We start from the raw sequence: 49,483 nt of genomic DNA on the forward strand, positions 1-49,483 counted from the left end.
GGCGAAGGCCGCACGGTAGTCGAACCAGTCGATCAGCATCCCCATCACCACGGGGGTGAGGGACGAACTGACCGCCTGGAGCGAGTTCTGCGCCGCCATCGCCCGACCCGCCCAGGCCATGCCCGCGGTCTCGGCCACCGCGGTGAACGTCAGCCCGTTGTGGCTCATGGTCGCCACCGCGGCGACGACCAGCAGCACCACGGCCGCCCCCGGCAGCGGCGACGCCACGGCGAGCAGCAGCAGCGCCGCCGACCCGCACCCGGCGATGATCCGCACCGGCCCGAGCCGACTGCCCACCCGGTCCGACCAGACCCCCGCGCCCAGCCGCGCCAGCGCACCGGGGACCTGCAACGCCGCCATCAGCGCCCCCGCCGCCGGTGCGCTCCAGGAGTGCTGCTCCACCAGGTACACCAGCGCGTACGTCACCACGGTGAACTGCGGCACGCCCAGCAGCATGCTCACCCCGTGCACACACCAGATCGTGGCGTACCGGTAGGGGGACGGGCCCGCCGCGGCCCGCTGCGCCCGCGCGCCGCCCTCAGCCCGGGGGCCGCCGGGCGGCACCGCGAAGAGCACCACCAGCGGGAGCACGGCCACCGCCAGGACACCCGGAAGCAGCATCGCCACGGTGAAGCCGTAGTGGTGGGCGAGCACCGGCAGCAGCGCGGCCGACATCCCCACGCCCAGCGGCTGCGCGGTCTGCCGCAGCCCCATTGCCAGGCCGCGCTCCCGCACCGTGAACCAGCCCATGACGAGACGGCCGCCCGCCGCGTTCACCGGGCCGCCCGCCGCCCCCACCAGGAACAGCAGGACGCCCGCGCCCAGCGGCGTGTCCACCACGGTGAACAGCGCGAGCACCCCCGCGGTCAGCGCCAGGCTCGCCGTCATGGTCACCCGCTCGCCGTAGCGGTCGATGACCACGCCCCAGCCCAGCAGGGTCAGCAGCAGCCCGAGGCTGGGCAGCCCGGCCAGCGTGCCCGCCTGGGTGACGGTGATCCCGTACGTCTGCCGCAGTTCCGGGATGACGAACGCCACCCCGAACAGCGCCGACAGGCTCGCCGTCTGCGCGACGATCGCCAAACACAGGATCAACCAACGTCTGCCCACGCGACGAGGCTAGACAACCCGCTGCCCGCCCCGACGACCGGCCCCGTCAGGCGAGGTACTGCTCCAGGTGGGCGCGCTCCGCCGGGGTCAGCCGACGCGGGCACTGCTCGGCGAGGTCGTAGGCGACCAGAACCGACAGCGCCCGCAGGTAGACCGCCTCGTCGTCGAGGATCTCGTAGCGCAGGGTGAAGCTGGCGTTCCTGATGCCGGTCACCCAGGTCTCCACCCGGAAGGGCGCGCGGCGCAGGGTCAGCGGGCGCAGGTAGTCGGCCTCGTGCCGGGCCACGACGAGGTCGCCGAAGATCTTCCGGTCGCCCTCCTCGTCCCAGCGCAGGAAGGAGACGCGGGCGTCCTCCAGGTAGGTCAGCATCCGCACGTTGTTGACGTGGTTCAGCGGGTCCAGGTCGGCGAAGCGGACCCGTCCGAGGTGGACGTGGCGCCGCCCGGACGCCGTTTCGCTGCCGGTGCCGTGGTTCAGGGCCGTTTCGCCCACTGCTCTCCCCCCATCGATCGCGTCTTCCCGATTGTGGCAAGCCCGGCCACGGCGCCCGCGGCCGGGCAGCGCACTCGCGCCCCGGGTCAGGGGACCCGCAGCCCGGTGTGGTGGGCGAGGAAGGCCAACTGGTCCGCGCTGAGCTGGACGCTGCGGCTCACCGACCGGGAGCTGTGCCCGACCTCGGCCTCCCTGCGCAGCAGGACGGGGGCCTGGTCGAGCGGAGCCGACGTGGCGTGCTGCAACGCCGCGCACATCTTGCGGGCGTGCAGCGGGTCCACCCGGGTGTCGTTGTCGAAGACCGTGAACAGGACCGCCGGGTAGCGCACCCCCTCGCGCACGTTGTGGTAGGGGGAGTAGGCCAGCAGCCAGTCCAGCGCCTCGGGGTCGTCGGCGCTGCCGTACTCCACGCTCCACAACTGGCCCAGGCCGAACCGCTCGTAGCGCACCATGTCCAGCAGCGGGGCCGAGCACACCGCCGCGGCGTACAGCTCCGGGCGCTGGGTGACCACCGCGCCGACCAGCAGGCCGCCGTTGCTGCCGCCCATCACCGCGAGCTGCTCCCGCGTGGTGGTCCCCGACTCGATGAGGTACTCGGCGGCGGCGTGGCAGTCGTCGAACACGTTCTGCTTGTTGCCGAGCATCCCGGCCCGGTGCCACTCCTCGCCCTCCTCGAGGCCGCCGCGCAGGGAGGCGACCGCGTAGACGCCGCCCGCCTCCACCCAGGCCAGCGCCGACGCCGAGTAGCCGGGGGTCAGCGAGATCGCGAAACCGCCGTAGCCGTACAGGAGGGTGGGACGGGGGCCGTCGGCGTCGGGCGGGGAGACCACCAGCATCCGCACCGGGGTGCCGTCCCGGGAGGTGTAGGTGACCTGCTCGGTGCGGACCCGGGGAGAGTCCACCGCTCCGGGAGGCCCCTCCCACAGGGACACCTCGCCGGTGCGCGCGTCGTAGCGGTAGACCGCGGTCGGCGAGGTGGTGTCGGTGTAGTTGAACCAGGCCTCGGCGCCGCCCTCGAAGCGGGTGGTGATACCGCCCACCGATCCCAGCCCGGGCAGTTCGAGGGCGCCGGTCCGCTGCCCCGTCGCCAGGTCGTGCACGCTGATCTCGCTGATCGCGTGCCGTTCCCAGAGCGCGAGCAGCACGGGCGTGTCCAGCTCCGCGCCGTCCAGGATCGCGTACCCGCTGAGCACCGCCTCCGGGTCGCTGTCGATCAGCGTGCGCCAGTGCTGCGGGCCGGGCGAGGCGGGATCGGCCACGCACAGTCGGCCGCGCGGCGAGTTGCGGTCGGTGAACAGGTACAGCCGCCCGTCCCTGCCCACGAACGGGAAGGACTCGGCGTCCACCCCGGTCTGGATCTCGGTGAAGCGCGGCGCCTCCGGGGAGGAGGCGGCCAGGTCCGCGATCCAGGCGTCGTTGCGCGGCGCGGTGCCCGGCGAGGCGGTCAGCGTCAGCCAGCGTCCGTCCCGGCTCACCGACACCCCGAAGTACTCGGTCTTGTCCCGGCCCTCCCCGAACACCAGCGGGTCGGAGTCGGGGGAGGAGCCCACCCGGTGCAGGTAGACCCGCCGGTGGTACTGCTCCTCCCCGTCCGGCACCTGCTCGGGCGGCAGGCGGCGCACGTAGTAGAAGGCGTCCTGGCCGGGCAGCCAGGCGATGGGGGAGTAGGAGCAGCGGTCGATCGGCCCGTCCACGGGCTCCCCGGTGGCGATGTCCATGACCCACAGCCGGGACTGCTCGTCGCCGCTCTCGGACAACTGGTAGGCCAGCAGCCGCCCCTCCGGATCGGGGACCCAGGCGTCCAGGGTGGTGGTGCCCTCCGGGTTCAGCGCGGTGGGGTCGACGAGCACCCGCTCCGTCTCCGAGCCGTCGCGGACGTACAGCACGGCGTGCTCCTGGTCGGCGGCGCGCCGCAGGAACAGGCAGCGCCGCCCCCGCCACACCGGGGAGCCCACGTAGCCGGCGCCCAGCAGCGCGCGCAGCCGGTCGCGGAACCGGTCGGTCGCGGCCCAGGTGCCGCGGACCCGGGCGAACAGGGCGTCCTGCGCTCGGGACCACTCCTTGGTGGCGGCCGAGTCGGCGTCCTCCAGCCAGCGGTAGGGGTCGGAGACGGTGCGGCCGTGCAGGACCTCGGTCAGTTCCTGGCGCTCCGCAAACGGGTAGGAGGGGAGGTGGGACATGTCCAGCACTCTAGCCGCAGCGTCGCGGCGCCCGGGGGTGTCGCCGTTCCCCCTCCACGCCGGTCCGCGGTTTTCTGCGGCGCGGCGGGGAAATGGGGTGGCGGTGACCAGCCCCGACCAAGCAAACTGAATGAGGGACAGCACTCGGCGGGAACCACCCACGGGAGGTCCGTGTGGCAACGCTAAGCGCGCCGGCCGTCCGGCCGGTGCACAAGGAGGTCTCCTGGCTGGCCGACAGGCTGGCCGGGGAAGAGACACGGGCGACCGACACGTCGGACGCCGGGAGACGCTCATGAGCGCCCTGAGCGGTACGGAGGGCGGCCCACCAGTCCGCCGCCACGTGCTGCTGCTCAACGCCAGCTACGAACCCCTGACCACGGTGCCGCTGCGGCGCGCGATCCTGCTGGTGCTTCGGGAGAAGGCCGAGGTCGTGCACAGCGACGCCACCGGCGCCGTGTTCCACTCGACCACCGTGTCGCTGCGGGTGCCGTCGGTCATCCGACTACGCCGCTACATCCGGGTGCCCTACCGGCGCAGGGTCCCCCTGACCCGGGTGGCGCTCATGCGGCGCGACGGATACCACTGTGCCTACTGCGACAAGCGGGCCGAGACCATCGACCACGTGATCCCCCGCAGCCGGGGCGGCCAGCACGTCTGGGAGAACGTGGTGGCCGCCTGCCGGTCGTGCAACCACCGCAAAGCGGACCGACTCCTCGACGAACTCGGCTGGAAGCTGAACGTCACCCCCACGGTGCCGCGCGGCATCCACTGGCGCCTGATCGGCGAGACCCACAACGATCCTCTCTGGGCACCTTACATGGCCCGAGTACGGGTCTGAAACTCCGTCCCGGGCCGAGACGGTCTCCGGTCGGCCCGGGACGGCGCCCGCCCGCACCGGGGGGACGGGCGCGGCGCCGCCCGGCGGGGCGCGGCGCGTCCCGCCCCGTCGCACGGACGGGAGGCGCCGCGCGCCCCGGTCGTATCCTGGTCCCATGCCTCGTTACGAGTTCCGCTGCCGCGCCTGCGGCGAGACCTTCGAACTGTCCCGGCCCATGGCCGAGGCCAACGAACCGGCCGAGTGCCCGAACGGGCACGACGACACGGTCAAGCTGCTGTCCACCATCGGGGTGAGCGGCCTCGCCCAGGCCCCGCGTCCGGCCGGGGGCGGCTGCTGCGGGGGCGGCTGCTGCGCCTGACCCGCGTCCGGTGCGGGGCGGTCCCGAGACGGGGCCGCCCCGCACGCAGGTCAGGGGCGGATCTGCTCGACCTGGCTGATGTCGCGGGCCGCGCCGGTGGAGGCCGAGGTGGCCATCGCCGCGTAGGCGCGCAGCGCCGCGCTCACCGGACGCTGCCGGTTGCGGGGCCGGAACCCGCCCAGCTCCTTGAGCAGCCGCTCGCGGCGGGTCTTCAGCTCGTCCTCGGGGACCTCGAGGGTGATCGACCGGTTGGGGATGTCGATGGTGATGATGTCGCCGTCCTCGACCAGGGCGATGTCGCCCCCGGCGGCCGCCTCCGGGGAGGCGTGCCCGATGGACAGGCCCGAGGTGCCGCCGGAGAACCGGCCGTCGGTGATCAGCGCGCACGCCTTGCCCAGGCCGCGGCCCTTGAGGAAGCTCGTCGGGTACAGCATCTCCTGCATGCCCGGGCCGCCCTTGGGCCCCTCGTAGCGGATGACCACCACGTCACCGGGCTGGACCGCCTTGTTGAGGATGCCGTCCACGGCGTCCTCCTGGCTCTCGAAGACCTTGGCCGGGCCGCTGAAGGTCCACAGCTCCTCCTCGACGCCCGCGGTCTTGACGATCGCGCCGTCGGGGGCGAGGTTGCCCTTGAGCACGGCCAGACCGCCGTCGGCGGTGTAGGCGTGCTCGACCGAGCGGATGCACCCCGAGACGCGGTCCAGGTCGAGCGAGTCCCACCGGGTGTCCTGCGAGAACGCCTCGGTGCTGCGCTTGCCGCCGGGCGCCGCGTGGAACAGCTCCACCGCCTCGGGCCGCACGTTCGGCGAGGCGATGTCCCAGGCGTCCAGGTACTCGCCGACCGTCAGGCCGTGCACCATGGGCAGCGAGGTGTCCAGCAGGCCGGCGCGGGCCAGCTCGCCCATGATCGCGGGGATGCCGCCCGCCCGGTGCACGTCCTCGATGTGGTACTTCTCGCTGTTCGGGGCGACCTTGCACAGGCACGGCACCCGGCGCGACAGCGCGTCGATCTCGTCCAGGCCGAAGTCGACGCCCGCCTCGGTGGCCGCGGCCAGCAGGTGCAGGATCGTGTTGGTGGAGCCGCCCATGGCCACGTCCAGCGCCATCGCGTTGCCGAACGCCGCCGGGGTGGCGATGGACAGCGGCAGCACCGAGTCGTCGTCGTCCTCGTAGTAGCGCCGCGCCGCCTCCACGACGAGCCGCCCCGCGTCCCGGTAGAGCTGCTTGCGCGCGGTGTGCGTGGCCAGCACGGTCCCGTTGCCGGGCAGCGCCAGGCCGATGGCCTCGGTCAGGCAGTTCATCGAGTTGGCGGTGAACATGCCCGAGCAGGAGCCGCAGGTGGGGCAGGCCGCCTCTTCCAAGGCGTCCAGCTCGTCCTGCGAGACGCTCTCGTCGGCGGAGGCGATCATCGGGTTGATCAGGTCGAGCTTGCGCACCGTGGTGGCGGTGCCGTCGACGACGGTGACCTTCCCGGCCTCCATCGGCCCGCCCGAGACGAACACGGTGGGGATGTTCAGCCGCAGCGCCGCCAGCAGCATGCCGGGGGTGATCTTGTCGCAGTTGGACACGCACACCAGCGCGTCCGCGCAGTGCGCGTTGACCATGTACTCCACGGCGTCGGCGATCAGCTCCCGGCTGGGCAGGGAGTACAGCATGCCGCCGTGGCCCATGGCGATGCCGTCGTCGACCGCGATGGTGTTGAACTCGCGCGGCACCCCGCCCGCCTCGCGCACCGCGTCGGCCACGACGTCGGCGACCTCGCGCAGGTGCACGTGTCCGGGCACGAACTGGGTGAAGCTGTTGGCGACCGCCACGATGGGTTTGCCGAAGTCCTCACGGGCCACGCCGGTGGCGCGCAGCAGCGCGCGGGCACCGGCCATGTTCCTGCCGTGGGTGACCGTCCGTGAACGAAGCGCGGGCATGGAAGTCTGCTCCCGTCGAGAGAAGAACCGGTACCGGTGGCGGGACGGAGACGGTGGGGTCCTCGCCGACGGTCCGTGCGGCGTGCCCTGTGGGGGGTGCCGCGCTGAGTCAGAACTGGAGTCGTTCTTCCGATGGTAGTGCCCCCGCCCGACCGTCGGCACCGTCACCGCGGCGGGCGCCGCGCCCCCCGGGAGCAGGACGGCGGGGCGGCCGCCGGGGCCGCCCCGCCGCGCGGACGACAGGGGAGGGGAGGGTCAGTACCGCGGCGGCAGCACCTTCTTGGCCGCCTGGTAGATCTCCTCGATCTCCTCCTCCGACAGCCGGTCCTTTCCGCTGCGCAGCCACTTGCGGACCTTGGTGCCGACGATGATGTCGACCCCGCGCAGCCGGTGGCTGTCCCACGGCATGCTGGGACCGTAGATCGCCAGTGCGGGGCGTACCTTGATCTCGCGGCCCAGCTCCTGGGAGATCAGCCGCTCGGCGTTGCGCGCCTCGGCCAGCGCCTCGTCGATGCGTTCGTTCTTGGAGAACCGGCCGTGGTAGAGCTGCTCCAGCTTGTTGCGGAGCGGCAGCCGCTTGTCCCAGGACTCGGAGTCGATGGCGAAGGCGCCGCGCCGCCCCACGATGAAGTGGTCGATCTGGCCGTTGCCGTCCTGGATGCGCCGGGCGTGCAGCACCCGGTAGCCGAAGCGCTGCATGACCCGCAACTGCGCCTCGGTGCGCCGCTGGGCGGAGGAGGGCCTGCGCCACTGCGGGACCTCGGACTGGCGCTGGGAGGTGTAGACGACGAAGCCGACGAGCACCGCGGCCCCGGCGGTCACGCCCACCCGCCAACTGCCGGTCAGCAGGCCGAGGACCAGCACCGCGACCAGGCAGGCGGCGGCCTTGGGCAGCCAGCGGCGCACCGAGGCGGGCTGCATCAGCGAACGGTAGGTCCGCACCAGCACGTCCGTCCTGGGTGCTGCGGGTCTGCTGACGGGCCGGGTGAAGGGGGAGGGGCCGTCCTTCTCCCGCCGGACCTCGTCGTCGGTGGTCGGGGGCTCGTCCGGTCTGGTGCTTGTTGCCGATTCCACGCTTCAGAAGGGTAGTTCTATTCGCAGGGCGCTCCTAGTCCACGGGAGCTCACACTTTTGTTCCCCTTCCGACGCCTGACCCCGGGTGTCCGCGCCCCGCTGACCGGGAAGAATCACTGTTCACCCGTTTTCACCGCCCGGGGCCGCCCCCGCCGCCTAGCCTGGGCCCGTGAGCGAGATCCACGACCTGACCGCGGTGCGCCAGGCGGCGCTGTTCCGCAGCCGGGAGCTGTCCCCCGTCGAGGTGACCGACCACTACCTGGACCGGATCGAGCGGCTCGGCGACGCGGTGGGGGCCTTCGTTACGGTCACCCCGGAACTGGCCCGACGGCAGGCCCGCGACGCGGAGCGGCGGCTGCTCTCCGAGGAGCCGGAGCGGCTGCCCCCGCTGCTGGGCCTGTGCGTGCCGGTCAAGGACCTGGACATGGTCGCCGGGGTGCGCTGCACCCTCGGGTCGGCCGTGTTCGCCGACCGCGTCGCCGACGCCGACGAGGGCTACGTGGTCGAACTGCGGCGCGCGGGGGCGGTCCTGCCCGGCAAGACCAACACCCCCGAGTTCGGGCTGTCCTGCCACACCGAGAACGAGGTCGCCCCGCCCGCCCGCACCCCGTGGGACACCGCCTGTTCGGCGGGCGGCTCCAGCGGCGGCGCGGCGGCCGCGGTGGCCGCCGGGCTGGCGCCGCTCGCCCAGGGCAGCGACGGCGGCGGGTCGATCCGCATCCCCGCCGCCGCGTGCGGGCTCTACGGGATCAAGCCCACCCGGGGCCGGGTCACCACGGCCCCGCTGCGCACCGACCTGTTCGGGCTGTCCGTCACCGGTCCGCTGGCCCGCACGGTCGCCGACGCCGCCCTGCTGCTCGACGCGATCACCCTCGGCGACGCGGGCGACCCCTACCCGGCGCCGCCGCTGCCCCGGGGCGAGACCTTCCTGGCCCACGCCGGGCGTCCCCCCGCACGGCTGCGCCTGGCCTGCTTCGCCTCCCCGCCGCTGCCCGGCGTCCAGGTGCACCCCGACGTGCTGGCCGCCTACCGCGACACCGCGCTGCTGCTGGAGAAGCTGGGGCACGACGTCACCGAGATCGAACCGCCCTTCGACGGCTCCCACATGCGCCACTTCGCGACCGTGTGGGCGGCGACCGCGGCCGCCGTCCCCGTTCCGGCCGCCGACGAGCACCGGCTGCAACCGCTGACCCGCTGGCTGCGCGAACGGGGGCGGGCCACCCCCGCCCCCGACTACCTGGAGGCCGCCGCGCAGTTGCGCCGCTTCGCCCGGCTCGCGCTGACCGTGTTCGCCCCCTACGACGCGGTCCTCACCCCCACCCTGGCCGTGCCGCCGGTCCCGCTGGGGCACTTCACCGCGGCCGCCGACCCCGCCGAGGAGTTCGCGCGGATGAACGCCTTCACCCCGTTCGGCAACATCGCCAACATCACCGGCCAGCCCGCGGCGACCCTCCCGCTGCACACCACCGCCGACGGACTGCCCGTCGGGGTGATGCTCACCGGGCGGATCGGCGGGGAGGCGACGCTGCTCTCCCTGTCGGCCCAACTGGAGGAGGCGCGGCCCTGGCTGGACCGCCGCCCCGAGATCTGGCACCGCTAGGCCGCCGGCCGCGGACCGTCCTCCCGCTCCGGGGCCCGCGACGCGGACCCGCGGCCCGTCCGCCCCGCCCCCAGGGTGAGCACGGCGGACAGCAGCACCATGGCCGTGCCGCCCGCCACGCCCAGCGCGGGGCCGCCCAGGTCCACCAGCCATCCGGTCACCGGGGCGGAGGCCGCCACCCCGGTGGTGATGCCGGTGTTCATCCAGCCGAACGCCTCGGCGCGCCGCTCGTGCGGTGCGGCGTCGCCGATCTGCTCGGTGGCCGCCGCCAGCGTCGGGGCGATCGCCAGCCCGGCGACGAACAGCACCGGGGCCAGCAGCCACGGCGTGGGCAGCTCCAGCACCGGCGGCAGCAGCGGGATGAGCAGCGCGATGCCCGCCGTGGCGGCGAACGCCCGGCGGCTGAGCCGCGGCCTGCCCGCCAGGCCGCCCGCGACCAGTCCGCCGACCAGGGAGCCGCAGGACCAGATCGCCGCGAGTATCCCGGCGCCCCCGGGACGGCCCATCTCCCGCGCCCACGCCACGATGACGAGGTCCACGGCCGCCAGGCCGGCGATCAGCAGCAGGCACACGACGACCAGGAGCGCCAGCTCCGGGAGGCGCATCAGGGACCGGTTCCGGTTCCCGCCCGCCGGGGCGGCCTCGGGGCCGTGCTCGGGAGGCTCGGCCAGGCCCGCGCGCCGGATCGCCACGGCGAAACCGGTGGAGCCCGCCACCGACACCGCCGCGATGAGCAGCACCGCTCCCACGCCGCCGCCCATGCCGACGGCCGCGGCCGCCACCAGCGGGCCCAGGACGAACACGAGCTCCTGGAAGGTGGACTCGGCCGCGTACATGGCGGTGCGGGTCTGCCCCGAGGTCAGCCGGGGCCACAGTGCGCGGCCCACCTGCGAGGCCGGGGGAGTGAACAGGCCGGTGACCAGGCACAGCGGGAAGGCCAGCCACCACAGGGAGGCGGGCAGCAGGGCCAGCACCACCAGCCCCGCCCCGTAGCAGAGCCCGCACAGGGTCATCAGCCGGTCGGTGCGCCCCCGGTCGGCGCTGCGGCCGCGCAGCGGCCCGGCCACCGCGGCGCCCACGGTCAGTGTGGTGCTGACCGCTCCGGCCAGGGCGTAGGAGCCGGTCCAGTCGGCCACCAGGAAGGTGATGCCGATCGGCAGACCGGCGATGTTCATCCGGGCGACCAGCGACCAGACGAACAGTTCCGGCAGGTGGGGGACGGACAACAGAGGGCGGTAGGACTTGAGCACCAGACAAGTATGACCAGATTCGTAGGATGATTCCTCCAGTTTTTTAGTAGAAAGCAGGACGATTCACTGACAAAGAGGAGAAAACTGGTCGGCTGCGCGACTGGCGGACGGAGATACCGCTGATCAGAGCCCCTCTGAGGCATGATCGGATGGTGTGAGCGATGCTGAACTGGTCCGACTGGCCGAAGAACACGGCGTCTCGACGAGCTACGCCGACTGGCGGGGCGTGCGGACCGCGGTCTCCGTGGACACTCTGCGCCACGTGCTCACCGCCCTGGGAGTGGACGTCAGCGACCCCGCCGCCGCCCTCGCCGCGCACCGGGAGCGGCGGGCCGCGCGGCTGCTGCCCCCGGCCGTCGTCACCCGCCACGGGCGTGCCCCGCGCCTGACGCTTCCCGACGGCGCCCGCACCTGGGTGGAACTCGCCGGCGGGGAGCGCGCCGAGGCGGGAGCCACCCTGCCGCTGGGCGTGCACCGGCTGCACGTGGAACACGGCCGCAGCCACCAGCACGCGCCCCTGCTGGTGGTGCCCGACCGGCTGCCCCGGCCCGTGCACCGCCGGGTGTGGGGCCTGATGGCGCAGTTGTACTCGGTCCGCTCCCGCGTCTCCTGGGCCATGGGCGACCTGCGCGACCTCACCGAGCTGTCCACCTGGGCGGCGCGCGACCTGGGCGCCTCCTTCGTCCTGGTCAACCCGCTGCACGCCACCGAGCCGCTGCCGCCCCTGGAGGCCTCCCCCTACCTCCCGGTCAGCCGCCGCTACGCCAGCCCGCTCTACATCCGCATCGAGGACGTCCCCGAGTACGGGAGGCTGAACTCCGTCCAGCGGGAGACGGTCCAGCGGCTCGCCCGCCCGCTGCGCGACCGGGGCCGCACCGCCGACCTGCTGGACCGCGACGCGGTCTGGCAGGCCAAGCGCGCCGCCCTGGAGGTCATCCACCAGGTCCGCCGCCCCGCCGGACGGGAGCAGGCGTTCCGCGCCTACCTGGCCCGCGAGGGCGAGGCCCTGGAGTCCTACGCCACCTGGTGCGCGCTCGCCGAGGAGTACGGCCCCGACTACCGGCGCTGGCCGGAGCCGCTGCGCGACGCCGGATCGGCCGCGGTCCGCGCCGAGGCCCGGCTGCGCCGGCAGAGCGTCGACTTCCACCGCTGGATGCAGTGGATCCTGGACGAGCAGCTCGCCGCCGCGCAGGCCGGCGCCCGACGCGCCGGGATGGACATCGGGATCGTGCACGACCTCGCCGTCGGAGCGCAGAGCGGCGGCGCCGACGCGTGGATGTACCGCGACGCGCTCGTCTCCGGAGTCCACGTCGGAGCGCCCCCCGACGAGTTCAACCAGCAGGGGCAGGACTGGGGGCAGCCGCCCTGGCACCCGGTCCGCCTCGCCGAACAGGGCTACGGCCCGTTCCTGGAGCAGTTGCGCCAGGTGGCGCGGCACGCCGGAGGCATCCGGATGGACCACGTGATGGGCCTGTTCCGGCTGTGGTGGGTGCCCGAGGGGGCCTCCCCGGCCGACGGCGCCTACGTGCGCTACGACCACGAGGGCATGGTCGGCGCGCTGCTGCTGGCCGCCCACGAGGCCCGCACCCTGGTCGTGGGCGAGGACCTGGGCACCGTCGAACAGCGGGTCCGCGACCACCTGGCCGAACGCGGGGTGCTGGGCACCTCGGTGCTGTGGTTCGAGCAGGACGAGAAGGGGGTCCCGCACCGCCCCGAGTCCTGGCCCGTCGGCTGCCTGGCCACCGTGGCCACCCACGACCTGCCGCCGGTCGCCTCCTACGTCACGGCCGAGCACGTGGAACTGCGCGCCCACCTGAACCTGCTGACCCGGCCCGTGGAGGAGGAGCGCGCCGACGCCGAGGCGCGGGTCGCCGCCTGGCGCGCGCTGCTGGTCGAGCTGGGCCTGCTCGACCCGTCGGTCGACCCGGTCGCCGACCCCGCGGCGGTGGTCGCCGCCCTGCACGACTACCTGGCGCGCACCCCCTCCCTGCTGGTCGGCGCGGCCCTGACCGACCTGGTCGGCGACCACCGCATGCAGAACCAGCCGGGGACCAGCACCGAGTACCCGAACTGGCGGATCCCGCTCACCAACGGAGAGGGGGAGCCGGTGTTCCTGGAGGACCTGTCCACCAACCCCGAGCAGGCCGCGGCGGTGCGCGCCGCGTTGGGCGCCCTGGCCGACCTGGCTCCGCAGCCCCGTCCCGGCGGGGAGCTGCCCGCGCCCCGCCGCCCGGCGCCCCCGATCCTGCGCCCGCGACCGGGACGTCCGGGGCCGCCGTAGGGGGGACTGCTCCCGCCCGGGGAGGGGACGGCCCGCACAACGGCGACGGCCGCCGCGCACGGTGCGCGGCGGCCGTCTGCGGTGTCGGTCCTCAGCCCGCCGCCTCGGCGTCGCGGGCCTGGGCGTGCAGCGCGCGCTCCACGCCCGCGCGGCCCTCCAGCAGCAGGCGGCGCAGCGCCGGGGCCGGGTCCGCCGACTCCAGGTAGGCGTCGGTGCGGCGCAGCGTCTCCTCCTCGATCAGGTAGCCCGGGTAGGCGAACTCGGCGAAGGTCTGCGCGAACTCGCCGGTCCACTTGGCCCACGCCTCGGCGAGCTGGTCGAAGTAGCGGTCCACGTAGGGGCGGAGCAGCTCGGCGTGGGCGGGCTCGGTGAACCCGCCGAGGGTCGCCCGGAACTCCGCGTTGGCCAGGGTGCCGCCGGTGATCCGCTCCCAGGCCGTCGCCTTGGCGTCGGCGGTGGGAATGGCGGCCCGGCAGCCCGCGGCGGCCCGCTCGCCCGCGGCGGTGGGGTCGCGCTCCAGCTCGGCGGCGATCTCGTCCTCGCCTGCGACCCCGGCCGCGACCAGGCGGCGCAGCAGCGTCCAGCGCAGGTCGGTGTCGACCTTCAGCCCGTCCACCTCGATCGCCCCGTCGTAGATGCCGCGCAGCAGCGACAGGTGCTCGGCGGAGCGCGCCGCGTCGGCGAACCCGTGCGCGTAGGCCAGTTGCAGGTCGCTGCCGGGCTCGGCGGAGGTGAGCAGCTCCCGCAGCCGGGTGGCCAGCAGGTCGAAGCCCTCCTCCCGCCAGTCCGGGGAGACGTAGTTGACCAGCGCGGAGACCGCCTGGCGCTGTAGCGTCTGGGCCACCGCGACGTCGCTGACCCCCGCCAGGTTGGCGGCGACCAGGCGCACGTAGTCGCGCGCGGGCATCTCGCCGTCGCGGGTCATGTCCCAGGCCGCGGCGAAGGCCAGCGCGCGCGGCAGCGACTCGACGATCTCGCCGACGCTCTCCACCACGGTGCGCAGGCTCCGCTCGTCCAGGCGCAGCTTGATGAAGGTGAGGTCGTCGTCGTTGATCAGCACCAGGTCGGGCTGGGCCTTGCCGACCAGCTCGGGCACCTCGGTGCGCTCCCCGCTGACGTCCAGCTCCACCCGCTCGCGGCGCACGATGCCCTTGTCGGTGCGGTCGTACAGGCCGATGGCCAGGCGGTGCGAACGCAGCGTCGGGTGGTCGGCCGGGGCCTCCTGGAGCACCGCGAAGGAGGTGAAGTTGCCGTCGGCGTCCACCTCGAAGGAGGGGCGCATGGTGTTGACGCCCGCGGTCTCCAGCCACTCCCGCGACCAGTTCGACAGGTCGCGCCCGGACGCCTCCTCCAGCTTCACCAGCAGGTCCGACAGCTCGGTGTTGCCCCAGGCGTGCTCCTTGAAGTAGGCGCGCAGGCCGGCGAAGAACTCGTCCACGCCCACGTAGGCCACCAACTGCTTGAGCACCGAGGCGCCCTTGGCGTAGGTGATGCCGTCGAAGTTGACCTCGACCGCCTGCATGTCGGGCATGTCCGCGGCGATCGGGTGGGTGGAGGGGAGCTGGTCCTGGCGCAGCGCCCAGGCCTTCTCCACGTTGGCGAAGGTGGTCCAGGCGTCCGTCCACCGGGTCGCCTCGGCCTGGCAGTACACGCTGGCGAACGTGGCGAACGACTCGTTCAGCCACAGGTCGTCCCACCAGCGCATGGTGACCAGGTTGCCGAACCACATGTGCGCCATCTCGTGCAGGATCGTCTCGGCGCGGCGCTCGTAGCGGGCCTCGGTGACCCGCGAGCGGAAGACGTAGTCCTCCAGGAAGGTGACCGCTCCGGCGTTCTCCATCGCCCCGGCGTTGAACTCCGGCACGAACAACTGGTCGTACTTGCCGAAGGGGTAGCGGATGCCGAAGACCCGGTGGAAGAAGTCGAAGCCCTGCTTGGTGACCTCCAGGATCGCGTCGGCGTCCAGGTACTGGGCGAGGGAGGCGCGGCAGTACACGCCCAGCGGGATGCCGTCGTGCTCGTCGCGCACCACGTGGTAGGGGCCGGCGACGAGCGCGGTGATGTAGGTCGAGATCCGCTTGGTCGGCGGGAAGTGCCAGCGCACCGCCGTGTCGTTCTTGGCCGGCTCGCGCACCACGTCGGGCGCGGTGTTGGAGACCACCTCGAAGTCCGCGGGGGCCAGCACGGTCAGCTCGAACGTCGCCTTGAGGTCGGGCTGGTCGAAGCAGGCGTACATGCGGTGCGCGTCGGCGGTCTCGAACTGGGTGTAGAGGTAGACGTTGCCGTCGACGGGGTCGACGAACCGGTGCAGGCCCTCGCCGGTGCGCATGTAGGCGGCGTCGGCCACGACGCGCAGCTCGTTGTCGGCTTGCAGAGAGGGCAGGGTGATCCGCTCCCCGTCGAACACCTCGGCCACGTCGAGCGCGGTCCCGTTCAGGCGGACCTCGTGCACGGTGGGGGCCGTCAGGTCCACGAAGCTCGTCGCCCCCGGCTCGGAGCAGGCGAACCGGATCACGGTGGTGGAGGTGAAGGTCTGGTCGCCCGAGGTGAGGTCGAGTTCCACGGCGTAGGAGTCGACGTCGAGGATTCTCGCCCGCTCCCGTGCCTCCTCACGTGTCAGATTGCCTGCCACGACCCGCTCCCTTCACAGACGTTCTCGGTGTCGGCCGCGTCGGGGCCCGCGCCCACGGAACGCGGGCGGACGGCCACCGTCGGGTGATGCGGTTCGATCCTGCCACGCCGCAGAGCGGAATGCGGAACCGATCACGGTGGTTTCTCCTTGCAGAGCTGGGCGTTTTACGGGTTTCGCCCGGCTTCTTGGTGTCAGGCTAAGGAGAAGGAACAGTGAGTGACGAGCGCATCCCCGTGGACCTGTGGTTCGACCCCCTCTGCCCGTGGGCCTGGATCACCTCGCGCTGGCTGCTGGAGGTCGAGAAGGTCCGCCCGGTGCGTCCGCGCTGGCACGTCATGAGCCTCGCCGTGCTCAACGAGGACAAGGACGTGCCCGAGGAGTACCGGGAGATGCTGCGGACCCAGGCGTGGTGGGGGGTGCGCGTGGCCGTCGCGGTCGAACAGCGCCTGGGCAACGAGGAGCTGGGCCGCTTCTACACCGCGCTGGGCACCCGGCTGCACAACCGGGGCGAGCCGCGGGCCGTGGAGACCATCGCGGCGGCGCTGGCCGACGCGGGACAACCGGCGGAGCTCGTCGAAGCAGCACTGAGCACTGACTACGATGAGGCCCTGCGCAAGTCGCACCATGACGGCATGGACAGGGTCGGCCAGGAAGTGGGCACTCCCGTGATCGCGGTCGAGGATGTCGCCTTCTTCGGCCCCGTTGTGTCCCCCGCCCCCAAGGGCGAGGCCGCCGGTCGGTTGTGGGACGGCGTTCTGCTGGTTGCGGGAACCGACGGGTTCTTCGAGCTCAAGCGGAGCCGCACCCGCGACCCCATCTTCGACTAGCCGCGACGGTGTGAAGGAGCGAGCATGAGCGAACCGGACGAAGAGCGCGTGGTCGTCTTCGACGACGAGCTGGAGATCCTGCCCGACACCACCTCCGACGAGTACGGCGCGGGCTGGGGGGAGTCGGCCGAACAGGAGGAGCGGTCCCGCATGGAGGAACTGCTCGGCGATGTCCCCCCGCACTGGGCCTGACCGCTTTGCCGACCCCATACCTGCTGGTGAGGAACGCTAGCATCGTCTTTGGTGAGTATTTTGTCCGTTCCTGCCGAGGTGGTGTGAGTTGAGCAAGAAGGCAGAGTCCAAGGCGGTTCCGCTGAGCAAGGACATCAGGCTCCTGGTGGCCATCAACCTGGTCTTCCTCCTGGCCGCCGTCGCCTTCGGCGTGCTGGGCGCGGCGGTCACCTTCGCCGCCGTCTGAGACCGGGGGACGTCGTCCGCCGCCCGGCGGCCCCGAGCCGCCGGGCGGCCCTCCCGGGCGCACCACGCCCCCGGGCGACCTGTCAGACTGGGGCCGTGCGTATCTACATCGGATCTGACCACGCCGGCTACGAACTCAAGCAGCACCTCGTCTCCTGGCTGCGGCAGCAGGGGCACGAGGTGGTCGACGCCGGCCCGGCCGTCTACGACGCGGCCGACGACTACCCGCCGTTCGTGCTGCGCGCCGCCGAAGGGGTGGCCAAGGACCCCGAGGCGCTCGGCATCGTGCTCGGCGGCTCCGGAAACGGCGAGCAGATCGCCGCGAACAAGGTCAAGGGTGTGCGTTCGGCGCTGGTCTGGAGCACCGAGACGGCCAGGCTCGCCCGGGAGCACAACAACGCCAACGTGATCAGCATCGGTGCGCGGATGCACTCGCTGGAGGAGGCCACCGGCTTCGTCGAGGTCTTCCTGAACACGCCGTACAGCGGTGAGGAACGCCACAGCCGACGGATCCGGATGCTGTCCGACTACGAGACCACCGGGCAGCTCCCGCCGCTTCCCTAGCAGGACACGACCGGAACCGGCCGGCGCCGGGGAGCCGGGCGGGGCGTCCGCAGCGCTGCCGTGGTGCGGACAGGGCCCCTCTCCCGTCTCCCCGGAGCGGCCGGGCCGTGCTCCGCGCGCGGGGGAGCGCTCCGAAACAAGGGGACACGGCCGGGCCGCACCGCGCCCGTTCCCGAACGGACGGGGACGGCACTCGGCGCGCTACCCCGGACGGTACCCCGCCGCGGCCCGCCCGGACAGTCTCCCGGTGGGGACAGAGTCCTCACCCCGCGGGCTCAGAAGATCCTCGAGCAGTGCGGCGCCGCCGGCACGGCCAGCGCCGCGGACAGCTCCAGGACCGCCCTCGGACGCGACTGGCGCACCAGGCCCGCGGCCGCGTACCCGGTCAGCGGCTCGCCGCCCAGGTACGCCGAGCTCAGCACCTCCACGTCGAGGGAGAGGTCGGGGCTCCGGTCGGTGCGCTCGCAGTGCGCCGAGCCGCCCTCCGCGCGCAGCCGCCAGCGTCCCCGGTTCCACGGGCACACCGCGTCGGCCACCTCGACCACCACGTCCACCGGCGCCGCGTAGCGGCGCTCCGCCAGGGCCCGCGGCAGGTCCACCAGCCGCCCCCACAGCCCGGTGTTCGGGGTCCACCGCGCCCGGTGCCGGTCCGCCAGCAGGTACAGCAGGGGGTCGTCGGCGGGCCGCAGCCCGGCCGTGACCCGCCCCACCAGGTCGCGGTTGAGCAGGAACTCCCACAGCCGCACCAGCGCCGTCGGCCGGACGGCGAACAGCTCCACCACGTCGAGGACGCCGTCGGCGTTGCCGAAGTCGTCGAAGCCCTGCCTGGTCCGGTACAGCGCGTACCCCACCGGCTCGGCGCCGTCCTCCACCAGGACGCACCTGGGCGGGTTGAACCCGTCCCGCTGCTCCCCGACGGGGTCGAGCAGCCGGTCCCACCACCACCCGGTGCGGCGGAACTCGCCGGTGCGACCGCCCAGGGCGGCCTCGTGGACCCGGGCCATCTCCGCCCGGACCTCGTCGGGGGCGGCCAGGCGGGTCCGCAGGGCGGGATCGCGCGGGGCGTCCGCGCGCAGCGCCCCCTCGCCGCGGTGCACGGTGACGGTGCCCAGCAGCGACCCCAGGCCGTAGCCGAACCGCCCGTAGATGCCGCCCTCGGAGGCGAAGAGCAGGGACACCGCCTCCTCGCCGCGTTCGTGGACGTCGCGCAACTGGCGGCGCATCAGCGCGGTGAGCACGCCCCGGCGGCGGTGCGTGGGCAGCACGCCGACCGCGGAGACGCCCGCGACCGGGCGGATCCCCCCGGGCAGTGCGGACTCGAAGGAGAACAGCAGCGTGGTGCCGACGATCCGGTCGCCGTCGAAGGCGGCGAGCGTGCGCTCCAGGTCGACGACGGTGCGCAGCGACTCGACGCGTCCCTCGGCGGGCAGCAGCAGCGCCTCGCAGAAGGTCTGGCAGAATTCGGGGAACTCGGCCTCGGTCACGGGACGGACCGGCCACGGAGCGTCCGGAGCCGACTGGTGTGATGCGGGCATGGCATCCTGCCTACCCGCCCGCCGAGGCAGCGCGCCACCAGTTTTTCTGTCCGAATCCCCGCGCCCGGTCACTGGTGGGGGGCGAGTGCACTGTTGTTACGGAAAGTGACCAAAGAAGCGTGCTGGGCGGGACACGCGGAAAACATGAGAGATTTTTCGCTTTCTTTCGGCTGAGAAGGCCCGACCGTATCGCTGACGGACGGGCTTGGAGAGGTCCATACTGAACCATGGGCTGTTCTGTGCGTTTCCCCGTGTGTACGCTGGGCGGATATCGGTTGGCCCGTTATGGGAAGTCTCGTCGTGAGTGGACGCGGGGCAGCGTGCTTGGGCAGGTTTCGCGCGCTACAGTTCGGCAACGATGAGCACTTCTCCACCCGCCCGCTTCCTCCGCTCCGTCCACGCGTTGACAGAGCGTGTTCTGGCGTTCCTCCGACGCAAAGTGCTCTTCCGCTACCGCCTCGTCCTCATCGTCTTGGTCCTGCTCGCCGTCGGGATCGGCGTCGGCGCGGTGTGGGGTCCGGAGGGCTGGTTCCCGCCCAGCGCGGTCATCCTCACCGTCCTGGCCGGCGGCCTGCTGCTCAAACGCCGCAGCCTGGCCTTCCTGCTCGCCGTCGTGGCCGTGGTCCTCGCCTTCACCGCCGTCGCGCTGGACCTCAGCCAGGTGGGGCCGGGCCTGGCCGTCACCATCGGTGTCACCGCGGTCGTGGCCTACCTCCTGTCAGGGGTGCGCGAGCGGCTCGGGGTCCACGGACTCGACGGCGAGAAGATGCTCCTGGAGCTGCGCGACCGCATCAAGGCCCAGGGGCGGCTGCCGGACCTGCCCGAGGGGTGGCACACCGCCAAGGTGCTGCGGCAGGCGGGAGGATCCTCCTTCGGGGGCGACTTCGTGGTCTCCCTGCTCCGCGACGACCGGCTCGACATCGCGGTGGTCGACGTCTCGGGCAAGGGAGTCGACGCGGGCACCCGCGCGCTGCTGCTCTCCGGGGCCTTCGGCGCGCTGATCGGCGCGGTGCCGCGCGGCGAGTTCCTGGAGCACTGCAACGACTACCTCATCCGCACCGCCAGCGGCGAGGGGTTCGTCACCGCGGTGCACCTGAGCGTCGACCTCTCCACGGGCGAGTACCTGCTCACCTCGGCGGGGCACCCGCCCGCCGTGCAGTTCGACCACACCACCGGGGCGTGGAGCACCACCGAGGCCAAGGGGGTCGTGCTCGGGGTCATCCCGTCGATGAACTACACGCCGGTGCACGGTCGGCTGCGGCCGGGCGACGCCATCATGCTCTACACCGACGGCCTCGTCGAGACCCCCGGGGAGGACCTCGACGCGGGGGTGGACCGGCTGCTCGGCGCCGCCGAGAGCCTGGTGGCCGTGGGTTTCGGCCCCGGCACCGACCGGCTGGTCGACACGCTGAGCAAGGACAAGAACGACGACCGCGCCCTCGTGGTGCTCTGGCGGACCCGCTGAACACCTCCGCCGCCACGCGGCGTACGGTTTTCTGGGAACACGGCCGTGTCCGCCGCGTCGGCGGACCAGCGCCGGGAAGACTTCTCCTGGGGTCCGCGCCCGCTGCCGCGGGGACCCTCCGCAGTCCCGGCGAGGTCGCCGTGCCCGCCCGCGTGCGCCCGACGGCGACGACACCGTCCCGGTCGCTGCGTCACGGTCCACGCCCGCGCTGACCGCAGGGAGGAGGTGCGGTGTCCCCGGCCCGTGCGGGACGGCAGGGGCCACACCGCGATTCAGATGACCGACGCTGAGAAGCCGGTCGAGTTGGCCGACCTGCTCGACACCAACGACCTGGTCGGGATGCGGCTGTGGCTGGCCGAGCATCCGCCCTACGAGATCGCCGACGCGCTGGCCCGCCTCCCCCCGGAACGCGCCATCGTCCCCTTCCGGCTCCTGGACAAGGACCGCGAGCTGGAGGTCTTCGAGGAGCTCGACCCCGGCCAGCAGCAGGCGATCCTCGTGGGGCTGCGCGACTCGGCCTTCCGGGAGCTGCTGGAGAAGATGGAGCCCGACGACCGGGCCCGCCTCATCGGGGAGGCTCCGGCCAAGATCGCCGCGCGGGCGCTGGCCGGACTGAGCCCGGCCGAACGCCGCATGACCGCGGCGCTGCTGGGCTACCCGGAGAACTCTGTCGGCCGGTTCATGACCCCCGACACGGTGGTCCTCCACCGCGACCTCACGGTCGCCCGGGCCCTGGAGGTGGTGCGGGCCAAGGGCGCCGAGGCCGAGACCGTCTACGTGCTGCCCGTCGTCGACCACGGGCGCCGCCTCTCCGGCCTGGTGCAGTTGAGCGACCTGGTCACCAGCTCCCCCGACACCCTGCTCAAGGACCTGGTGGACGTGTTCACGCCCCGCACCTACGCCACCGACCCGGCCGAGGACGCCGCCCGCCTCATGCAGGAGGCCAACCTCGTCGCGCTGCCCGTGGTCGACTCCGAGGAGCGCTTCGTGGGCCTGCTCACCTTCGACGACGCCCTGGAGCTGATCGAGGCGGCCGACTCCGAGGACATCGCCCGCCAGTCCGGTTCCCAGCCGGTCCACGGGCACTACGCCGCGGTCGGCGTGCTGCGCCTGGCCCGCGCCCGCGCGGCCTGGCTGCTGCTGCTCATCATCGCCTCCACGCTGACCGTCAACGTGATGCAGGGCTTCGAGGCGACCCTGGAGCAGGTGACCGCGCTGGCCCTGTTCGTCCCGATGCTCACCGGCACCGGCGGCAACGTCGGCTCGCAGTCGGCCACCGCCGTGGTGCGCGCCCTGGCCGTGGGCGAGGTGCGGCTGCGCGACCTGCACCGGGTCGTCTGGAAGGAGGGACGGGTCGGCCTGCTGCTGGGAGCCATGCTCGCGGCGATCGCGCTCGTCATCGGCTCGCTGCTGGTGGGCACCGGGATCGCGGCCGCGGTGGCGCTGTCGGTGGTGGCCATCTGCGTCTGGGCGGCGGTCATCGGCAGCACCATGCCGCTGCTGGCCCGCCGGGTCGGGGTCGACCCCGCCGTGGTGTCCGCGCCGCTGGTCTCGACCCTTGTCGACGCCACCGGCCTGCTCATCTACTTCTCCGTCGCGCGCGCCGTCCTGGGAGTGTGAGACGCGCGGCGCGCATGACCCCGGCCGGTGCGGGCAGAGGGAGGGCGCGGTGCGGGGCAGCGGGCCCCGCGCTCCTCCGGAAGGGATCGACCATGGGCATGAAGGACACCTTCGACAAGGCCAAGAAGCTCGCCGGACAGCACAGCGACAAGGCGGAGCAGGGCATCGACAAGGCGGCCGAGCACGCCAAGCAGCGGACCGGCGGCAAGTACGACGAGCACATCGACAAGGCCGGCGGGAGCGCCGGCGAGTACGTCAGGAAGCAGGGCGAGCAGGACCGGGAGCGCTGAGCGGACGCGCCCCGGGCGCCCGGGGCGGAGGCGGCCCGAAGGTCAGGTCGCCGCGCCGCGCCGCGGCCGCTCCTGGGCGGCGAACTGGGTCCGGTACAGGGCGGTGTACAGACCGCCGCGCGCCAGCAGCTCCTCGTGGGTGCCGCGCTCCAGGATGCGGCCGTCCTCCAGCACCAGGATCAGGTCGGCCTCGCGCACCGTGGCCAGCCGGTGGGCGATGACCAGCGAGGTCCGCCCTCGCAGCGCCTCGGACAGGGCCTGCTGCACCGCCGCCTCCGACTCGGAGTCCAGGTGGGCGGTGGCCTCGTCCAGCACCACGACCGAGGGGGCCTTCAGCAGCAGCCGGGCGATGGCCAGCCGCTGCTTCTCCCCGCCCGACAGGCGGTAGCCGCGGTCGCCGACCATCGTGTCCAGCCCGTTGGGCAGCGCCTCCAGCAGCGGCCCCAGTTGCGCGGCGCGCATCGCCGCGACGAGCTCCTCGTCGGTGGCGTCCGGGCGGGCGTAGCGCAGGTTCGCCCCGATGGTGTCGTGGAACAACTGGGTGTCCTGGGTGACCACCCCGACCGCGTCCCGCAGCGACTGGCCGCGCACCCGGCGCAGGTCCACCCCGCCGACGCGGACCGTGCCCTCGGTGGGGTCGTACAGCCGCGCCACCAGGTGGGTCAGGGTCGTCTTGCCCGCTCCGGACGGGCCGACCAGGGCCACCAACTGGCCGGGGTGCACGGTGAACGAGATGTCGCTGAGCACCTGGGAGTCCTCGGCGTGCTCCGGCTGCGGCACCAGCTCCAGGGAGGCCAGTGACGCCTCGGGGCCCGGGTAGCGGAAGGAGACCCGGTCGAACTCCACGGACAGGCCGCCCCGGGGCAGGTCCACCGGGTGCTCGGGCTCGGCCACCGACGGCTCCAGGTCCATGACCTCGAAGACGCGCTCGAAGCTGACCAGGGCCGTCATGACGTCCACCTGGACGTTGGACAGCGCGGTGACCGGGCCGTACAGCCGGGTCAGCAGGGTCGCCAGCGCCACCAGGGAGCCCAGGTCGATCGCGCCTTGCAGTACCAGGTTGCCGCCCGCGCCGTAGACCATCGCGGTGGCCAGCGCGGTGATCAGCCCGAGCATGGAGTAGAGCAGGCCGCCGTAGATGCTCTGGGTGACCCCGATGTCGCGGACCCGCCCGGCCCGCGAGGCGAACTCCGCGCTCTCCTCCTCGGGGCGGCCGTACAGCTTGACCAGCATGGCGCCGCCCACGTTGAAGCGTTCGGTCATCAGCGAGCTCATCTCCGCGTTGAGGTCCATGCTCTCGCGGTGCACCCGGGCCAGGCGGCGGCCCAGGTACTTGGCGGGCACGAGGAACAGCGGGATCACCGCCAGGGCGGCCAGGGTGATCTGCCACGACAGGGCGAACATCGTGCTGAGCACCGCCGCCACGCTGACCGCGTTGGCGACCAGCGATTGCAGCACCGACGTGACGGCCTTCTGCGCGCCCACCACGTCGGTGTTGAGCCTGCTGATCAGCGACCCGGTCTGGGTGCGGGTGAAGAACGCCAGCGGCATGCGCTGCACGTGCGTGAACGCCCGGGTGCGCAGCAGGTAGATGACCCCCTCGCCGATGCTCGCCGACAGCCACCGCCCGGTCAGGTTGAGGCCCGTCTCCAGCAGCGCCAGCACGGCGACGGCCACCGCCAGCCAGGTCACCAGGGAGGCGTCGGCGCCGCCGATCCCGCGGTCGATGATCGCCTTGAGCAGCAGCGGGTTGGCCACGACGATGCCGGAGCCGGCCGACGTGGTGAGCACGAACAGCAGGATGCGCCGCCAGTGCGGGCGGGCGTAGCCGAGGATCCGCCGCGGGGTGTCCGGACGGATGGCCGCCTTCCTGGCCGAACCGTCGTTGACCAGGGTCCGGATGGTGCGCGGTCCACCCATCATCATCGCTGTGCCACCCTTCGTGCGGCGGAGGCGGGCCGACCGCGGTCCTGCCGCGACCGGCCGACCTTCCGGTCTTCGTCCCGTCCCGCGGGGCTACAGGGAGCGGGCAAGCTGTCCCAGGGTCGCCGTGGTGGAGCGGCCCAGGGTCAGCGGCAGCTCCCAGGCCTGCGCACCCAGTTGCGCGGCGCCCTGCCGCTTGGCCTCGGCGTAGGGGTCGCCCTCGGTGTAGGCCAGCGCCGCGGGGCGCAGCGGGGAGAGCAGCTCGGCGTAGTGCTGCCAACTGACGGCGCTGGGCGGCCCGGAGATGATGAACACCCCGTCCACGCAGGCCAGGGCGGCGAGGACCTCGGCCCGCTCCTCGGCGGGGTTGACCGGCCGTTCCGGCCCCTTCCAGGCGCGGACCCGTTCGTCCGACTCCACGCCGACGACGAGGGGGAAGCCCCGGGCGCGCACGCTCCTGAGGTAGCGGACGTGCCCCACGTGCAGGATGTCGAAAGCCCCGGTGACGACCGCCGGGCGCTCCGTGCTGGCCGGCCGGGAGACCCAGTCCAGCGTCAGCGAGGGCGCGGCCTCCCGCGTCGGATCGGTTCCCGTCATCTTCCACCCATCGAGAAGCCCTGGCGCACGACCGCGCGCCGAGGGGCGCCCGAGAACTCCGGTCGGGCGCTGTGTGCGGTTCTGACCTGACGATACCCCCGCCCCGCCGTGCGCCGCCCGCGCGGTCGGCCCGGCGGCGGGCCGCGTGCCCGGGAGGAGCGGGCGGTGCCGGGCGGGGGAGCCGGACCGTCCCGCGAAGAGGTCTGACCCGTCAAAAAGTGACGTAGAACACACCGATAGCGGTGGGGTGGTGCCGTGACGGACAGGAGGGGATGGGGCGGGGCGAACCGGTCGAAACAGGGGGCGGCGGAGTCGGTGGGCCCGGACCGCTCCGGGGCCGCCGCGGGTGTCACCGGCTGGGCAAGCCGAAGGCCAGGCCGGGCGGAAGACCGCCTCTGACCTGGCCTTTCGACAGCAGAGCGGGTGACGGGAATCGAACCCGCACGGCCAGCTTGGAAGGCTGGAGTTCTACCATTGAACTACACCCGCATGGCGCGGCATCCGCCGAGTTTCCTCTAGACTCGTGGAGCCGACGGAGACAAGATTACCGCCTCCGCGATGCGGGTCGTGCACTGTGCCGCGAACCCGCGTGGTCCACGGGGAGTGGCGCAGCTTGGTTAGCGCGCATGCTTTGGGAGCATGAGGCCGCGGGTTCGAATCCCGCCTCCCCGACGAGACGGTCGACGGCCCGCTGGACTCCCCGTACCGGCAAACCGTCGTCCCCTTCGTGTCTGCCCTAGACTGAGCGTGATCGCAGACCGCAGGACCACGCTGAAGATCCTGGAGATCACAGCAGTCTCTGGACGTCCGCCGGTCGGCGCCGGTCGACCACCGCCCTGCCGCGGTGCGCCGGGTGCCGTGCCGAGCGCCGGGCGTCACCGCCGGAAACCTAGGAGTACCGCCCCGTGAAGACCGATGTCGAGGAGCTGAGCCCGACCCGGGTCAAGCTGACCATCGAGGTTCCCTTCGAGGAACTCGACCACGCCTTCGACGTGACCTACAAGTCGCTCGCCAAGCAGGTCCGGATCAAGGGCTTCCGGCCCGGGAAGGCCCCGGCGCGGCTGATCGACCGCTACGTCGGCCGTGGAGCGGTGCTCACCGAGGCGGTCAACCACGCGGTCCCCGAGCTCTACAACGAGGCCGTGCAGAAGGAGGAGGTCTTCGCCCTCGGCCAGCCCGAGGTGGAGATCACCAAGCTGGAGGACGGCCAGGAGCTGACCTTCACCGCCGAGGTGGACGTCCGGCCCAAGTTCGAGGTCACCGACTACGAGGGCATCGAGGTCACCGTCGACGACGCCGAGCCCACCGACGAGCGCGTCGACGCGCGGCTCGACGCGCTGCGCCAGCGCTTCGCCACGCTCACCGGCGTCGACCGGCCCGCGGAGGTCGGCGACCACGTCTCCATCGACCTGTCCGCCGCGGTCGACGGCGAGAAGCTCGAGGACGTCCAGGCCAACGGGATCTCCTACGAGGTCGGCACCAACACCATGCTGGAGGGCCTCGACGACGCGATCACCGGCCTGCGGGCCGGCGAGTCCGCGACCTTCGCCACCAAGCTGGTGGGCGGCGAGTACGAGGGCCGCGACGCCGACGTCACGGTCACCGTGCACAGCGTCAAGGTCAAGGAGCTGCCCGAGCTGGACGACGAGTTCGCCCAGATGGCCAGCGAGTTCGACACCATCGAGGAGCTGCGCGCCAGCGAGGCCGAGCGGCTCGGCGAGGTGCTCCGCCGCCAGCAGCTCGCCCAGGCCCGCGACCGCGTCCTCGACAAGCTCGTCGACTCCATGGACATCCCGCTGCCCCAGAGCGTGGTCGACCAGGAGGCCGACCGCCGCCGCCAGGCCCTGGAGCGGCAGCTCAGCCAGAGCGGGCTGAGCAAGGACGCCTACCTGAAGGCCCAGGGGCAGACCGAGGAGGAGTTCGAGGCCGAGCTCGCCGCGAGCGCCGCCAAGGCCGTCAAGACCGGCTTCGTCCTCGACCAGCTCGCCACCCAGGAGAAGCTGGCCGCGGGCAACGAGGAGCTGACCCAGTACATCGTCGAGCAGGCCCAGCTCATGGGCATCTCGCCGGACCAGTTCTTCCAGAGCCTGATGCAGGCCAACCAGCTCCCGCTGGTCTACGTCGAGGTCCTCCGCGCCAAGGCGCTGGACCTGGTGGTGTCCAAGGCCAAGATCACCGACGAGTCCGGCAACACCGTCGAGCCGCCGCCCGCCCCGGCTCCCCAGACCGAGACCGTCACGGTCGCCTCCGGTGCGGAGGAGGCCGAGGCGGACGAGGCCGACAAGAGCGAGGAGTAGCCGGCACGGACCGCTCCGCACGGGCCCCGCGTTCCCGAACGCGGGGCCCGTTGCTTTTCGCCTGCCGCGAAACTCCCTGGTCGCTGAGCACAGCACCTGCGCTGACAGCGAACAGGACGGTGAACTGGTGCGAGCAGGTCGGGGAACGGCGTTAGTGTCGCAAGCGTCGTAACCGTTTCGATCTCGCGGAGCAGGTGACGAGAGTGCCGCCGACCCATAATGAGTTCATGCGAACCGAAGCCCGTGCTGCCGAAGCTCCCATGCAGCCGATGTTCGACCAGACGTCGCAGCGCCTCCTCAGGCAGCGCATCGTCTTCCTCGGCCAGCAGGTCGACGACGAGATCGCCAACCGCATCGTCGGTGAGCTGCTGCTGCTGTCCGCCGAGGACCGGCACCGGGACATCACGCTGTACATCAACTCGCCCGGTGGCTCGGTCACCGCGGGCATGGCGATCTACGACGTCATGCAGTACATCCCCAACGACGTCCGCACTGTCGCCATGGGCCTGGCCGCCTCCATGGGCCAGATGCTGCTGTGCGCCGGCACCCGGGGCAAGCGCTACGCGCTGCCGCACACCCGGATCATGATGCACCAGCCGTCGGGCGGCATCGGGGGTACCGCCTCCGACATTCGCATCCTGGCTGACCAACTGCTCTACGTGAAGAGGATGTTCCTGGAGCGCATCTCGCTGCACACCGGTCAGCCCATCGAGCAGATCGAGAAGGACGCCGACCGGGACCGGTGGTTCACGGCCCAGGAGGCGCTCGAGTACGGCTTCATCGACGAGGTGCTGACGAACACCCCCGACGTCACGGGTGGGCGCTCCTGAACGCCCCCCGCCCCAACAGCCCTTTGGACCGGCGCAGTGTGGAAGGCCAGGAAATGAGCGACTTCAATCTCAGCCCCTACTACCGCTACGGCGGTGGGATGGCTCCGGCGGCTCCGCAGAGCCGCTACGTCCTCCCCTCCTACGTCGAGCGCACGACGTACGGCATCAAGGAGATGAACCCCTACAACAAGCTCTTCGAGGAGCGGATCATCTTCGTGGGGGTGCAGATCGACGACACGTCGGCCAACGACATCATCGCCCAGATGATGACGCTGGAGCACATCGACAGCGACCGCGACATCACGCTGTACATCAACTCGCCCGGCGGCTCCTTCACCTCGCTGATGGCGATCTACGACACGATGCAGTTCGTGCGCCCCGACATCCAGACCGTCTGCGTCGGTCAGGCCGCCTCCGCCGCCGCCGTCCTGCTCGCCGGCGGCACCAAGGGCAAGCGCACGGCGCTGCCCAACTCGCGGATCCTGATCCACCAGCCCGCCACCGAGGGAACGCACGGTCAGGCCAGCGACGTGGAGATCATGGCCAACGAGATCATGCGGATCCGCAACCAGTTGGAGGTCACCCTCGCGCGGCACACCGGCCGCAGCGTCGAGGAGATCTCCCGCGACATCGAGCGGGACAAGATCCTCACCGCCGAGGAGGCCAAAGAGTACGGCATCGTCGACGACGTGCTGCCCTACCGCAAGGCGTCGGCGAAGTAGGACCGGCCACCCGGGAGCGACACGAAGGGGCCGGTCGGACCCGACCGGACGCCGCGGGCGGCGAAGCCGGCCTCCTTCCCCGCCCGGTCCCGGTCCGGACGGCGCTCGGCGCCCCGCAGACGGAGCCACCCGGTCGGCGTCGGGGCGGGCCGGGGCGTCCCGCGGGCGTGCGGCGGACCGAGGCCGACTGCACCACAGGGGCCGAACACGCGAGGAAGCCCGCCGCCCCCCGGCACCGGGAGGGGAAGCGGAGCCGGGGGGTGAAGCCAGTCCGCTTCTTCGCTTAGGCTCGACAGGAACGACGCACAGACTGTCCCGTTAATGGCTCCGCGCGGAAGGCATATCCTGGAAATCGGTGGTCGTCCGGTGAGCCGGGATCGCCCCGCCCTCCCGCGGATCGCGCCGGGCACCCGGAGGCGTCCGGACCCCGCGGCAGCGGGGGGAGGCGTGTGGCGGGACGGCCGACGTTTTAAGGAGTGGCTGGGTGGCACGCATCGGCGACGGTGGAGACCTGCTGAAGTGCTCGTTCTGCGGCAAGAGCCAGAAGCAGGTGAAGAAGCTCATCGCGGGTCCCGGTGTGTATATCTGCGATGAATGCATCGACCTCTGCAACGAGATCATCGAGGAAGAATTCGCGGATGCGACCGAGCTGAAATGGGACAGTCTTCCCAAACCTCGGGAGATTTACGAATTCCTCGACTCCTACGTCATCGGCCAGGAACAGGCCAAGAAGGCCCTGTCCGTGGCGGTCTACAACCACTACAAGCGGGTGCGCTCCGAGGGGGAGCGGCCCCGCGACGAGGACGTCGAGATCGCCAAGTCCAACATCCTGCTGCTCGGTCCCACCGGCTCGGGCAAGACCCTGCTGGCCCAGACCCTGGCCAAGATCCTCAACGTCCCCTTCGCCATCGCCGACGCCACCGCCCTCACCGAGGCCGGGTACGTGGGCGAGGACGTCGAGAACATCCTCCTCAAGCTCATCCAGGCCGCCGACTACGACGTCAAGAAGGCCGAGACCGGCATCATCTACATCGACGAGGTCGACAAGGTCGCGCGCAAGAGCGAGAACCCGTCCATCACCCGCGACGTCTCCGGTGAGGGCGTGCAGCAGGCGCTGCTGAAGATCCTCGAGGGCACCACCGCCAGCGTCCCCCGCAGGGGGGGCCGCAAGCACCCGCACCAGGAGTTCATCCAGATCGACACCACCAACGTGCTGTTCATCTGCGGCGGGGCGTTCTCCGGCCTGGAGAAGATCATCGAGGCCCGCACCGGCAAGCAGGGCATGGGCTTCAACGCGGTGCTGCGCTCCAAGAAGGAGATGGAGAGCACCGACCTGTTCCGCGAGGTCATGCCCGAGGACCTGCTGAAGTTCGGCATGATCCCGGAGTTCGTGGGACGGCTCCCGGTGATCACCAGCGTGCACAACCTCGACCGGGAGGCGCTCATCCGCATCCTCACCGAGCCGCGCAACGCCCTGGTCAAGCAGTACCAGCGGCTGTTCGAGCTGGACAACGTGGAGCTGGAGTTCACTCCCGACGCGCTCGACGCCATCGCCGAGCAGGCGATCATCCGCGGCACCGGCGCCCGCGGGCTGCGCGCCATCATCGAGGAGGTGCTGCTCTCGGTGATGTACGAGGTGCCGAGCCGCGAGGACGTCGCGCAGGTGATCATCACCCGCGAGGCGGTTCTCGAACACGTCTACCCGACGATCGTGCCGCGCACCGCGCTGCCGCCGGAGCCCGAGGAGAAGAGCGCCTGAGACGGCGTCGGCAGGAGCGCGGCCGGACCGCGCACCCGCCGACGGGCGGCCGGTCAGTAACCGGGCGTCACCACCTTCCCGGTCAGCGGGTCGACGTCGACCGTCTGCCTGTCGTCGACCTCGACCTCCCAGACCCGCTGGCCGTTCTCCACGTCCACCGTGGCGTCGGTGGCACGGCTGCCTCCGGTCTCCTCCAGAGCGGTCCTGACCGCGGTGTCGAGACTGTCGGCGGGCAGCCCGGACAGGTCCGCGTCCGGGCCGTCAGGCCGCTCGCCCCGCAGCTCGGAGACCTTGCCGCTGTCCGTCTCGACGCCCAGCTCGCGGGCGGTGCCCTCGTGGACGAGCTCCACCTTCCACTGGCGGTCGTCCTCCTCCAGCTCGACGCTGTAGACCACGCTCCCGGGATACTCCCGCAGCGCCGCGTCGCGCGCGCCCAGCAGGTCGACGCCCCCCGCCGGAGCCTGCGGCGTGGGGGGCACGCCCTCCTCCTGCTCCTGTTGGAGAGCCCCGGTGGGGCGCGGGTCGTCGCCGCCCTTCCCCGGTGTGGCGTCGCCGCCGCAGCCCGCCGCCGCGACGAGCACTGCTGTCAGCACTCCCGCCGCCCCGAGACGCCCCGGACCGGTGGTCCTTCCGCGGCGCATACCGATCTCCCCTCGTCAGCGGATGGTTCCTCACCACCACTGTCCCCCCGGCCGGTCGCAAGGCGCTGGACAGGGAAAAGAACGGCAAAGCCTCGCGGTCCCCGCCGCAGCGCCCACCCGGCCTGCCGTCGGTGACCTGCGCCGACGGCTCGGGCGGCACAGGAGTGCGATTCCCGCGGGGGTAGGCTGAAGGCGCAAGTCGCCGGAGAAACCAACGCTGTGAACAGGGGACACGTGCATCCGCAGTACCAGGAGGCGCAGCAGGAGATCCTCGCGCGCGCGGGCGAGTCGATCATCCACCCCACACTGGACCGCATGCGAGCGGCCATGGACCTGCTCGGCAACCCCCAGGCCAACTACCGGGTCATCCACGTGACCGGGACCAACGGCAAGACCTCCACCGCGCGGATGATCGACAGCCTGCTCAGGGAACGGCAGTTGCGGGTGGGGCGCTACACCAGCCCCCACCTGAAGAGCATGCGCGAGCGCATCGTCATCGACGGCGAGCCCGTCTCGGAACAGGCCTTCGCGGACCTCTACGCCGACGTGCTGCCGTACATACGGATGGTGGACGAGCAGAGCGACGTGCCCATGTCGTTCTTCGAGGTGCTCACCGTCATGGCGTACGCGGCGTTCGCCGACGCGCCCGTGGACGTGGCCGTGGTCGAGGTGGGCATGGGCGGCGCCTGGGACGCCACCAACGTGGTCGAGGCCGACGTGGCCGTCGTCACCCCCATCGCCGTCGACCACACCGACTACCTGGCCGACACGGTCGAGGGCATCGCCGAGGAGAAGGCGGGCATCATCAAGCCCGGCAGTGTCGCGGTGCTCGCCCAGCAGACCCTGCCCGCCGCCCGCACGCTGCTGCGCCGCGCCTCCGAGGTGGGCGCCCAGGTGGCGCGGGAGGGGATGGAGTTCGGCGTCGTCCACCGCGATCTGGCCGTCGGCGGACAGCAGATCGCGCTCAAGGGACTGCACGCGGGCTACGACGGGATCTTCCTGCCGCTGTTCGGCACCCACCAGGCGTCCAACGCCGCCGTGGCCGTGGCCGCGGTGGAGGCGTTCGCCGCCCCCACCGAGGGCGAGGAGGGGCTCGACCCCGAACTGGTGCGCGCCGCCCTGGCCAAGACCTCCTCGCCCGGACGGCTGGAGATCATGCGGACCAGCCCCACCGTCCTCGTCGACGCCGCCCACAACCCGGCGGGCATGACCGTGACCGCGGACGCGGTGCGCGAGGCGTTCACCTTCGACCGGCTGGTCGGCGTCGTCGCGATCCTGGCGGACAAGGACGCCGAGGGCATCCTGGAGCCGCTGGAACCACTGCTCGACGAGATCGTGGTCACCGCCAACTCCTCGCCGCGCGCGCTGCCGCCGGAACAGCTCCGCGAGATCGCCGAGGACGTCTTCGGCCCCGACCGCGTCCACCTGGCCGCCCGGCTCGACGACGCCATCGAGCTGGCGGTCACCCTGGCCGAGCGGGACGCGGAGTTCGGCGGGGCCGGAGTGCTGGTGACCGGTTCGGTGGTCACCGCCGGGGACGCCGCCCACCTGATGAAGAAGGAGTGACCGTGCGGACCGTCTGCGCCGTTGTCCTGGCCTTTGAAGCGGTGGTGCTGGGACTGGCCGTCCCCGTCGCCATCCAGCTCGGCGGCCACACGCCCGGCCTGGCCGGAGCGGTCTGGGGCGGACTCGCCCTGGCCGCGCTGGTCCTGGCCGCACTGCAACGCTTCACCTGGGGCTTCTATGCGGCGTGTGTGCTACAGGCGGCGTTCCTCGCCAGCGGCCTGGTGGTGCCGGGCCTGGCCTACCTGGGCATCGTCTTCGTCGGCCTGTGGATCGCCGGCGTGGTGCTGGGGCGGCGGGTCGAGGCGATGCAGGCCGCCTCCCGGGACGCGGGAGAAGCCTGACCCGGTGCCGGGAGCGTCCGGGCGGAGACGCGGGAGTGCGGCGGCCGAACCGGTAGGGTACCCACCACCGGACGCGGAACGCCGCGGCAGGCGGCGGTTCCGGACCGGTGCACCGTGCACAGTGAACGAACCGTCGAGGAGAAGAGAACCGTGGAGCGCACCCTTGTCCTGATCAAGCCCGACGGCGTGCGTCGCAACATCATCGGCGACGTCATCTCCCGCATCGAGCGCAAGGGGCTCAAGATCGTCGCCCTCGAACTGCGCACCCTGGACGAGGAGACCGCCAGGACCCACTACGAGGAGCACACCGACAAGCCGTTCTTCTCCTCGCTGGTCGAGTTCATCACCAGCGGCCCGCTGGTGGCCATGGTCGTGGAGGGCAACCGCGCGGTCGAGGCGTTCCGCTCCCTGGCCGGGGCCACCGACCCGATCATCGCCGCCCCGGGCACCATCCGCGGCGACTACGGCCTGGACGTGCAGGCCAACATCGTGCACGGTTCGGACTCCACCTACTCGGCCGACCGCGAGATCAAGCTCTTCTTCCCCAACCTGGCCTGAGCCCGCGGGAGTCCCGGACCCGCCGACGCCCCGGCGCAGGGATGTCCCACCGTGGCCGGACGGAACGTTCCGTCCGGCCACGGTCGTGTCTGCGGCATCCTGCGGCAAAGCGGCGCGTTTGCGTAACTACGCGAACTCGGAGAGTTACCCTTGTCGGCGACGGGGGCATGGAACGCACCGCGGTACCCGCGACCGTGTCGTGCCCGTCCGACAGCCGTATGCCGTCCGACGCCGCTGAGGATCCCGCACATGATCACCAGACCCGCTTTTCTCGGCCGTGACATGGCGGTCGACCTGGGCACCGCCAACACCCTCGTCTACCTGCGTGGGCAGGGCATCGTCCTGAACGAGCCCTCCGTGGTGGCCCTCGACTCCTCCACCGGCCGCGTCCTCGCGGTCGGCACCGAGGCCAAGCAGATGATCGGCCGCACCCCCGTCGGCGTCACCGCCGTACGCCCGCTCAAGGACGGCGTCATCGCCGACTTCGAGACCACCGAGCGGATGCTGCGGCACTTCATCCGCACGACCCACCGCCGACGCCCCTTCATCAAACCGCGCCTGGTCGTGGCCGTCCCCAGCGGCATCACCCCGGTGGAGCACCGCGCGGTCAAGGAGGCCGGATTCCAGGCCGGGGCGCGCAGCGTCACCATCATCGAGGAGCCCATCGCCGCGGCGATCGGCGTCGGGCTGCCCGTGCACGAGCCCACCGGCACCATGATCGTGGACATCGGCGGCGGCACCACCGAGGTGGCCATCATCTCCATGGGGGGCATCGTCGTCTCCCAGTCCATCCGCGTCGGCGGGGACGAGTTCGACGCGGCCATCATCGCCGCCGTCAAGAAGGAGCACTCCCTGATGATCGGGGAGCGCACCGCCGAGGAGCTGAAGAAGGCCGTCGCGTCGGTCCATCCCACCGAGGACGAGGAGACGCACGCCGAGGTGCGCGGCCGGGACCTGGTCAGCGGCCTGCCCCGGACCGTGGTCCTGCCGGCCGCCCAGGTGCGGGAGGCCGTCGAGGAGCCCCTCTGCGCCGTCGTCGACGCCGTGCGCACCACCCTGGACCGCTGCCCCCCGGAGCTGGCGGGCGACATCATGGACCGCGGCATCGTCCTCACCGGCGGCGGCGCGCTGCTGCGCGGCCTGGACGAGCGGCTGCGCCACGAGACCGGCATGCCCGTCCACGTCGCCGAGAACGCACTCGACTCCGTGGTGCTGGGCACGGGCGCCTGCGTGGAGAACGACGACCAGCTCAACCGGGTCCTGGTCGCCGAACGGCGGCGCTGACCGTGCGCCGTGACACCGCTCGCGCCCTGACCGCCCGGCCCCCGCCCGCTCCCCCCGCAAACGACTCCGCCGCGGCCAGCGGCACGGTGCGTCAGGAAGAGGGAGAGACCGATGGACAACCCGGTGCGGACGCCCGGGCTCCGACCCCGTCCCGCCACGGGACGCGGACCGGTGCTGATCGCCCAGGTGCTGGTCGTGTGCCTGCTGGCGGTCCTCGTGGGCAGGCTGTGGTACCTCCAGGTGTCGATGGGGGAGCACTACCGGGCGCTGGCCGAGGGCAACCGCATCCGGGTGGTGGTCACCCCCGCCGAACGCGGACAGATCCTGGACGTCACCGGGCGCCCCCTGGTGCGCAACCGGACCGAACTGGTGATCGCGGCCGAGCCCCACGTCCTGGCCGCCCAGGCCGACGGGGGAGAAGCCGTCCTGCGACGCCTGGCCGAGACCGTGGACGTGCCGTTCGAGCAGTTGCACGACCGCGTCCGGCAGTGCGACCCCGAACCGGACCACCCCTGCTGGGTCGACGCCTCCCAGCGGCCGGTCCCCCTGCTCGAGGGGGTCGACCCCCAGGCGGGACGGCGGCTCCTGGAGCACCCCGACGAGTTCCCCGGCATCGTCGCGGAGCAGACCACCGTGCGCGACCACCCGCTCGGGGCGGCCGCCGCGACACTGGTGGGCTACCTCCAACCGGCCACCGAGGAGGAGCGGCGCGCCGGGGAGAACCCGCACGTCCACATCCGCTACGAAGGAGCGCTCCCGGTGGGGCGCGACGGCCTGGAACTCGCCTACGACAAGCAGTTGCGCGGCGAGGCGGGACGGCGGGTCCTGGCCGTGGACAGCCGGGGCGAGGTCACCGACACGGTGCGCGACACCCCGCCCCGCCCCGGCGCGCACCTGGTCACCAACATCGACGCCGACGTGCAGCGCATCGTCGAGAAGGCGCTGGCCCGGGGCATCGAACGGGCCAGGGGCTCCGGACATCCGGCCGACTCCGCGGCCGGGGTGGTGCTCGACGTGCGCACCGGCGCCGTGGTCGCCATGGCCAGCCTGCCCAGCTACGACCCCGCGGTGTGGAACAACGGGATCGACCAGGCCACCTACAACCGGCTGTTGGGAAAGCACGAGGACAGCCCGCTGATCTCGCGCGTGATCCAGGGGCAGCTCCCGCCCGCCTCCACCTTCAAGGTCGTCTCGCTGGCCGCCGCGGTGGCCGAGGGGGCGCGCCTGGACGGCCGCTACCAGTGCCCCGGGTCCCTGCGCGTCGGCGGCCGCGCCTTCAGCAACGCCGGAGGCGCCGGGCACGGCACCATCGACCTGCGCCGGGCCCTCGTGGTCTCCTGCAACACCGTCTTCTTCGACCTCGCGCACCGGATGTGGCGCGCCGACGGCGGGGCCGACCCGGTGCCCCGCCCCAAGGACACTCTGCCCCGCACCGCACGGGCCTTCGGGTTCGGCGAGCCCACCGGTGTCGACCTGCCCAACGAGGCGGTCGGACGGGTGCCCGACCGGCACTGGAAGCGCGACTACTGGGAACGCACCCGCGCCGTGTCCTGCCGCCGGGCCGAGAAGGGCTACCCCGAGGTGGCCGAGGAGGACCCGAAGCGCGCCGCCGAACTCACCGGGATCGCCGCCGAGCACTGCGCCGAGGGGTACGTGTGGCGGGCCGGCGACGCCATGAACCTCTCCATCGGACAGGGCGACCTGCTGGTCACCCCGCTTCAGGTGGCCAACGCCTATGCGGCGATCGCCAACGGGGGCACCCTGTACCAGCCGCGCGTGGGCCGGGCGCTGCTGGAGGCCGACGGCTCCGGCGCCACCCGGATCGAACCGGTCGTGGCGGGCCGCCTGCCCGTCTCCGACGAGACGCTGACCTACCTGCGCGCCGCCCTGGCGGAGGTGACCAGGAGCGGCACCGCCGCCGCCGCGTTCCACGGCTTCCCCCAGGACCGGATCCCCGTGGCGGGCAAGACCGGGACCGCGTCCGGGATCGGACGGCACGACACCGCCTGGTTCGCCTCCTACGCGCCCGCCGACGACCCCCGGTTCGCCGTGGTGGTGGTGATCTCCCAGGGCGGTTCCGGCGGCACCACGGCGGCGCCCGTGGCCCGCGAGATCTACGAGGGCATCTACGGGCTCTCCGGGACCCGCCCCGCGCTGCCCGGCGGCGTGCTGCCCGCCCAGCTCCCCACGGTCCGCCCGGACGGAACCGTCCGCCCGCTCGACAAGTGATCCGGAAGGCCCCGCATGTCGCTCCGCGTCGAACGACTCACGTCACCGTCCGCCCCGCTGCCGCGCCTGCGGCAGCGCATCGCCCGGTTCCTGCCCCGCCGCCTCGACCGGGTGCTGCTGGGGGCGGTGCTGGCCCTCGGGGTGCTGGGCACCCTGATGGTGTGGTCGGCGACCCTCCAGCCCGGCGGCCCGCCGCTGCCCACCGGGTACGCCTGGCGGCACCTGGGCCACCTGCTGGCCGCCCTGCTGGTCTGCGTCGCCGTGGCCACGGTGGACCACCGGCTGCTGCGCGCCTACGTCCCGGTGCTCTTCGCGGTCGCCACCGTCGCGCTGGTCCTGGTGCTCACCCCGCTGGGCCGGGTCGTCAACGGCTCCCGGTCCTGGATCGCGATCGGCGAGGTCCAGGTCCAGCCCGCCGAGATCGCCAAGATCGCGCTGATCCTGTCCGTCGCCGCGCTGCTGGGCGGCCCCCGCGACGGCACGCGCGCGCCCGACCGCCGGGACGTGCTGCTCAGCCTGGGGGCCCTGGCGGTGCTGGTCGGCCTGGTCATGATGCAGCCGGACCTGGGCAGCGCGCTCGTGCTGGGCGCGGTCTACCTGGCGATGCTCGCCCTCTCCGGCGCCTCGCCGCGCTGGGTGCTGGCCCTGATCGGCTGCGGGGTACTGGGCGTGCTCGCGGTGTGGTGGCTGGGCCTGCTCAAGGACTACCAGGTGGCGCGCTTCGCCTCGTTCCTCGACCCGGAGGCCGACCCGCTGGGCGCCGGCTACAACGTCAACCAGGCGATCATCGCGGTCGGCTCGGGCGGCCTGATCGGCTCCGGACCGTTCCGGGGCGCGCAGACCGGCGGCAAGTTCGTGCCGGAGCAGCACACCGACTTCATCTTCACCGTCGCGGCCGAGGAGCTCGGCTTCGTCGGGGGCTGCGCGGTCGTCGTGCTGCTGGGAGTGGTGCTGCTGCGCATCCTGCGCATCGCCGCCCACTGCGACCAGCCCTACGAGCGTCTGGTCTGCGCCGGGGTGGCGGCCTGGTTCTGCTTCCAGGGGTTCGTCAACATCGGCATGACCCTGGGGGTCACCCCGGTCACCGGGCTGCCGCTGCCGTTCGTGTCCTACGGGGGCAGCGCCGCCGTCGCCAACCTCGCCGCGGTCGGCCTGGTCCTGGCGGTCCACGCGCGCACCCGGAGGGCGGAGTGACCGGGGCGGCGCCGCTGTGACGATTCCCAGGCTTCGGCGAAAGGCGCCTATCCTGGCAGGAAGCAGGTGCCGTCGCCTGTCCGCTGCTCAGCGACCGCGAACGTGAGGCCCTTTTCCCGATGACTGTCGAATCTGTCTTCCCGCAGTTGGAAGCGCTGCTGCCGCACGTGCAGAAGCCGATCCAGTACGTGGGGGGTGAGCTGAACTCCGTCGTCAAGGACTGGGACGCCACCGAGGTGCGCTGGGCGCTGATGTACCCCGACGCCTACGAGGTGGGCGTGCCCAACCAGGGCATCCAGATCCTCTACGAGATCCTCAACGAGCGCGAGGGCGTGCTCGCCGAACGCGCCTACGCGGTCTGGCCGGACCTGGAGAAGCTCATGCGCGAGCACGGGGTGCCGCACTTCACCGTGGACGCGCACCGGCCGCTGGCCGCCTTCGACCTGCTGGGGGTCAGCTTCGCCAGCGAGATGGGCTACACCAACCTGCTCACCGCGCTGGACCTGGCGGGCATCCCGCTGCACTCCGAGGACCGCACCGACGAGCACCCGATCGTGCTGGCCGGCGGGCACGCCGCGTTCAACCCCGAGCCCATCGCCGACTTCCTCGACGCCGTCGTCCTCGGCGACGGCGAGGAGATCGCGCTGGCGATCACCGAGATCGTCCGCGAGTTCCGCCGCGAGGGCTCCCCGGGCGGACGCGACGCGCTGCTGACCCGTCTGGCCGCCACCGGCGGGGTGTACGTGCCCCGGTTCTACGACGTCACCTACCTGCCGGACGGCCGGATCGAGCGGTACACGCCCAACCGGGAGGGGGTGCCGTGGCGGGTGCACAAGCACACCGTCATGGACCTCGACAAGTGGCCCTACCCCAAGAACCCGATCGTCCCGATCGCCGAGTCCGTCCACGAGCGCTACAGCGTGGAGATCTTCCGCGGGTGCACCCGCGGCTGCCGCTTCTGCCAGGCCGGGATGATCACCCGTCCGGTACGCGAGCGCAGCGAGCAGGCCATCGCCCGGATGGTCGAGCAGGGGGTGGACTCCTCCGGGTTCCAGGAGGTCGGTCTGCTCTCGCTGTCCAGCGCCGACCACAGCCAGATCGGCGCCATCACCAAGAACCTCGCCGACCGCTACGAGGGCACCCACACCGGCCTGTCCCTGCCCTCCACCCGGGTGGACGCCTTCAACATCGACCTGGCCAACGAGCTCACCCGCAACGGCCGCCGCTCCGGCCTCACCTTCGCGCCCGAGGGCGGCAGCGAGCGGATGCGCCGGGTCATCAACAAGATGGTCACCGAGGCCGACCTGATCCGCACCGTCACCGCGGCCTACGCCGCGGGCTGGCGCCAGGTCAAGCTGTACTTCATGTGCGGCCTGCCCACCGAGGAGGACGCCGACGTCCTGGCCATCGCCGACCTGGCCCGCGAGGTCATCCGGGCCGGACGCAAGGCCACCGGACGCCGCGACATCCGCTGCACGGTGTCCATCGGCGGGTTCGTGCCCAAGCCGCACACCCCCTTCCAGTGGGCGGGGCAGACCCCGCACGAGATCGTCGACGCCCGGCTGCGCAAACTGAAGGACGCGCTCCGCTCCGACCGCGAGTACGGCAAGTCGATCGGGCTGCGCTACCACGAGGGGCGCCCCTCCATCATCGAAGGGCTGCTCTCCCGGGGCGACCGGCGGCTGGGCCGGGTCGTGGAGCGGGTGTGGCGCGAGGGCGGCCGCTTCGACGGCTGGAGCGAGTACTTCTCCTACGAGCGCTGGGTCAAGGCCGTCGAGGAGGTCCTCGCCGACGAGCCGGTGGACCTGGACTGGTACACGGTGCGCGAGCGCAGCGCCGACGAGGTGCTGCCCTGGGACCACCTGGACGCCGGGCTGGACCGCGAGTGGCTCTGGCAGGACTGGCAGGACGCCCTGCACGGCGAGGAGGCGGTGGAGGTCGAGGACTGCCGGTGGAGCCCCTGCTACGACTGCGGTGTCTGCCCGAGCATGGGGACCAGGATCCAGACCCACGACGTGGCGGGACGCAGAATGCTGCCGCTGAGCGTGGTCTGAGGACGGCCGGTCCGCGCGGGAGGGCTCTGCCGGGAGGGTACGGCCCGGCACCCCGCTCGCGCCGGGCCGTACACGTACTTGGACGTGCTGGATCCGGGGTTGGTTGGCAGGGGAACCGGGATTTTTTCCGGGGCCCGCACGCCGCCCCGCGGCGGCGTCCGGCCGCGTCCGGCGGCAGCCGCCCGCTGAGGTCGTGCTTTTCAACCCCGGTCCCAGTGGGAAGAGCTTTGACTGTGCCGGAACACACGTGTCCGGCGAGGGGTTGTACCTCGATGAGGGCGGTGGCGCGGAAGCGCCGATACGCCCCGTAGGCTGGAAAGAAGACGAACTCTCCCGCGGGAGGGCACGGAGCGCCGTGCCGGTCCGTGCGGGAGTCCGAGGAAAGGAGCAGAGCTGCCCCCCGCACTTGAGGGCGCCGATTCGCTCTCCAACGGAAACCCGACCCAGCGGATGTGCGTGCGGTACACCAAACGCCACCGGATGAGATTCGCGAGCCATCGCGACATCGCCCGTGTGCTGGAACGCGCGCTGCGCCGGGCGCGGGTACCCGTGGCCTTCTCGGCGGGGTTCTCGCCTCACCCCAAGATCTCCTACACGGGCGCGGCCCCGACGGGAGTGGCGAGTGAGGCGGAGTACTGCGAAATCACTCTGGCCGAGCCGATGGACCCCGAGGAGTTGCGCCAGCGACTCGACGACGCGCTGCCCCAGGGCATCGACGTCCTCGAGGTGGTCCCGGCGGTGGGCGGTCTGGCAGACCGCCTGGAGGCGTCGGAGTGGCGAATCGAACTTCCGGGCGTCGCCCCCGACGACGCCGCGGCAGCCGTGGCCGCGTTCCTCGCGGCCGAGCAGGTCGAGGTGGAGCGGGTCACCAAGAAGGGACGCCGCCGCTTCGACGCGCGTTCGGCCGTCTTCCTGCTGGACGTCGACAGGCGCGCCGCAACGGAACAACAAGAGACATATGCCATACTTCGCTTGATCGTGCGGCACACCATCCCTGCCGTACGACCCGACGACGTGGTGACCGGCCTCCGTCAGATCGCGGGCCTCGCGCCGCAGTCATCGACGAGGATGACCCGGCTGGCGCAGGGGCCGCTCGACGAGGACGCCGGAACCATCGCGGACCCGCTCGCCGCGGACGACGCGGCCTCCGGGGCAGGCGCCGCCGTCGTCAGCGCACACGCCGGATCCGCCGAGGCGCGATCCGGATCGGGGAACGTGAGCGCACCTCAAGGACTTTGACCGACGTCGCGCCGCAGCGACGCCGGTGCGGATTATTGACAACGACAGTTCTTGCGCGCCGCGGCCGGGCACCTCGTGCGGGCCGCGCCCGAGAACTTGACGGGAGACCGCCCGGATGCTCGAAAACGAGCCCAGCAACGGTGCCGGCGGCACCGAGGGGACAACTGAAACAGAGACGATCACACGGTCGAACGGTTCGACCGCGGTAGGCATGTCCGGAACCGTGCGCCTGGCCCAGCCGGTGCGCCGGGGCCGCGCCGCGAGCAGGCCCGCCGGACCTCCGCCCGACCCCGATCCGATCCCGGTGACGGCGCCCACGACCGTGGCCGCCACCTCCGTGGAACTGGTGACCGCCGATCCGGTCCCGCAGGAGCCGGAGGCGGCGGCCGAGGACGCGGCGGAGGAGGAGACCAAGCGGCGCACCCGCAGGACCACCCGTACCCGGACCCGCATCCGGACCCGCAGGTCCGCGGCGGCCGGGGACACCGCCTCCGCCGACGAGGAGGGGACCGGGGCTGCCGAGGAGAGCGGGGCCGACGCCGCGGCGGAGCAGGCCGCGCCGCCCGCGGAGCCCGCGGCCCTGACCACCGTCACCTTCCAGCCGCCCGTGGTGCTCTTCCAGCCCCCGGTCGTGGAGTCCGTCCACCCGGACGACACCGACGCCGAACTGGAGGACGTCGAGGAGGGCGACGTCGACCTCCCCGAAGAGGTCGGGGAGGAGCGGTCCACCACCCGGCGCCGTCGGCGCCGGGGCGGCCGCCGGGCGCGGGCCCGCAGCGGCGAGGAGAGCGAGGCCGCCGCCGAGACCGACACGACCGAGGACGCGGAGGGCGCCGCCGAGCCCGCCGCGGAGAAGTCCGAGACCGGCGGTGAGCAGGCCGAAACCGCCGCGGAGGAGACCGGGGAGGCCGCGGCCGCCACGACCACCGGCACCAGCCGCCGCCGTCGGCGGCGCCGCCGCCGTTCGGGGGCCGAGGTGGTGACCGAGCCCGAGCCCGACGACCCGCCCAACACGGTGGTGCGGGTGCGCCCCGCCCGTACCGAGCGCACCGAGCGGCCCATCGAGGACGAGGTGCAGGCGGTCCGCGGCTCCACCCGGCTGGAGGCCAAGCGGCAGCGCCGCCGCGAGGGGCGCGAGCAGGGGCGTCGGCGTCCCCCGGTCATCACCGAGTCGGAGTTCCTGGCCCGCCGCGAGTCCGTCAAGCGCGACCTGGTGGTCCGCCGCATCGGCGAGCGCACCCAGATCGCCGTGCTCGAGGACAACGTGCTCGTCGAGCACTACGTCGACCGCGCCGACCACAAGTCCTACGTCGGCAACGTCTACCTGGGCCGCGTGCAGAACGTCCTGCCCTCGATGGAGGCCGCCTTCGTCGACATCGGCAAGGGCCGCAACGCCGTGCTGTACGCGGGCGAGGTCAACTGGGACGCCACCGGGCTGGAGGGGCAGCCCCGCCGGATCGAGTCGGTGCTCAAGTCCGGGCAGTCCGTCCTGGTCCAGGTCACCAAGGACCCGCTCGGCCACAAGGGCGCCCGCCTGACCAGCCAGATCAGCCTTCCCGGCCGCTACCTGGTCTACGTGCCCGACGGCTCCATGACCGGGATCAGCCGCAAGCTCCCCGACAAGGAGCGGGCCCGCCTCAAGCAGATCCTCAAGAAGGTCATGCCCACCGGGGCCGGCGTGATCGTGCGCACCGCGGCGGAGGGGGCCAGCGAGGAGGAGCTGGAGCGCGACATCTCGCGCCTGGCCAAGCAGTGGGAGTCCATCAAGCGCAAGGCGAAGTCGGCCACCGCTCCCGCGCTGCTCAACAGCGAGCCCGACCTCACCATCCGCGTGGTCCGCGACATCTTCAACGAGGACTTCTCCAGCCTCGTCGTCTCCGGCGACGACGCCTGGGAGACCATCCGCGAGTACGTCGACCACGTCGCTCCGCACCTGGCCGACCGGCTCTCGCACTGGACCGAGGACCGCGACATCTTCGAGGCGTACCGGATCGACGAGCAGATCGCCAAGGCGCTGGAGCGCAAGGTGTGGCTGCCCAGCGGCGGCTCCCTGATCATCGACCGCACCGAGGCGATGACCGTCATCGACGTCAACACCGGCAAGTTCACCGGTCAGGGCGGCAACCTCGAGGAGACGGTCACCAAGAACAACCTGGAGGCGGCCGAGGAGATCGTGCGGCAACTGCGGCTGCGCGACATCGGCGGCATCATCGTCATCGACTTCATCGACATGGTGCTGGAGAGCAACCGGGACCTGGTGCTGCGGCGCATGCTGGAGTGCCTGTCCCGGGACCGCACCAAGCACCAGGTCGCCGAGGTCACCTCGCTGGGGCTGGTGCAGATGACCCGCAAGCGGGTCGGCCAGGGCCTGCTGGAGGCGTTCTCGCACACCTGCGAGCACTGCAACGGCCGCGGCCTGATCCTGCACAACGACCTCGTTGAGAGCAGGTCCGGGCGCAAGAAGAAGAACAAGAACGGCAACGGCGCGGACAAGGCCGCCGCGGAGAAGTCGCAGCCGGCGCCGGAGGTCGAGGCCGCTCCGCAGGCCGAACCCGCCGAGGCCCCGGCCGCGGAGCCCGCCGCGGAGGAGACCACGGCGAGCCGGACCTCGCGCAAGGCCAAGCGCGCCGCGGGGCCGCCGTCGGAACCGCAGGAGGAGTCGGCCCCCGCCGAGCCGAGCACCGAGGAGCCCGCCGCCGCGGCGGACTCCGCCCCGCAGGGCGAGGCGGACGGGGACCAGGTCGCCGAGACCGTGACCGAGCGGCCCAGGCGCCGCCGGACCCGGCGCAAGGCGAGCGTGGCCGTCCCCGAGACGGCGGTGGCCGAGGCCGGATGACCCGGTCCGCCGGGCGGGTCCGCCCGCCCGGCGGCGACCGCGCCGTGCGCAACCCGCTGTGGGCTGGTGGTAGGCTGATCTCTGGTGCGTCGGCGCGCCCCACATGTTCGCGCGCCCGAGACCTCCTTTCGAATCCCACGCCACCGCCTCCGGGCAGTGAGCGGGTTGACGACTGCGGTCGATTTTGAGCGCATTCTTTTCTGAAGCGAGCAGGAAGTGAGTTTCCCGGTGTACGCGATCGTGCGAGCGGGCGGCCGACAGGAGAAGGTCTCCGTCGATGACGTCTTGACCATCGACAGGGTGGCCGAAGAGGCCGGTGCCACGCTCAACCTGCAGCCGCTGCTTGTCGTCGACAACGGCAAGGTCATCAGCGACGCTGCCGAGCTGGGCGGCTACCAGGTCACCGCCGAGGTCCTCGGCGAGACCACGGGCCCCAAGATCAACATCCTGAAGTACAAGAACAAGACCGGTTACAAGAGGCGCCTGGGCCACCGTCAGAAGTACACCCAGGTCCGCGTCACCGGCATCGCCGCGAAGTAGCGGGAGGAGCGCGAGATGGCACACAAGAAGGGCGCGTCGTCCAGCCGTAACGGACGCGACTCCAACGCCAAGCGGCTCGGTGTCAAGCGCTTCGGTGGACAGGTCGTCAACGCCGGCGAGATCCTCGTCCGTCAGCGCGGCACCCGCTTCCACCCCGGTGACAACGTCGGCCGGGGCGGCGACGACACCCTGTTCGCGCTGGTCGCGGGCACGGTCAAATTCGGAAACGTGCGCGGTCGCAAGGCCGTGAGCATCATCCCGACCCCGGCCGCCAGCGAGTAGGCCCGGGAACGGCGCAACAGCAGCGGGAGGCGGGCCAGTGCCACTGGCCCGCCTCCCGTGCGTTCCACCACCCAGCGGCACCGAGGAGCCAGCGACATGTCCGATTTCGTCGACGAAGCGGTCTTGCACATCAAGGCCGGAGACGGCGGGCACGGCTGTGCCTCCGTCCACCGCGAGAAGTTCAAGCCGCTGGGCGGCCCCGACGGAGGCAACGGCGGCCGGGGCGGCGACGTCATCCTGGAGGTGGACCGCAACACCGCCACCCTGCTGGACTACCAGCGCCGACCGCACCGCAGGGCGGGCAACGGCACCCCCGGCCAGGGCGGGCACCGGTCCGGGGCCAACGGGGCCGACCTGGTCCTGCCGGTCCCCGACGGAACCGTGGTGACCACCCTGGACGGCGAGGTCATCGCCGACCTGGTCGGGGCCGGCACCCGGCTGGTCATCGCCCGCGGCGGCCAGGGCGGGCTCGGCAACGCCGCCCTCGCCTCCCCCCGCCGCAAGGCCCCCGGATTCGCGCTCAAGGGCGAACCCGGCGAGCAGATCGACGTCCGTCTGGAGCTCAAGACCATCGCCGACGTCGGCCTGGTCGGCTTCCCCAGTGCGGGCAAGTCCTCGCTGATCGCGGCGCTGTCGGCGGCCCGGCCCAAGATCGCCGACTACCCGTTCACCACGCTCGTGCCCAACCTCGGCGTGGTCGAGGCCGGACAGACCCAGTACGTGATCGCCGACGTGCCCGGCCTCATCCCCGGCGCCAGCGAGGGCAAAGGGCTGGGCCTGGAGTTCCTGCGCCACGTGGAGCGCTGCTCCACCCTGCTGCACGTCCTGGACTGCGCCACCTACGAGCCGGGCCGCGACCCCGTCACCGACCTGGAGGTCCTCGAGCAGGAACTGGCCGTCTACGGCGAGCGCACCGGCGTCGACCTGTCCGACCGCCCGCGCATCGTGGCGCTGAACAAGGTCGACGTGCCCGAGGCCCGCGAACTCGCCGAACTCGTCGAACCCATGCTCACCGAGCGGGGCTACCGGGTGCTGCACATCTCCGCGGCCACCCGCGAGGGCCTGCGGGAGCTGTCCTACGCGCTCGGCGAGCAGGTGGCCGCGGCCCGCGCCGCCCGGCCCGTCGAGGAGCCCACCCGCCTGGTGCTGCGCCCGCGCGAGATCGGCGAGACCCCCTTCCAGGTGGTCCGGATCGGCGACAACGTCTTCCGGGTGCTGGGCGACAAGCCCGCACGCTGGGTCCGCCAGACCGACTTCAGCAACGACGAGGCCGTCGGCTACCTCGCCGACCGGCTCAACCGCCTGGGCATCGAGGAGGCCCTGGCCCAGGCGGGAGCCACCGACGGCGCCGAGGTCCACATCGGCGACGAGGACGACGCGGTGGTCTTCGACTGGGACCCCACCATCAGTGCCGAACGGACCGTCCTGGGACCGCGCGGCACCGACTCCCGACTGGGCTGAACCCCTACCGCGAACCGAAAGGACAGATGACGTGGGCAGCCAAGGCGTCGGCCAGACGCGTTCGGCGATCTCCCAGGCCCGGCGAGTGGTGGTCAAGGTGGGATCGTCCTCCCTCACCACCCCGGAGGGAGGCATCGACCACGACCGCATCCGCGACCTCGCCGACGTGCTGGCGGCACGCCGCGCCGCCGGAACCGAAGTGGTGCTCGTCTCCTCCGGAGCCGTCGCCGCCGGAATGGCCCCGCTGGGCCTCACCCGCCGCCCCCGCGACCTGGCCACCCAGCAGGCCGCGGCCAGCATCGGCCAGGGGCTGCTGCTGGCCCGCTACACCGCCGAGTTCGCCCGGCACTCGCTGACCGCCGCGCAGATCCTGCTGACCGCCGACGACCTGATGCGCCGCGCCCAGTACCGCAACGCCCAGCGCGCCATGAGCCGCCTGCTGGAGATCGGCGCGGTGCCGATCGTCAACGAGAACGACACGGTCGCCACCCACGAGATCCGCTTCGGCGACAACGACCGGCTCGCCGCCCTCGTCGCCCACCTGCTCCGCGCGGACGTGCTGGTGCTGCTGACCGACGTCGACGCCCTCTACGACGGCGACCCGTCCCTGCCCACCAGCAGCCGCATCAGCCGGGTCGACTCCCCCGAGGACCTGGCGGGGGTGGACCTCGGCAGCACCAACCGGCGCGGGGTGGGCACCGGCGGCATGGTCACCAAGGTCGAGTCCGCGCGCATCGCCACCGAGGCGGGGGTGGCCACCGTGCTGACCTCGGCGGCCAACGCGCGCGCCGCGCTGGACGGCGAGGAGGTCGGCACCTTCTTCGTCCCCGCCGAGCGCCGCCGCCCCTCCAGCCGCCAGCTCTGGCTGGCCCACGCCACCGCCGGACGCGGCAGCGTCGTCCTGGACCCGGGGGCGGTGCGGGCGGTGACCGTGCGGAAGGCGTCCCTGCTGCCCGCCGGAGTGGTCAAGGTGGAGGGCGACTTCAGCGCGGGCGACCCGGTGGACCTGCGCGCCGAGGACGGCACCATCGTCGCCCGCGGCCTGGTCAACTACGACGCCTCCGAGATCCCCGAGCTCATGGGCCGGTCCACCCGGTGGCTGGCCCGGGAGCTGGGCTCCGAGTACAGCAGGGAGATCGTGCACCGCGACGACCTGGTGGTGCTCTAGCGTCCCGCCGCAGCCGCCCGCAAGCGGGCAGCCCGCTGTCCGAAGTGCACCTTTGGTGAATTCTTTCGGTTGTCCTGGCGGGGCTTTCCGCCTCCTTCCATAGGCTGCCTGTACCCGCGCCTCGACAGACGGGCCGCGGGGAACGGCAGGCTGCGCAGGACGGACGGGGGTGCCCATGGTCGATGTCAGCGTGGTGGTCATCGTCTACAACGACCAGGACCGGCTGCCCACCGCGGTGCGGTCCGTGCTGGAGCAGACGCTGCACGGCGTCGAGGCCGTGATCGTCGACGACCACAGCACCGACCGCAGCTACACGGTGGCTCGGCAACTGGCGGAGCGCCACCCCGGCCGGGTCCGGGCCTTCCGGCTGCCGCGCAACAGCGGCGGCTGCGGCCGGCCCCGCAACCACGGCGTCGCCCGCGCCGCGGGCCGCTACGTCATGTTCCTCGACAGCGACGACGAGCTGGACCGCGACGCCTGCCGCAACATGGTGCGGGCCGCCGAGACCAGCGGCGCCGACCTCGTCTCCGGGCTGTGCGTCCGCGTCCGCACCACCGGCCGCGGACGCCGCGAGAAACCCTGGTACCCCTGGATCTACCGGAACACCCGGGTGCTGGACGGCATCACCGAGTACCCCGAACCGCTCGTCTGGGACACCCTCGCCACCAACAAGTGCTACCGCCGCTCCTTCCTCACCGAGCACCGGCTGCGCTTCCCCGGCGGCGTCGCCTACGAGGACCTGCTCTTCTCCGCGCGCGCCTACCTCGCGGCCCGACGCATCGCCCTCATCCCCAACACGGTCTACCGCTGGCACGTCCGCCAGGACCCGGCGGCCCGGTCCATCACGCAGCGCCGCGACGAGATCGGCAACCTCGCCGACCGCATGGCCATGCACCGCAGGATCGACGCGCTGCTGGCCGAGCGCGGGCTCGACGGGATCCGGCTCGCCAAGGACGTCAAGTTCCTCAAGCACGACCTGCAACTGCACCTGCGCGACCTGCCGCTGCGCGACGAGGAGTACCGGCGCGCCCTCCTCGCCCTGGCCGGCGGCTACATCGCCGACTTCCCCGCCGAGGCCTACCGGCAACTGGCGCCGTTGCAGGCGGTCTGCGCCTACCTGTTCGCCCGGGGCGACCTGGACGCGCTGCTGCCCGCCGTGGACGCGCTGCGCAACCCGTCCAAGACGGCACTGCCCATGGTCGAGCGGGAGGGCCGCGTCTACTGCACCGCCGACTACCTGGACGACCCGCTCGGCCGGGAACTGCTCGACGTCACCGACCTCGGCCACCACCTCCGGTCGCTGGGCAGGCTCGCCCCCCGCAACGCGGTGACCGGCCACGAGGTCCGCGGCGGCCGGGTGCGGCTGGCCGGGCGCGTGGCCAACCCGCTGGGACGCGTCCCGGCCACCGCCCCGGTACGCGGCCGCCTGGAGCTCACCGACCGCCGCTTCGGGCTGCGGACCCTGCGCTTCCCGCTGCGGCGGCTCGTCCACCGCGGCGACCACCTCGC

The 49,483-nt window shown here is 72.4% G+C and carries 40 protein-coding genes and 2 tRNA genes; 30 read left to right on the plus strand and 12 right to left on the minus strand.

The genetic code is table 11. The features are described 5' to 3' along the window. The 3 genes from AC529_RS14700 to AC529_RS14710 all read right to left on the minus strand — a co-directional run. Positions 1-1,107: MFS transporter (locus tag AC529_RS14700; RefSeq protein WP_232306755.1), on the minus strand; the 1,107-nt coding region annotated here is incomplete at its 3' end. 46 nt (positions 1,108-1,153) lie between these two features. Continuing rightward, the gene (locus AC529_RS14705) at positions 1,154-1,600 is read right to left on the minus strand and encodes an acyl-CoA thioesterase (protein ID WP_068757695.1); all 447 of its coding nucleotides are present in this window, start codon (positions 1,598-1,600) and stop codon (positions 1,154-1,156) included. Positions 1,601-1,686: 86 nt separating this feature from the next. Beyond that, positions 1,687-3,780 (minus strand): prolyl oligopeptidase family serine peptidase, encoded by a 2,094-nt coding sequence (locus tag AC529_RS14710; RefSeq protein ID WP_068757697.1) that lies wholly within the window; start codon positions 3,778-3,780, stop codon positions 1,687-1,689. Positions 3,781-4,120: 340 nt separating this feature from the next. Between AC529_RS14710 and AC529_RS14715 the strand changes: the two genes are divergently transcribed. Both AC529_RS14715 and AC529_RS14720 read left to right on the plus strand, forming a co-directional pair. Continuing rightward, positions 4,121-4,618 (plus strand): HNH endonuclease, encoded by a 498-nt coding sequence (locus AC529_RS14715; protein WP_068757699.1) that lies wholly within the window; start codon positions 4,121-4,123, stop codon positions 4,616-4,618. 154 nt (positions 4,619-4,772) lie between these two features. Continuing rightward, positions 4,773-4,976, plus strand: a complete 204-nt coding sequence (locus tag AC529_RS14720; RefSeq protein ID WP_068757701.1) for an FmdB family zinc ribbon protein — start codon at positions 4,773-4,775, stop codon at positions 4,974-4,976. Positions 4,977-5,026: 50 nt separating this feature from the next. Here the strand turns inward: AC529_RS14720 and ilvD are convergent, their stop codons facing one another. Together ilvD and AC529_RS14730 are read right to left on the minus strand one after the other, a co-directional pair. Further along, positions 5,027-6,898: a dihydroxy-acid dehydratase gene (ilvD, locus tag AC529_RS14725; protein ID WP_083948288.1), complete on the minus strand. Its 1,872-nt coding sequence runs from the start codon at positions 6,896-6,898 to the stop codon at positions 5,027-5,029. 255 nt (positions 6,899-7,153) lie between these two features. Next, complete coding sequence (locus tag AC529_RS14730) at positions 7,154-7,819, minus strand: nuclease-related domain-containing protein (RefSeq protein ID WP_083948323.1); 666 nt, start codon at positions 7,817-7,819, stop codon at positions 7,154-7,156. A 322-nt stretch (positions 7,820-8,141) separates the two neighbouring features. Between AC529_RS14730 and AC529_RS14735 the strand changes: the two genes are divergently transcribed. Beyond that, entirely contained in the window at positions 8,142-9,572 is a 1,431-nt protein-coding gene (locus tag AC529_RS14735) for an amidase (protein WP_068757703.1), read from the plus strand. Here AC529_RS14735 and AC529_RS14740 read toward each other — a convergent pair. After that, positions 9,569-10,822, minus strand: coding sequence for an MFS transporter (locus AC529_RS14740; protein WP_232306756.1), 1,254 nt, complete (start codon positions 10,820-10,822; stop codon positions 9,569-9,571). The genes AC529_RS14735 and AC529_RS14740 overlap by 4 nt on opposite strands. 154 nt (positions 10,823-10,976) lie before the next feature. On the opposite strand from AC529_RS14740, the gene malQ reads away from it, so the two are divergent. Further along, positions 10,977-13,103 (plus strand): 4-alpha-glucanotransferase, encoded by a 2,127-nt coding sequence (gene malQ / locus AC529_RS14745; RefSeq protein WP_068757705.1) that lies wholly within the window; start codon positions 10,977-10,979, stop codon positions 13,101-13,103. Positions 13,104-13,194: 91 nt separating this feature from the next. On the opposite strand, the gene pepN is transcribed toward malQ, so the two are convergent. Then, positions 13,195-15,735, minus strand: coding sequence for an aminopeptidase N (pepN, locus tag AC529_RS14750; protein ID WP_068757707.1), 2,541 nt, complete (start codon positions 15,733-15,735; stop codon positions 13,195-13,197). Between the two features lie 212 nt (positions 15,736-15,947). On the opposite strand from pepN, the gene AC529_RS14755 reads away from it, so the two are divergent. From AC529_RS14755 to AC529_RS14760, 4 genes are all read left to right on the plus strand, one after another. Then, positions 15,948-16,562: a mycothiol-dependent nitroreductase Rv2466c family protein gene (locus AC529_RS14755; protein ID WP_068757709.1), complete on the plus strand. Its 615-nt coding sequence runs from the start codon at positions 15,948-15,950 to the stop codon at positions 16,560-16,562. 24 nt (positions 16,563-16,586) lie between these two features. After that, positions 16,587-16,754: a hypothetical protein gene (locus tag AC529_RS20570; protein WP_198156441.1), complete on the plus strand. Its 168-nt coding sequence runs from the start codon at positions 16,587-16,589 to the stop codon at positions 16,752-16,754. 88 nt (positions 16,755-16,842) lie between these two features. Further along, a complete protein-coding gene (locus AC529_RS20575; protein WP_198156442.1) occupies positions 16,843-16,980 on the plus strand; it encodes a hypothetical protein in 138 nt (45 codons plus the stop codon). Between the two features lie 95 nt (positions 16,981-17,075). Continuing rightward, entirely contained in the window at positions 17,076-17,543 is a 468-nt protein-coding gene (locus tag AC529_RS14760) for a ribose-5-phosphate isomerase (protein WP_068757711.1), read from the plus strand. 275 nt (positions 17,544-17,818) lie between these two features. Here AC529_RS14760 and AC529_RS14765 read toward each other — a convergent pair whose 3' ends face one another. Beyond that, a complete protein-coding gene (locus AC529_RS14765) occupies positions 17,819-19,078 on the minus strand; it encodes a GNAT family N-acetyltransferase (RefSeq protein ID WP_068757713.1) in 1,260 nt (419 codons plus the stop codon). A 358-nt stretch (positions 19,079-19,436) separates the two neighbouring features. Here AC529_RS14765 and AC529_RS14770 point away from each other — a divergent pair, with 358 nt between their 5' ends. From AC529_RS14770 to AC529_RS14780, 3 genes are all read left to right on the plus strand, one after another. Next, a complete protein-coding gene (locus AC529_RS14770) occupies positions 19,437-20,543 on the plus strand; it encodes a PP2C family protein-serine/threonine phosphatase (protein WP_068757715.1) in 1,107 nt (368 codons plus the stop codon). 276 nt (positions 20,544-20,819) lie between these two features. Next, complete coding sequence (mgtE, locus tag AC529_RS14775; protein WP_068758044.1) at positions 20,820-22,163, plus strand: magnesium transporter; 1,344 nt, start codon at positions 20,820-20,822, stop codon at positions 22,161-22,163. A 92-nt stretch (positions 22,164-22,255) separates the two neighbouring features. Next, positions 22,256-22,453, plus strand: coding sequence for an antitoxin (locus AC529_RS14780; RefSeq protein WP_068757717.1), 198 nt, complete (start codon positions 22,256-22,258; stop codon positions 22,451-22,453). Positions 22,454-22,495: 42 nt separating this feature from the next. Here the strand turns inward: AC529_RS14780 and AC529_RS14785 are convergent, their stop codons facing one another. The 3 genes from AC529_RS14785 to AC529_RS14795 all read right to left on the minus strand — a co-directional run bounded on the left by AC529_RS14785 (position 22,496) and on the right by AC529_RS14795 (position 25,462). Further along, a complete protein-coding gene (locus AC529_RS14785) occupies positions 22,496-24,379 on the minus strand; it encodes an ABC transporter ATP-binding protein (RefSeq protein ID WP_068757719.1) in 1,884 nt (627 codons plus the stop codon). A gap of 90 nt (positions 24,380-24,469) precedes the next feature. Continuing rightward, a complete protein-coding gene (locus tag AC529_RS14790; protein WP_068757721.1) occupies positions 24,470-24,973 on the minus strand; it encodes an adenylyltransferase/cytidyltransferase family protein in 504 nt (167 codons plus the stop codon). 418 nt (positions 24,974-25,391) lie between these two features. Next, positions 25,392-25,462: transfer RNA gene (locus tag AC529_RS14795), tRNA-Gly, on the minus strand. Between the two features lie 108 nt (positions 25,463-25,570). Between AC529_RS14795 and AC529_RS14800 the strand changes: the two genes are divergently transcribed. The 5 genes from AC529_RS14800 (at position 25,571) to clpX (ending at position 30,581) form a co-directional block, all read left to right on the plus strand. After that, positions 25,571-25,645 (plus strand) — tRNA-Pro (locus AC529_RS14800). A 233-nt stretch (positions 25,646-25,878) separates the two neighbouring features. Further along, positions 25,879-27,270, plus strand: coding sequence for a trigger factor (gene tig, locus AC529_RS14805; protein WP_068757723.1), 1,392 nt, complete (start codon positions 25,879-25,881; stop codon positions 27,268-27,270). A gap of 260 nt (positions 27,271-27,530) precedes the next feature. Further along, positions 27,531-28,100, plus strand: a complete 570-nt coding sequence (locus AC529_RS14810; RefSeq protein ID WP_198156450.1) for a ClpP family protease — start codon at positions 27,531-27,533, stop codon at positions 28,098-28,100. A 53-nt stretch (positions 28,101-28,153) separates the two neighbouring features. Further along, complete coding sequence (locus AC529_RS14815) at positions 28,154-28,822, plus strand: ATP-dependent Clp protease proteolytic subunit (protein ID WP_068757726.1); 669 nt, start codon at positions 28,154-28,156, stop codon at positions 28,820-28,822. Positions 28,823-29,306: 484 nt separating this feature from the next. Then, entirely contained in the window at positions 29,307-30,581 is a 1,275-nt protein-coding gene (clpX, locus tag AC529_RS14820; protein ID WP_068757728.1) for an ATP-dependent Clp protease ATP-binding subunit ClpX, read from the plus strand. A gap of 53 nt (positions 30,582-30,634) precedes the next feature. On the opposite strand, the gene AC529_RS14825 is transcribed toward clpX, so the two are convergent. Beyond that, positions 30,635-31,174 (minus strand): PepSY domain-containing protein, encoded by a 540-nt coding sequence (locus AC529_RS14825; RefSeq protein ID WP_232306757.1) that lies wholly within the window; start codon positions 31,172-31,174, stop codon positions 30,635-30,637. A 267-nt stretch (positions 31,175-31,441) separates the two neighbouring features. Between AC529_RS14825 and AC529_RS14830 the strand changes: the two genes are divergently transcribed. From AC529_RS14830 to AC529_RS14895, 14 genes are all read left to right on the plus strand, one after another. Then, entirely contained in the window at positions 31,442-32,788 is a 1,347-nt protein-coding gene (locus AC529_RS14830; protein WP_232306758.1) for a bifunctional folylpolyglutamate synthase/dihydrofolate synthase, read from the plus strand. 2 nt (positions 32,789-32,790) lie between these two features. After that, positions 32,791-33,129, plus strand: coding sequence for a DUF4233 domain-containing protein (locus tag AC529_RS14835; protein ID WP_068758048.1), 339 nt, complete (start codon positions 32,791-32,793; stop codon positions 33,127-33,129). Positions 33,130-33,279: 150 nt separating this feature from the next. Continuing rightward, positions 33,280-33,687 carry a nucleoside-diphosphate kinase gene (gene ndk, locus AC529_RS14840; protein WP_068757734.1) on the plus strand — a complete coding sequence of 136 codons (408 nt, stop codon included), beginning with the start codon at positions 33,280-33,282 and terminating at the stop codon, positions 33,685-33,687. Between the two features lie 249 nt (positions 33,688-33,936). Beyond that, the gene (mreB, locus tag AC529_RS14845) at positions 33,937-34,971 is read left to right on the plus strand and encodes a rod shape-determining protein (protein ID WP_068757735.1); all 1,035 of its coding nucleotides are present in this window, start codon (positions 33,937-33,939) and stop codon (positions 34,969-34,971) included. A gap of 111 nt (positions 34,972-35,082) precedes the next feature. Further along, on the plus strand, positions 35,083-37,200 hold the full coding sequence (mrdA, locus tag AC529_RS14850; protein ID WP_068757737.1) for a penicillin-binding protein 2: 2,118 nt from the start codon (positions 35,083-35,085) through the stop codon (positions 37,198-37,200). A 15-nt stretch (positions 37,201-37,215) separates the two neighbouring features. Beyond that, entirely contained in the window at positions 37,216-38,394 is a 1,179-nt protein-coding gene (rodA, locus tag AC529_RS14855) for a rod shape-determining protein RodA (RefSeq protein ID WP_068757743.1), read from the plus strand. 119 nt (positions 38,395-38,513) lie between these two features. Next, positions 38,514-40,448, plus strand: a complete 1,935-nt coding sequence (locus tag AC529_RS14860; protein ID WP_068757745.1) for a TIGR03960 family B12-binding radical SAM protein — start codon at positions 38,514-38,516, stop codon at positions 40,446-40,448. A gap of 480 nt (positions 40,449-40,928) precedes the next feature. Continuing rightward, entirely contained in the window at positions 40,929-41,687 is a 759-nt protein-coding gene (locus AC529_RS14865) for a TIGR03936 family radical SAM-associated protein (protein ID WP_068758050.1), read from the plus strand. Between the two features lie 115 nt (positions 41,688-41,802). Then, positions 41,803-44,523 (plus strand): Rne/Rng family ribonuclease, encoded by a 2,721-nt coding sequence (locus tag AC529_RS14870; protein ID WP_068757747.1) that lies wholly within the window; start codon positions 41,803-41,805, stop codon positions 44,521-44,523. A 228-nt stretch (positions 44,524-44,751) separates the two neighbouring features. Beyond that, positions 44,752-45,063 carry a 50S ribosomal protein L21 gene (rplU, locus tag AC529_RS14875; protein ID WP_068757749.1) on the plus strand — a complete coding sequence of 104 codons (312 nt, stop codon included), beginning with the start codon at positions 44,752-44,754 and terminating at the stop codon, positions 45,061-45,063. Between the two features lie 15 nt (positions 45,064-45,078). Beyond that, complete coding sequence (gene rpmA, locus AC529_RS14880; protein ID WP_068757752.1) at positions 45,079-45,345, plus strand: 50S ribosomal protein L27; 267 nt, start codon at positions 45,079-45,081, stop codon at positions 45,343-45,345. A gap of 96 nt (positions 45,346-45,441) precedes the next feature. Beyond that, a complete protein-coding gene (gene obgE, locus AC529_RS14885; RefSeq protein WP_068757754.1) occupies positions 45,442-46,806 on the plus strand; it encodes a GTPase ObgE in 1,365 nt (454 codons plus the stop codon). A 31-nt stretch (positions 46,807-46,837) separates the two neighbouring features. After that, entirely contained in the window at positions 46,838-47,974 is a 1,137-nt protein-coding gene (gene proB, locus AC529_RS14890) for a glutamate 5-kinase (RefSeq protein WP_068757756.1), read from the plus strand. Positions 47,975-48,149: 175 nt separating this feature from the next. Further along, positions 48,150-49,483: glycosyltransferase family 2 protein (locus AC529_RS14895; RefSeq protein WP_157080227.1), on the plus strand; the 1,334-nt coding region annotated here is incomplete at its 3' end.

The organism is Thermobifida cellulosilytica TB100 (assembly GCF_001517975.1).
In the GTDB taxonomy this organism is placed as follows: Bacteria; Actinomycetota; Actinomycetes; order Streptosporangiales; family Streptosporangiaceae; genus Thermobifida; species Thermobifida cellulosilytica.

Coding starts and splice junctions, on each gene's coding strand:
- AC529_RS14710 (WP_068757697.1), bottom strand. CDS start 3,780: ATGTCCCACCTCCCCTCCTACCCGTTTGCGGAGCGCCAGGAACTGACC.
- AC529_RS14720 (WP_068757701.1), top strand. CDS start 4,773: ATGCCTCGTTACGAGTTCCGCTGCCGCGCCTGCGGCGAGACCTTCGAA.
- ilvD (WP_083948288.1), bottom strand. CDS start 6,898: ATGCCCGCGCTTCGTTCACGGACGGTCACCCACGGCAGGAACATGGCC.
- AC529_RS14730 (WP_083948323.1), bottom strand. CDS start 7,819: ATGCAGCCCGCCTCGGTGCGCCGCTGGCTGCCCAAGGCCGCCGCCTGC.
- AC529_RS20570 (WP_198156441.1), top strand. CDS start 16,587: ATGAGCGAACCGGACGAAGAGCGCGTGGTCGTCTTCGACGACGAGCTG.
- AC529_RS14765 (WP_068757713.1), bottom strand. CDS start 19,078: ATGCCCGCATCACACCAGTCGGCTCCGGACGCTCCGTGGCCGGTCCGT.
- AC529_RS14770 (WP_068757715.1), top strand. CDS start 19,437: ATGAGCACTTCTCCACCCGCCCGCTTCCTCCGCTCCGTCCACGCGTTG.
- mgtE (WP_068758044.1), top strand. CDS start 20,820: ATGACCGACGCTGAGAAGCCGGTCGAGTTGGCCGACCTGCTCGACACC.
- AC529_RS14780 (WP_068757717.1), top strand. CDS start 22,256: ATGGGCATGAAGGACACCTTCGACAAGGCCAAGAAGCTCGCCGGACAG.
- AC529_RS14785 (WP_068757719.1), bottom strand. CDS start 24,379: ATGATGATGGGTGGACCGCGCACCATCCGGACCCTGGTCAACGACGGT.
- AC529_RS14790 (WP_068757721.1), bottom strand. CDS start 24,973: ATGACGGGAACCGATCCGACGCGGGAGGCCGCGCCCTCGCTGACGCTG.
- AC529_RS14810 (WP_198156450.1), top strand. CDS start 27,531: ATGCAGCCGATGTTCGACCAGACGTCGCAGCGCCTCCTCAGGCAGCGC.
- AC529_RS14815 (WP_068757726.1), top strand. CDS start 28,154: ATGAGCGACTTCAATCTCAGCCCCTACTACCGCTACGGCGGTGGGATG.
- mreB (WP_068757735.1), top strand. CDS start 33,937: ATGATCACCAGACCCGCTTTTCTCGGCCGTGACATGGCGGTCGACCTG.
- mrdA (WP_068757737.1), top strand. CDS start 35,083: ATGGACAACCCGGTGCGGACGCCCGGGCTCCGACCCCGTCCCGCCACG.
- rodA (WP_068757743.1), top strand. CDS start 37,216: ATGTCGCTCCGCGTCGAACGACTCACGTCACCGTCCGCCCCGCTGCCG.
- AC529_RS14860 (WP_068757745.1), top strand. CDS start 38,514: ATGACTGTCGAATCTGTCTTCCCGCAGTTGGAAGCGCTGCTGCCGCAC.
- AC529_RS14865 (WP_068758050.1), top strand. CDS start 40,929: ATGAGATTCGCGAGCCATCGCGACATCGCCCGTGTGCTGGAACGCGCG.
- AC529_RS14870 (WP_068757747.1), top strand. CDS start 41,803: ATGCTCGAAAACGAGCCCAGCAACGGTGCCGGCGGCACCGAGGGGACA.
- rpmA (WP_068757752.1), top strand. CDS start 45,079: ATGGCACACAAGAAGGGCGCGTCGTCCAGCCGTAACGGACGCGACTCC.
- obgE (WP_068757754.1), top strand. CDS start 45,442: ATGTCCGATTTCGTCGACGAAGCGGTCTTGCACATCAAGGCCGGAGAC.